The sequence below is a fragment of the Mesorhizobium sp. WSM4829 genome, from assembly GCF_055811475.1.
Window position 1 is genome coordinate 110,863 of the sequence record NZ_JBVVQJ010000005.1, and the last position, 56,054, is coordinate 166,916.

A 56,054-nucleotide genomic window follows, 5' to 3' on the forward strand; every position below is an offset into this window, starting at 1 on the left:
CCGGCACATTGAATCCGGCGTCAGATGAGCCGCATCCAGATTGTTGTGGACGTATCGACGGGCTCGCTCCATCAGCGCGACACTCACCAATTGTTCGGTGGCCGCGGCATGTTCCGCCGGGGGCGAGAGGCAGGCAATGATCATGCTGCGTGTTGCGTGCACGATGCGGGGCAGATCGTCAGCCGTGAGACTGCGCAGTCTTGCTTCGATGTTCTTGAGATAGTCGAGCAAAAGGTTGGCAAAGTTGCCGGACAGAATTGAATTATTCTTTGCGTCCAGGGTTGCCGCCGCATCGGCGAACAAATCACGCGGCAAATAGAGAAAGAGACTTTGGGATTCCGTTGCCCTCCCCCGAAACGGGTAGCCAAGCGATCTAATCTCCAATTTGCCCGGCTGGTTTTCCGCTACGCGGCGATCGACCTCCGTCCACGACCGGCCAGTATGCGGCAAAGCGATATACCAGTGATCGATCGAGCTGGACCGAAGCTTCGCAGCAGAACGCATATAACTATGTGCCGGTGCGCGCTGTTGAACGATCAGCATGCCGCCGAGGTTCCAAGCCGTGTGGTCGGCGGGAAAGCCATCGTCGAGCGATTTGTCATCCGGCAACTTGATCTCGACAAGCGGAGCCATATGCGCCTGCCAGGCGACGAATTGATCCTCTGGCGCCAGTTCGAGCGTCGAAAAGGTCAAAGGTTCGAGCGCCGGCGCAAGTGACGGGGCAGCCTCATTGTAAGGTTGAGCTTCGCGCGGCCAACGACGTCGATCGCGCTCAATCGCCTGCCTCGCAAGCGCCTTGTCCTGCCTCTTAGCGTCCATCGCGTAGTGCCGTATCCGATTCCGGTATGCCCATCGCCACCGCAATCATGTGGTGTATCACAGCCATCTGGCAAGACCAGCTGAACGCGAGTCCACAGAGCGCCATCACGCCTGGTTACAGCAAGAAATGCATTCCGAGATAAGTTTCTGGATGCGACGATAACGACACTCTTCAACCTAGCGTGTATAGAGTCTGGCACGGTGAAAGCGTAGTTGAAGAGACAACGAAATGAACGCAAAGCTCAAAGCAGAAGCTCGTCGCAAGATAATTCTTGATGGATATTTTAATAACGAACCTTTGAAAGATATTGCAGCCAAGGTCGGATGCTCACTGGCGAGTTTGAAAGTCACCGCCAGTAGACTCGGTTGCACTCGAGCTCCGAAAGAGGCGGCGGAATTTCGGCGAGGATTTCATGTCCCAGAACAAAAACTGCGGGATTACCGACAACTTATGATTGCTGGACAGTATAGAGCTCGCGAGTGCGCGCTGATCTTGGGACTATTGAAAGGCCAATAATCAGTCAGCGAGCAAACTTATTCCAATCACGCCTCAGCGGTTCATCGGCAAAAAAAGTCCGCCGCAAACACTGGCAACAGGCCCTGAAAGGTTCGCACAGATGCTGCGTCGGCGTTTCAATCGCACCTGCCTCAGCCCTCATGATCTGGCTATTTGCGAAAGCGTGTTCGATCAGGTTTGCGCAGATGAACACATGGACTCTTCAAGCCGGGATGCCGAGGCCTTGGCGGTGGCGATTGTCGCAATCTTCCGAAACATTACGACCAGCGAGCCCGAACTGCTGGATGAATTGAGGTCTCTTCGTCTCTCAAAGGGCGCAGAGAAGGCGCACTAGCTTGGCGGCTTTCCCTGACGAATTGTTCGCGTTAGCACAGCCGGATTCGCATCTGCATTGCCCCATTGAGTCCCGACAGAGTGTAGCCACAGCGCTTGCGAAGGAGATGGAAATGGGTTTAGCCCAAGACTTGTCTGATGTTGCGCTCACATTCGATTGTCCGGATTGCTCGCATCCGGCGGTAAGGAAGGGCTCAGCGCTAAGAACGATCGCGCACTTCAGATGCGACGGGTGCAACGCCAAGGTACGGATCACCTATCCGCAGAAGCTGGCGATCTTCGAAAAGTACAGGCTATTAGCCGCCCAAGGGGCATTGCGATAAGACGATCCGGAAACGCGTCGCCAATGGCGGTGACGCGGACCAGATACAAAAGGTCGATGCCCTGGTGGGTCTCGCTAAAGAAATGGCCCACCGGCAACTGGCCGGGTTAGAAAGCCCGGCAGATAAGGCCTGGTCGTGGTTGTGGTCGTGGAGGTCTCGCCCGAAGTTCCGCTCGTCGTCTGGGCAAAGGAAAGGCCGGCGGAAAGCGCCAACACGGCCGAGGTCAAAACGATTCGTTTCGTATTCCTTTCTCCTGTCTTAAGCGCACGACGCGCTCACAAACCAGCATGCGGACAGAAGGAATGTTCCACTGATGGGGCTCACCCTCGGAATCGTTCCGCGTGCCAGTGGATCTTGCCGTCAGGCCGGCGTGATCATGAGATCCTCGTTTACTCGAACATGATCCGAGAGGTTCCTCTTTCTGCGATTGACATTCTCCGAGCTTCTTGGATCCGCTCGGCCTGTTGTTTGGTATAGGGACCCATCGGCCGGGTCTTTTCATGGCCGCGGCGAACCCGACAGTACCAGTGGCCGCTGTCAGAGAAGATCTCAACCGAGGTCGGTGCATCGTTGGCCGCCGCCTTGGCGACCTCGCTGATGAATTTCACGACCTTTGAATGGTGCCGGGCGGGTGCAACCGTGCGCAAACCACTGGTGACGCTAAGTTCCTGCTGCACTGGGGACATGGTCGAACTCCTGTCGGTCATTTGCTTGCGCTCCCTCCCACCGGCGCTGCGCAGCATTCAGCGCAGAGCTGGGTGGATAATCTCGAAGCCTATTGCTCTGACTAGCTATATAGCAAACGAAATTGATTGACATTTAAACGCAATTTTTATGCTATATGTTTTATGGACATTGAACTCGCCCGGACTTTCATCGAGATCGTTTCGACAGGGAGTTTCATTCGGGCATCGGAGCGCTTGAATGTCGCCCAGACGACCGTAAGCGCACGGATTCGCAACCTCGAGCAGCAATTGGGCCGCGCGCTTTTTGTTCGCCACAAAGGTGGAGCTTCTCTCACCCCGGCCGGTGAGCAATTTCTGCGCCACGCCCCGATGTTTGTCCAACTATGGCAACGCACCCTTCACCAGGTTGCCGTGCCCCCGGGACGTCGAGCTGTTCTGACGGTCGGCAGCGAAGTCAGCCTAGCGCAACCTCTTCTGCTCGATTGGGTCCGATGGATGCGCGGGTCGCTTCAGGATATTGCACTTCGAGTACACGTCGATGTGCCGAAGGATTTGATCAATCAGGTCGCGTCAGGAATGGTCGACTTGGCTATCATGTACGCGCCACCCCACAGACCGGGTTTGAAGATCGATCTGCTTCTGGAGGAAAAACTCGTCCTCGTGACGACCAATTCCGAAGCGCGCCTCCTGGACGAATCCGATTATGTTTATATGGATTGGGGGCCGGATTTTGAACTTCACCACGGGATGAATTTCCCGAGTGCTGCGCCGGATCTTTCTTTCGATCTCGGTCCGCTCGCACTGAGCTATGTTCTTGCGACTGGCGGCTCCGGATATTTCAGGATGAGTTCTGTGCGGCCTCACATGGAGGCCGGCCGGCTGCACCTTGTGCCTGAAATGCCGCAGTTCTCCTATCCGGTTTACGCGGTGCAATCTGCAAGTGCGGACGAGAGCGTGGTAGGTCCTGCCCTGGCAGGATTGCATTCCGTCGCGAGCGCCGACATCAAATTGTAGGAGTTGTTGGGCGTCTAAAGGTCCGCTTGGATTGACGGGAACAGAAGGTCGACCGTTGTTCCAATCCCTCGCTCACTCTTTATCCGGATCCGACCACCAACCATTTGCGCCAATGCCTGCACTTGCAACATCCCTATCCCGGTGCCCTTCTCACCCTTCGTCGTGAAGAAAGGATCAAACACCTTTCGCAAGACTTCCGGAGCCATGCCGCAACCATCGTCCTTGACGCGAACGCATGCGTAGGTTTCGGGCCCGGGCAGGTCAGGCGTCGGGGCCGTCTGCACCAATCGCTCAGTGGTGACGCGGATCTCCCCGCCACTTGGCATCGCATCTCGTGCGTTCACTACGAGATTAAGCACTGCAGAGTCGAACAGCGCCGGGTCGATCAAGCAGTTCGGGATATCGGAACCAAGCTCCAGCTTGACGCGGACATCGGGGCCTGCGCCATATCTCAGGAAAGGCTCAAAAGACCTGAGGAATTCATTCAAATTGCCAGCGTGGATTTCGAGTTCCTGATGTTTTGCGAAGGCCAGTACCAGTGACGTCAGTTCGATACCTCGATCGATTCCCTGCCGCGCTGCAGCAATGTAGGTCCTCACGCTTTCGGGCTCCTCGGCTCTAATTTCGGCAAGCCTCAGGCCGGATCCGATGACTGCCAGGAGGTTTCTGAAATCATGGGCAATACCGCCAGTCATCTCGCCTAAGGCGGCAAGCCGATGTGTGGCACGCTCACGTTGTTGGGCTGCGGCCCGAGCACCGAGAGGCATATCTACCTGACGCTCGTCGCGCTTCGCTCGTGTTTCATTATCGTATGGAAACGCGCTGCCGGTCATGATGGTCGCCCCTATCGATCATTGACGACAAACAGGAAACTCGGGCTCCCATTCGCATCGTCGTTTGGGTTCTCCTGTTGCTGGTGTCACGCATCCTGCACGCATGCCTAGGCGCGCCGCACGATCCCTTTCGTCATGATGTCTTCGACCATCGGAAAGGCCTTGACGGCCTCTTCCGGTAGGTCTCCCTTCGCTCCGGTTAGCTCCGTCCAGTCATGCGCCTCGGGCTCGCCGACGACGATACGACCGACCATTCCTGCATGCTCATGCGGAATGCAGTAATAATCATAGACCCCCTGCTCGGTGAAAGTAACCGAAAAGCTTTCGTCGGGCAGTAGATAGTCAGAATCCCAAGATTTTGCCGCTTTGGGCATGCGGAGCGGCCGCTCGAAGTTTGCGGGATTGTATGCCGTCGTCGTGTGCGAATTGCCGGGATTGAGATTGGTCCAGCGGATCGTCTGTCCTGGTTTGATCAGAATGCCTATCGGGTCGAACCAGACGTGTGAACCGTCGTCGCGCCCTTGCATCTTGACTTCGATCATCTCGCCACCCAGCACGGCCAGAGAAGAGAGGGAAAGGGCGGCGGCGAGCCCGCCGCCAGCGCCCAGTATCTCACGACGCGTCAGTGTCATTTGGCGACCTGTGCCTCGTCAGCCGCCGAAACATGCCACAGCACGACATGGACATGCGGCTCTTCTACCCCCGGATGGCCGGCATTGTAGTAGACGTCCACATGGTCGACATTGCCGCCGGGTGAAGCGAGGTCGTCAAAACGCTTGTCCGGATTGAGGTCTTTGATCGGCAGCATGTAAATCGTGCTGACAAGCTCGCCATCGTGGTCATAGGCAAGGAATGGTCCGGCAGGCAATGTCGTCGGATCGACGAAAAGTTGGCCCATGCCCGGCAGGAAGTCGGGCAGTTTCACAAGCTTGCTGACCTGTTCGTAAGGAGCGGCTGGCGGAGCTTTGGTGACCTCATTCGCCGCCATGGCGCAAAGCGAACTGCCCACTGTCAAGGCAACTGCGAGGACAAGTTTTTTCATCACGGCATCTCCTGGTTGAAATAAAAATTGCGACGGCTGAAGATCTGGAAGTCCGTCTAAAAATTCGATTTTCACTTTCTGACACGGCATGTTCGCGCCCAGCTAGCAAGCAGGAGACTGTTCTGTTCGTCAAACGAAAATAACTGGCATTTAAAAGCATTATTTCTGTTAGTCAGGCCCGTACCTGTTTTGCTTGATTTTCAAAATATCTTCCACTACCTCTGAATTGCTATGAATATTTTCAGCCTCAATTTCCGGCGGGAGCCTAGACGCCTCAAAACGGGCCATTAGCCCGGACGCGAGAGAGTTCGCGTCCGGGACAGCCAGCCTCATCTCCACTCCTCAGTCCATTGAGAACTCTGTCCTGCTTGACCAGTGCGGTTGAACGCTCATTTGCGATCGCGTCTGGATCGACACGGAGGTTGACCCTGATGATCTCCCCCATCCTGTCAGAAGAAGACATTTCGCTTGATCTTGTGACGAAGGGAAAGCAATCAGCCTTGTCAAAAATTGCGATCAGGATTGCTCGGAGAAATGGGCTTGACGAGCAGATGGTTGTCCGTGGTCTTTTCGACCGTGAGTGTCTCGGCTCGACGGGCATCGGTCGTGGCGTCGCGATCCCCCACGCTCTGCTCGGTATGATCTCTTCGCCTGCCGCGTCTTTGACACGTTTGGCTCAGCCTATCGATTTCGACGGCCCGGACGACGATCCCGTCGACGTCATTTACACTATACTTTGGCCGGCCTCTGCCACGTCCGCCCTCCTCCCTGCCCTTTCCCAAATATGCCGGCTGCTTCGGGCATCTCAGGTTCGGGCGCGACTCCGACAGGCACGGACATCCGATGAGGCGTTGGCGATTCTCGAAGCTAAGCCGGTTCCGGCAATTTCCACCAATTTGCATACTTGCTGCTTCGAGCCTGGCGTTTCGGAAGCGATACCTCGCTGATCGAGTGGGACGAACTAGGAAGGGCGGGGCGGGAGTTCATCGCGACCGGACCGACGAGCAAGGGTTTAGGCTCGTTCCTGGGGATGGATGCGCGTGAGCCGATCCGCGTCTATGTCGGATTGCGGTCTGCGGAGACAGCCGAGGAGCGCGCAAAGCTCGCCCTCGAGGAGCTCAAGCGCGTCGGCGGATTCGATCGCTCGGTGCTGATCGTAGTGATGCCGACAGGCACCGGTCGGATAGACCCTGCTGCAATGGACACCGTCGAATATCTCCACGGCGGCGACGTCGCGAGCGTCGCCATGCAGTATTCGTATCTCACAAGCTGGCTGTCCCTCCTGGTCGAACCCGGCTATGGCGCCGAGGCCCCTCGCACCCTTTTTGCGGAAATCTACAGCCATTGGGCCAAGCTCCCGAAGGAAAGCCGCCCAAGACTCTATTTGCACGGGCTGAGCCTTGGCGCCTTGAGCTCCGAGCAATCCGCCGAGTTGTTCGAAGTGATCGGCGACCCGTATCAGGGGGCACTTTGGAGCGGCCCGCCATTTCCGAGCAGGATCTGGCGTTCCGTCACCGACGACCGCGAGCGAGGATCGCCAGCCTGGCTGCCACGCTTCAGGGACGGGTCGTATGTGCGGTTCACGAGCCAGGAGAACGGCCTGGCGATCCCGAACGCACATTGGGGACCGATGCGGATCGTCTATCTTCAATATGCGAGCGACCCGGTGACGTTCTTCGACTACCGGTCCCTGTACCGACAGCCGGAATGGATGGCGGGGCCGCGCGGTTCCGACGTGTCTCCCGAGCTCAAATGGTATCCGGTCGTGACGCTTCTCCAGTTCACCGTCGACATGGCGATGGCCACAACGGCCCCGATGGGGTACGGGCATGTATATGCGCCGGAGCATTACATCGATGCCTGGATCGAAGTGACTGACGTTCGGGGATGGACCGCGGAGCAGATCAACCGGCTGAAGCTGGAATTTTTGCGACGGCGGTGAAGGGAGCGGCTGGCGAAGGCCAAGCGCCTGGACGTGTGCCGTTCACGACCATTCCGGGCGCGCCTGAGCTGCGCCTCCAACTGGCCGAAGACGTCGGCCGCGGCGGCAGCCGCCTGCTTCTCGTCGTTTCCGACCTGCACCGTCGGCTGGGCGAAATTGATGCCGTTCGCCGGGAAGGCCTGCTGGATCATGGTGCAGGCGCGCCGCCTGACGACGGTCTGGTGGCCGGGCCTGGTCATGTAGGCGAAGCTCAGTTCCATGGCACCACTTCTGCCACAGCGCAGGGTTTCGCCGATCGACTCGGAAATAACCCGGCTTTTGATCCATTTTTCTCAGTCGCCCACGACCTGCCAGGTATCGTCCGGATCGAAGCGGTCGATGTATTTGACGATCTGCTCGGTGGTTGGCCCGAGATCGGTCTCGTAGACGACGCCGTGCTGGTTGACGGCGAAGGTTTTTGCGCCTGTCTCGCCATATTTGGCCGGCCAGGCGATAAGGCCGAAGCCGGCGATCATGTTGCCGTTGATGACGTAGTCGTAGGCGCCGCCGGCGATCTGATCGCCCTGGCCGGTCAGGATCTTGTATTTGTAGCCGAAATAGCCTTCGCCCTTGGCCGCGTCCTCAAGTTCGGCCTGATCGATATTGGCGCCAGCCGGGCTCTCACCGTTGATGTCGTCGGTCGGCCAGTAGAGCCCGTCGGTCATGCCTTCAGTACTGATAAGCTTCTGCGCGAACTCCTCCACGCCATCCTCGTCGCGGTCCTGAGCCGCATAGTCCTCCTGCGCATCGACATAGGCGCGCATCGTCTCGATCGCGGTGAGCTCGTTCTCGCCGACATACCGGTTCACGATCTCTTCGAGCCCGGCATAGGTGTCGAAAGCCCACTTGCCGTCCTCGCCCTTGACGAGCGGAAACGGCAGCGGCCACAGCTTGTCGCCGATCTGCAGCGTGCGGCGGTCGCCCTCGCCATCGAGGACAAGCTGCTTGGCCACACCCTCCTTGATCGCCGCCAGCGTCTCGTCCGCGTTCTCGTCGGCCTTCAGCTTTTCCGCATCGAGGCCGAGTAGGGCCGCAACCGCACCGTTGCCGGCGCCGTTGAGCGCCTGCTTGAATGCTTCGACCGCTGCCTCGGGCGTATCGAAGACAGGCGGCTCGGCGGCGGCCGCAAAGGCGGTGATCTCCGGCGCATCCGGCGCATCCTGTGCAGCGGCTGGCTGCGAGACGGCGATGCCCACTGCAAGCGCCACCGCGCAGACAGAGCGGAGAAGGATCGTATGCAAAACTCCCGTGTGACGGGTGGTGCTGAACATCTGTGTCATTATCCTGTCCTCCCGTTCCGTTAACGCCCGCGTCCGCCGCCGCCGCGCTTGATCTGCTTGTGGCCGCCACCGCCGCGCTGGCCGCCGCCCATCGACTTGTGGCCACGGTTGGAGCTGACCTTGGTCACCTTGCCGCGATCGACGTTGCCAAGCCCCGACGGTTTCTTCGGCCGGTTGTCGACCCTTGCCGCAGGTTTTGGCTTGCCAGCCGGACGATTGACCTTTGCCGGTTTGGCGGTTGGGCGGTTGGCGGTCGGGCGGTCGGCGACGGCGGGCCTGGCTTCTGGGCGTTTGACGTTCGGCCTGTTGCCCGGCCTGTTTGCCGCCTGACCGCCCTGGCCCTTCAGCCCGTCGAGCGTGCTCTTGCGCACGTCTCTCGTTCCCGCCGTCTTGCCCGGCGCCCTGTTGGCGAGGCTGTCGTTCTTCTTGATGTCGCGGGCGCGGTCGCGGATGGCGTTGTCGCCATTCTTCTCGATCCTGTTCTTGATGTTGTTCTGGTCGAACTTGTTCAACTGATCGCGGTCGATCTTAATCTTGCTGCGATCGACATTCTTCCAGTCGACGTCGTTGATGTTGATATTGCCGTTGAAGTCGCGGTTGTTGAAGCAGTTGTTGCAGTCGATATCGATGTCGTTGCCGTTCCAGCCTCCACCCCATACCCCCCAGTCGTCCCAGTCGACGGCGGCGGCCCAGATGGCGCCCGTCACCGCCCCGGCGAAGAAGGTCGCGCCCGGATACACATAATAGGGGTAAGGATCGGGATAATAGCGGATCGGTTCCCACACGTAATCCGGCTCATAAAACATCTGTGGCGGATATTGCGGGACGTAGATCACTTCGGGGCTCGCCGACCTGATGACGAAATTGTCGTTCTCCTTGACCACCTGGATTTTGTCGTCGGTCTTGATGACGCCCTTGGCGACCGCCTCGTCGCGCAGCTGCTGGATGGCAACCAGCACGTCCTTCTGCTGGTAGGCGATGGCATCGCCGAGCGTCTGCGTCCATTCGAGGTCGTCGCTCATCATCTTGACGATGTCCGGATAGTTGAGCAGTGACACCACGGAGCCGTCCCAGCTGTCCTTGGGTTTCAGGCTCTTGTCTTTCTCGTACCGGTCGAGGAAGCGCGCCGCCTCGACGATCTGCAGCGGATAGAGTGCAGCAGCCGTGATCACAGCAATCAGCTCGTCCGGATAGAGCGCGATCCGCGCAACCAGGACCTCCATCTCGTCGGCGCTCAGCGGCTCCGGCGAAGTCGTCGCATCACCCGAAGCGTCAGCCGCCGCGACCTGTTCTTGTGCAAGGACAGGGTGCGCCGAACCAAACCCGGCAAGCAGCAGCGCCAGCGCCGCCGCGCCGACCTTCAACATCTCATTGCCCGTCATGCTTCGATCCTCCCTGTCTGTCTCTGTTCCGGCAGGCTTTGCGCCGGGCGTTTTTGGCAGTGTTCGTCACGTTTTGCGTGCAATGCAGCGGAAACCTAAATGGCACGTCGACGTGTCGACGGGCTGCGCCATCCGCGCGGCCGGGCGGTAGCGCCGGCAATAGTTGGGCGCGCAAAGATGCGATCCGCCTTTCATCACCTTGCGCGGGATTCTGATCTGCGGCTGCCGTGGATCGAGGCTGTCGTCCCGTTTGGCACCGCGGGGGTTGTCAACCGTGCAGCACGGGCTGTCGATCTTGCCGTGTTCCTGGTACCAGTCCGTGGTCCACTGCCAGACATTGCCAGCCATGTCGTATAGGCCGTAGCCATTGGCGGCAAAGGAGGCGACGGGTGACGTCCCCTCGTAGCCGTCCTCGCAGAGATTCTGCCATGGGAACTCGCCTTGCCAAATATTGGCCATGTGTCGGCCATCGGGTGCCATTTCATCGCCCCAGACAAATTCGGCCGCGTCGAGCCCGCCACGCGCCGCGAATTCCCACTCGGCCTCGGTGGGCAATTCCTTGCCCGCCCACGATGCGTAGGCTTCGGCATCCTCAAAGTTCACATGCACGACCGGATGCTCGGCCAGCCGCTTGATCGAACTCGCCGGCCCGCGCGGATGGCGCCAATTGGCGCCGCGAACGTAGACCCACCAATTGTAGTGATCGCGAAGATCGACACGCTGTTTGGCCTTGCTGAACACCACCGACGACGGCGCCAGCATGTCCTGCTTCGCTCCGGGATAATCGTCGGGATTTACCGGACGTTCGGCCGAGGTGACGTAACCAGTTGCATCGACGAACCGAGCAAACTCGCGGTTGGTGACGGTGCAGGCGTCCATCCAGAAGCCGCCCACTGTCACCCTATGCGCCGGCGCCTCCTCGGGATAGTGCTTGTCCGATCCCATGAGGAATGTACCGCCGGGAATCCAGACCATGTTCAGGAATGGCTCTTCGACCTGTGTAGATTGAGCCTGGCGTTCCACAACTTGACGCATCGTCTTGCTCCGAATCCTTACTTCTCGAAGGCGAACACCCGGTTCCAATCCTTCTTCATATCGACAACCGTCCAACCAGAATCGGCTGCAGCGTCGAGGCCCTTGTCGAGGCGGCCGATGTGCGACTGGCGGTCGTAGGCCCATTCGCGCTCCGCGTCGGTGTGGTGCACGTAAAGGCAAAAGTGCGGGCCAGGTCCCGAGCATGTCCATTGCAGCATCTGCAAGTCGCCGTCCGAATTGCCAAACGCCGCGATTGGCCGGCGACCGATGTGCTGGTGGATGCCGACAGGCTTGCCCGCCTTGTCGTCAATGAAGTTGATTTCCGGCAACCGCATGAGCACCGGCGTTCCGTCGCGCATCTCAAACTTGGTCTTGCCACTGCTGCCGACGACCTGTTCGGGCGGTATACCGTAGACCTTCTCCGTCCAGGGACGCATGAAATCGATGCCGCCGCCGGAGACGATGAAAGTCTTGAAACCGTTGGCGCGAAGATACGCGAACAGCTCCAGCATCGGCTGGTAGACCATCTCGGTGTAGAGCCGGCCGCTCTTTGGGTGTTTGGCGGTGGTAATCCAGTCGCGAACGATCTGGTCGAATTCCACCGTTGTCATACCGGAGTGCGTGGTCATGACGATCTCCACGATCGCCGGCTCGCCGCCTGAGAGTGCAGCTTTCACGTCGCCCTTGAGCAACGAGGCAAAGGGCTCCTTGTCCTTCCACTCCGGATGCTGCGGGGCCATTGCCTTGACCCGATCGAGTGCGAACAGGAGTTGGAAGTACAGCGGCTGCTCGCCCCACAGCGTGCCGTCATTGTCGAAGACGGCGACGCGCTCTGCTTCGGGCACGAAGTCCGCCGCGCCTTCCGCAGTCACACGTTCGACAAACGCGACGATCGCCTGCTTGGACTGGACGTCATTCCAGGATGGTAACTGATCGGTGCCTTCTGCAGTGGCAGAGGCAGCGGCCCCCAGCAACAGGAGGATGGACACCAGGTACCGCTTCGCGGCGCAAGCAAGATTGGGCATAGCTTGATGTCTCCCGTAGGTCAGCGCCCATCAGGAGCGCCATCATCAAAAAGCGATCACTGGTAAGGGTGATCGCTCGGGTTCGTTGGGCCTGGCTCTTTCGCGGCAGCTGCCAAACCGGCTGACCGAGGTCCGTCGCGGCGTTCGAGCAGCAGCGTCCAGAGCCTGCCTTCGCCAAGGGCGACATTCAGTTCCCTGGACGCCAAATAGGGGATCAATATCAGCAGCATGATCAGGCTTGTCGCCAGCGTCTGAGGCAGCTTGGCGCCTCCGAACTCAGCGAGCGAGGCGGCGACCGATCGCCCATGAATCAAACCGACGACGACTTCCTCGATGACCGAGAGAACGAGAAGCAGGATCAGATAGAGCAAGGCCTTGTAGGCTATGACGTAGGCGATTCTTCCTCCTCCGCGCCGGTCGCCCAATCGAATCATCTGCCCGAGCATTATGAACTTCGCCAGGATCAGTGCCTTGATGGCCGCCAGGCCTGATGGCAGATAGCTGATGCCCTCCTCGCCAAGGATCGCTGCCTTGTAGAGAACGAGCGCACCAAAGCAGACGAATAGATACAAGGACAGGAGCGCGTACTCGCGCAGCTCGTTCTTTGCCCTCTGAGCAATGGTCTCGGTCGAAGGATTGTTGTTCGCGACTGCCATTGACCTGCTTCCGAGTTGGCTTGGAGGCCGCGCCTGCCGATAGTGCGAGCGCGGCCTATTCAAAGCGAAGACTCAGTGTCTGCCACCCTCCTGCAGTTTCGCCAGGACCTGGTCGAGCGCGAAGCTGCCGGGCCTCTGCCGCGGCGGGAATTCGACATAGGTCTGCAGGTGTTTGGCGACATAAGCCTGTGCCGGCACGAGCGCGAAGGCGTGCTCGACACGCCATCTGTCGTATTCCCCGGCGTCCGTCTGCGCCCGTTCGAACGGGTCGCCCTTGATGTCGAAAAGCTTCGGGAACCGCAGCGGAATCAGCGGGTTCTCCCACACGGCCAGTCCTTCCTCGCGCTGCTCGAGGAAGACCATCTTCCAACGTTCGTAACGCAAGCCGGCGAGATTGCCGTCATCGGTCCAGTAGAAGTATTCGTGGCGCTTGCCTTCGCCTTCGCCGGCCAACACGTCGCGTTGGTTGTAGCCGTCCAGATGCACCTTGAACGTCTTGCCGGCCGCTTCGTATCCGTTCAACAGCTTGGCCGTCACGTCTGGTTCGCCTGCGGCTGCGACCAGCGTCGGCACGAAATCTTCGTGTGACGTTATGTGATTGATTTCGGTTCCGGGCTTGATGACGCCCGGCCAGCGCATCATGCACGGCACGCGGTAGCCACCTTCCCAGTTTGTGTTCTTCTCGCCTTTGAAAGGCGTGGTGCCGCCGTCCGGCCACGAGAAAACCTCCGCGCCGTTGTCGGTCGTCCAAAGGACGATGGTGTTGTCGGCGATGCCGAGGTCATCGAGCTTGCCCAAAAGCTGGCCAACCATGCCGTCCATCTCCACCATGGCGTCCGCATAGATGCCCAAGCCGGTCTTGCCCTTCGAGGCCTCCTTGAGAAACGTGTAGATGTGGGTCCGGGTCGAATTGAACCAGCAGAAGAACGGCTTCCCGTCGGCGTTCGAGCGGTCGATGAAGTTGAGCGCGCTGCCGAGGAACTCTTCGTCTACAGTTTCCATGCGCTTCTTCGTCAGCGGACCGGTGTCCTCGATCTCCTGTTTACCCACCCGCCCGAAGCGCGGATCTTCGGTAGGATCGTCGGTTGCACTGGCCTTGCATTTCATCACGCCGCGTGGACCGAACTTGGCCTTGAACTCGGGGTTCTTCGGGTAGTCGGGATGCTCAGGCTCGTCCTCGGCATTGAGGTGATAGAGATTGCCGAAAAACTCATCGAAGCCGTGAACGGTGGGCAGATGCTCGTTGCGGTCGCCGAGATGGTTCTTGCCGAATTGCCCGGTAACATAGCCCTGCGGCTTGAGCAGTTCCGCAAGTGTCGGGTCTTTCTCCGACAGCCCTTCCTTGGCACCCGGCAGGCCTACCTTCAGCAGGCCGGTGCGGAAGCAGGATTGGCCGGTAATGAATGCGGCGCGCCCGGCTGTGCAGGACTGCTGGGCATAGTGGTCGGTGAAGATCGCGCCCTCTTTGGCGATCCGATCGATGTTCGGCGTGCGATAGCCCATCATGCCCCGGTTGTAGGCGCTGAGGTTCCAATAACCGACGTCATCGCCGAAAATGACGAGGATGTTGGGTTTTGTGCCGGCTGCTTGAGCTATCGCGCTCGTGGCTATTCCGGATGCGACAGCCGAAATGGCAAGCACAGATCCTCCGGTCAGCAAAATGTCGCGCCGGTTCGGTTGTCGGTCTGGATTCGCCTGCTTGTCACTCATCTGACGTCCTCCTTTGACTGCACCGCTTTTCCAGGATGACCCGAGTTTTCGGTTCCCTGGCATGCTCCGCGTTCTATCGACGAGACGAAACTGGTGGCAGGACGCTTCAGACATGCCCCCGACAAAATCGCCCTTCGTGAGGTTCGCCTATTGCCGCTCGGGGCGGAAGGTAATTAACGGTAACCTACGGACGGAATCCGCTCGGTTGCATCGAAAGCGGGCTATCCAGGATACGGTCTAGCTCGACGGGACAAATGAGAGTAGGGAGATCCAATTCCCGGCGCCGATATACCGCGCAATGGCCTTGGGTCGGATCGGGAAGACATTGCGGGTTCTTTGAGGACCGCTGCCACAAGCGTGTCAATCCTCGGCCATCGGCGGATACAGCTTCACCAAACAACAGTCCGACTGCGTAACTTACATACTGATACTGGCATCATCAAAAAGACTATGCGCATTCTAGCGCATAAGGGATGGCGCTATGGCAGCAAATGGCAAAACTCGTGGCAGGGAGCTGTGATATTCGGCGGCAAGCGACGCCTGCCGCATGCCGAATTTGCGATCCGCAAATGAGGCATTCCGCGACAGTAGGGTGTGGACGGTCGACACCGACTTTTCCTTCAGTGAAGCCACGGGCGCAGCCTGGGTGGATGCCATGGCCGGTCTTCGTGGAAACTATTCGGTCAGGCCCGAGGTCGACCGGTGGGGCTCGTCGGCGCCGGCGAAGCCGACATCGACTGGGATGTCGCCGGGGCGGTCGGCTATCGTTTCAACGATCGCATCTCATCGGTCATCGGGTACCGGGCACTGGGCGTCGACTACAGCAACGACGACGGTTTCCTCGATGTCGTGCAGCAAGGTCCGATTCTGGGACTCGTTGTCCGGTTTTATGGGCACAAAGAGTCCGATGGATTTTGACTGCGCCCTTAGCTTGCAGCCACTCTGCCCGGAGACGTAGCATGCAGCCAGAACAGGGCCCATAAAAGGGGCGAGGAGCCAATATGTGCAGCTGCGGCATTCAAAACTCGAGGCACTCATGAATTACAAGCTACGGCTCGGGTTCTTGCCAGTTATCGTCGTGCTCTTGCTAGCGCTCTTGCAAGGAACTTCGCTAGCCCAACAGCCCTCCCCCGACCTTCCGCCCGAAAAGGCAAAGCAGTTCCTCGAGCTTTTGTCCGATCCGCAACTAAAGGCATGGCTCGAGGGAAAGATTCCAGCGGCCACGGACGAGCCCGGCCTGTCCATTTCCGAGGACATCTTGAGCGTGGAGACGGGTATTCGTGCCCGTATCGGTGCGCTCGGCGCCGCGATCCCGCGCCTGCCGGAAGAATTTTCGCGCGCCGCCGAAATTGTCTCGCGTGACGTGAACTCCGGCAGGCCAGGGCTGGTCATGGGCATCCTGGCGGTCCTGATCGCGGTCGGTTTCGGAGCCGAGTGGGCGGTGCGACGAGCGCTCGCCAGGACGAGGAGCGCGGTTGCTCAGGAAGACGCCGGACAAGCGATCCTCTTCGAGACTGTCGCCCTGCTGACTTTTGCGCTCGCCAGCGCCGGTTCGTTCTTGGCACTCGGATGGCCACCCTTGCTCCGCAGGATCATTCTGACCCTGCTTCTTGCGTTCATCGCGTTCCGTGTCGTTCGCGCGGCAGCCCGATTGCTGTTTGCGTTCGGCGGTGCGACGAGCGATCCCTCGGACAGGCCGACTCCGCTTTTCGAAAGCGAGGCTTCGACCCGTTTCTGGCGGTGGCGAGTCAGCCTTGTGGCCGGGTTCCTGTTGTTCGGCTGGGCGATCGCCAGCCTCATGCCTAGCCTGGGCTTCTCTCAAGAGGCTGCAGAGCTCGCCGCCTTCCTGTTCGGGCTTGGCATTCTGGCGACCGCAATCGACGTCGTCTGGCAACGGCCCGACGGGCGAGGCTCCCTGGTCAAGCAATGGTTTCTCACATTGTTCCTGATCGTGCTCTGGATGGCTTGGGTCGCCGGCCTGCTCGGCGTCCTGTGGCTTGGGATTTTCGCCCTGGTGCTGCCGACAGCCTTGCGCGGAGTCGGCGCCGCGGCACAGGCTTTCGCCGGCAGGTCGGAGCGCAGCGGCGCGATGGGCGTCGCAGTCAACGTGCTCATTGTCAGGGGCGCCAGGGCGGCGGTCATTGCCGCGGCGGTCGCATGGCTCACCCATATCTGGCGGATCAGGGCTGCGAGCCTCGCCGGCAGCGAAACCGGCGGCTTCCTGATAACCGGGCTGCTCCACGGCATCATCATTTTGCTGATCGCTGACCTGCTCTGGCAACTGTCGAAGGCCTTGATCGAATATCGCATGAACCTTGCGCAGGCGGATGGGAGCAGCGCCGACCAGCTGGCCCGCAGCGGCCGGCTGCGCACGCTGTTGCCGATATTCCGCAACGCCCTTGCCTTGTTCATAGCCGCGGTCACCGTGCTGACGGTCCTCGCCGGGCTCGGCGTGAAGATACTCCCGCTGATTGCCGGCGCCGGCATCTTCGGCATTGCCATCGGCTTCGGCTCGCAGACCCTGGTCAAGGACGTGCTGAGCGGCGTCTTCTACATGATGGACGACGCCTTCCGGGTCGGTGAATACATCCAGAGCGGCAGCTACAAAGGCACGGTCGAATCCTTCAGCCTGCGTTCGGTGCGTCTGCGTCATCATCGCGGCCCCGTCTATACCGTCCCGTTCGGTGAGCTCGGGGCGGTCCAGAACATGAGCAGGGATTGGGTGCTCGACAAGATGATGATCAACGTTACCTACGATTCCGACGTGGATCTGGCGCGCAAGCTCATCAAGAAGATCGGCCAGGAACTGGCAGCCGATCCTGAATTTGCGGCCGACACGATCGAACCGCTCAAGATGCAGGGCATCGACAGTTTCGGGGACTATGCGATCGTTCTGAGGATGAAGTTGATGACGAAGCCCGGGACCCAATTCGGCATCAAGCGGCGCGCACTCATGATGATCAAGGCGGCATTCGCGGAAAACGGTATCAAGATCGCGGTTCCCACCGTTCACGTCGAGGGTGGCGGGGAGACTGCCGCCGCTGCTCATCAGGCAAACCAAACCCTGAAAAAGAGCAAGGCCGCCTTGGAGGCGGTGAGCGACACGCCATAGAGCTGCGCGGTCCTGTCCACGTCATCCGAACTCGGCCTGCCCTCTCTGAGAAAGGCATCGATGCGAGCATTCACCACGGGTCAGAGCCTTCGTGTGGATCGGATCGCTGCTCGGATTTCATTATACCCATGGGGTCGCTCCACGCCCGCTACATGAACATTGAATCAAAGCGCTCAATGCTCCAGAACGCTGCGATCGTCCCGATGACATAGGCTCAGGCGACAACCGCCTGCCGCGGCAATTCATAAACGCGCTGGACTAGATGAATGGCGACCAGCACGACGGCAATAAATATCAGCTGGCCAAGTTCGACGCCGACGTTGAAATGAGAAGAGCGCCAGCGGGACCATGGGATCCGCGCCCCATGGCCAACCGTATCCACTTGTCACGGGACGAGTTCGATCTCGCCGGGCTTCCAGGTCTTGTCGAACCATGGTTGCAGCGGACCATAGAGGCGAAGAAGAACGTTCCAGCCCTTGCCGGGGACTGTCTGGATCCAGTTGGCCTCATGGCCTTCCGGCGCCGTCGGGCCGAACCAGACATCGACCGAGGAGTCCGCGTTGATCACAATGTCTTTCTTGTCGCTGCCGATGCTGGGGAATTGCTGGTCCGTCTGCAGCATCGAACGCGTCTGATTGTCATACAAGACGAACGACCAGAAATTCTTTGCCGGAATGTTTGGCGGCAGATGCACCTTATAGGTCCTGCCGCCATCGAACGGCTTGCCGTCCTTGTCGGTCGTGGCGCCTGCGTACTGCGAACCGATGCCGACGCGCTTTATCGCCATGGCCGGCGTGATGCCCGTCGCATAGTAGTGGAACAGGACACGGGCATCCAGATAGCGCACGCCGGGCTGCAGAAGAAACTCGTAGCTGCCGCCGACAAAGCCGGTGAACCAGGCACTGTCCGGATAGTAGTAGGCGTCCTTCATACGAGTCTTGAAGGTAATGGTGCGCGCTGTCGCATTGCCGACGGCCACGGCTTCGGTGAGGATCTTTTTCATCCGCTCGTCCGGCGCGAAGGGTTTGCCTTTTACGATGCCGATGGCGGCGAGTTGTCCCAGCACTTCCGGGTGATAGGCCTCATTCGGCTCGTACTGGACGATGTTGTTCACTTCCTCGTAGAAATGGAAATCATTGGCATGGATGGTGTTGTACTCCTTGCCAGACGTATTAATGATTTTCATTGGCGGCGGATTGCCGACGTCCGAAAGAGGATACACTTTGGCGAATTTCCTGGTGTTTTCGACCGCAGTTGCGGTGCTGCCGTTCTCGAGGAAGCCACGCCAGAAGAACAGGTTTCCGTAGGTCGACGTCCGCAATACGAAATAACCTTCGGGGACCTCGCCCTCATAGCCTGGCGGCAAGAGCAGGTATTTTCCACCCTTGCCCTTGTCCGGACCGGCATTGCCGACATCGCCAACATATTGGAACCAGTGATTGTCGATCATGCCCAGGATATTGGGCGGCGTCTCGATGACCAGCGGACCGGCCTTGGTGTCCAGCCACATCAGATTGTAGATGCTTTCGGTGTTGCCGGTCAGGTACAACGAATGCGAGTCCATAAGGTTTTCGAAGATCAGAATGGTCTGATTGTTGTCGGCGCCCTGCTTTGCCAGTCCGACTCGCAGGGCTTCAACCGATGCGCCGGGCATCGCGTTGAGGAAGGCGTCGACGCCGCGCATGAAGTCGAGATTGTCGTAAAGCTTCTCCGAAGTGGCGTCATCCGGGAAGCCGTCGAAAAAGTTCAGCTTGCCAAGCCTGGTGTCCAAACTCTCCGGCGTGATGATCGAATCCGGTATCGGCGTCGTCATCTTCATCTTCGGCGCTTCGGCGGAAGCGGTGCTCATGCCGATCAGTACCGCCGCGGCGGTGGCGCAAAGCAGTCTCGTCGTGCGTGCAGCGGTCGCAGTAGAGCCGGCCAATTTCAGGTAGTGTTTCATGGCTTTTCATCCTTCACAGTGGTTCAGGCCGCGGGGCGGCCGGTCTTCTCATTTTTTCGGGAACAGAAGCGTCCGGTCCATCAACCGACGGATCGGGAACCGACGCGCTGCGCTGAAAATGCTTTTCTTGCGTTTTGGCCGATACTCGCTGGCATTGCGCCACGTTATTCAAAGCAACTTAGGCTCGGCATTCGTGCCGTGCCAGCCGCAGTATGTAAATTACGTGGACCAACCCGTAATTGACGAAAAAACGAGGCGCGGGCGGTCGAAAACCTCAACACGCGAGGTACTGTGATCCGGGCGGATGCCTCCGCAGTAAGGAAGTTCAAACCCCTGCGCGGAAAGACTGTCGTGCCCAAGTCCACCGGATCGCCAACGGCATACCGGGTGGCCCTCGTTCCCAAGGCCAGCGCAGGAGCGCGCGTTTGCCTTGGGAAAGCGGTCGAGCGATTTCCTAACTATGCGACTGCCTGGGGCTTGCTGGCTCAGCGGCTCGATCGCGGACTTGATCCGACTCGGCGCGAATGAAATGAGCGCCAGAACAATGAGCCAGACCGGCAACACAACAATCAGGCAGGTCGTTTTGAGGAAGGAGCTTGTCGCATGTTTGAGCCTTCCTGTCTTGGCAGGCGGCGCACGATCCGCCTGCCCCAACAACAGCCAAGCAAAATCCGGCGTTTCCTTTAGCCCGCCGGATTGTACCAGATCGGCGAGGTGTACGCGCGCTCCTGCATCTCCATCGTCGCTTCCGGTGGCATCTTTACGCCGAAATATTTGGCGTCATAGGCCGTCCAACGCGGCGTCGGGATTTCCAGCACGCGGCCGTAATAGAACGCCCGCTGGGCCGGATCGAACTCGGGATCAACCCAGACGGCGACCAGTTCCGGCGCGCCTATCGTGTTGGTCCAGATGGCATTGGCGACATCGACAGTGCTCCCGACCGAAGGCACCTTGCCGCCCGGCTTGCGGTCGCCCGACCACGCAACGTCATAGACCTTTTCCTGCACTTCGCCCGCAGCATTGAGCCATCCCTTGACGATCTGGTAGCGATCGAGGTTTGCGCCGATCGGATCCTTCAGCGCTGCAACCAGGAAGGTCGGCGCCTTGCCTTCCGGCGCGGCAGTGAGATCGCCGCCCATCGGCACGCCCTTGGTATAGCCGATGAAGGCGGGGCTGCGGGTATTGGCGTCGGCTTCAACGAAATCGAAGCCGCCGAAGAGCCGCACCAGCATCCGCGATCCGGTTGTGGCATAAGTCTCCCGGCGTGCCATCGCGTCGAAGATCGCCTCGCGGGTGTTCTCGGTCGCCCAGACCGCCGCGTAGCCGGAAGCGGTCTGCTCCCAGCCCATAATGGTCGCCTTCTCGGTCTTGACGAACGGGTGCGTGGCGCGGGCCGGCCCCGGCTCGCTGCTGGATGTCTTGCCGAAAAAATTGTCCTCCTCGACGGCAGCAAGCCCGGTATGCGCGTCGGTCGAGCCGACCATGCCGAACTTGTAGGGGTTCACCCCGAGTTCCTGCTCCAGCTTGAGCCCGTTCTTCAGGGCCGAGCGCGCATATTCGAACTCCAACATATCGGGCGTCTTTACGACGGTCAGGTCGAGATTGCCCTTGTCCCAGCGCTCGAAGTTGGCGAATTCGTCATTTGGCGACAGGAAGGGGTGCGTTTCGCCGTCGCCCTTGATCTGTGTCGCCTCGTAGAGACGCTCCCACTTGGCGCGCGTCTCCGCATATTCGCGGTCTATTGGCTTGTCGACGCCCGGCTCGATCATCGGGAACATGCGGCCATTGGAAAGGTTGCCATTATGGGCGATGGCGAGCACGTCGCCGCCGGTTTTCTCCTCATAGGCCGCCATCCACTTCCACAGGTCGCGCGGATTATCGCTGCCCGGTGCGAGCACGGTGAAAGGCACGATCTGGCGGGCGAGATCGCCATTGTCGCGGAAAATGACGTTGCGATGCAGGTTGTTGCCGCTCGTGTTGGAGGTCCACTCGTAGCCAATGACCGCCGTGAAGCGGCCTGGATCGTTCGCCTCCTCCGCCGCGTCGATTGTCTCCTGCCATGCCGAGCGATAGGGGGCGGAGTCGGGAGAATAAAGCAGCGGCCCGGTGAGCTCCCCTGCACCGAAAGCAGTGATGAGCTCGATCGCGGCAGCGGCGCCCTGGCCGGACTGGATCATGTCGTACCACCGTCGTCCCTTGGGGTCCGCCACGATATCAGGCTTGCCGGCCAACAGGTCGTTGAAGAAGCCCATATTGTCGGAATGGTCGGTGACGACCAGGAAATCGAGCGGCCGCGACAGTTTCACCAATTGCCCAGACGAAGCCATCACCTCCTCACCTTTGCCGAAGCGATAGGCATCGCGCGGTCCAAGGCGCGCACCGAAGGCGCCGGCATCGAAGGAGAAGGATGTGTGGGTGTGGGTGTCGCCGAACAGCGGCCGGGTCGGGAAGTTGCGCCCGGCCCAGGGAGAATAGGGCCGTTTGGCCGGATAGAGCTGGTCGGCGGTTCCCTTGTCCAAGGAACCGGAATCCAGCAGGGTATCCTGCGCCGCAGCGGGCAGCGCGCCTGTCAGGCTTGCTGTTCCAAGAGCGGCGACCGAAACAAACTGCAAAAGTCCGAACGTTCTCATCATAGTCCTCCTCCAACTGTGGTGCATGCCCAAGCCATTATTCCCTGGAAAACCGGTCATCGGAGACCACCGGACCGCGTGAACACGGCCTTGGAACTCTCGCCTTGATCAGCGCTTGAAAGGTACAGAGCGATCGCGAAATGCGATGCTTCGTCCAGGCCAACGCCGGCATTCAGAATTTCACGCAGCCGGGGCACGAAACGAACCACTTTCCAATCGAACAGGTCATTTGCGACATTCCCGGCAAGCTCGGGTTGATGCGCGAGCAGGCGACCGTAAGCTTCGATGATCGCGGACCGCAGTTCGACTGCCCCGCCCGTCCCCTGCACCGACAATGCTTTCACGATTTCGAGCAGCTCAGCATGACTTCGGCCCGGCTCGACAAAGTATTCTTCCGCGAGCCGCGTCACCCCGTCCGCGCCCGTCATCTCGATGAGCGCAGTGGCATAGGCACCGAGATTGATTGTCAGCCCGTACTCCGCCGCGGTCTTCAGTTTTCCGCGAACGAATGCGATGTCGTCCGGGCGGTCCGACATGCCGAGCATGAGGATGTAGAGCCCATGCCATTCGACGTGAAACAAGTCGTTGACGATTCGATAGATGTCGTCACGCGCAACTCTTGTTTTGAGTTCGCGCAGCGTTGCGTAGGGCGCGCGCGCGACCTCGAGGAAGGCCAGTTCGGCGAGCCTGCGATCTTCGTGCCGCAGGTAAGTGGCGAAGAACACCGCGCGTTCGGCCAGCGTCTTCGAGCGCTTGTCCCATCGCGCCACCTGGCGCATTACACTTTGATACTCGCGCCCCGCCAGGCCAAGCGCCCTCCAGGCCCCGCCGGGACCGTTCTGGACAAGAATAACCTGGAGAGCCGGATACAGCTGGAGGGCGCGGGCCGTCGTCGAATCGAGGAACAGAGGGATGGCGCTGCCGTCATAGCGTCCCTTGAATGTCTCCAGCACTGCGTAGGAGAAAGGTCTTGCCGGATTCTCGCGCGCGAGGACCGCCGTGCCGCTCCCGACAACCTGGTCGGCATTCGTCACCTTGGGATAGGGCATACAGAGCGCACAAGCATGCGCCGGCGTCGCGGTCAGCAGGAACGCCGCGACAATCATGCACATCAGCGATGCCGGTGCTGCGCTTGTCAGCCCGGTTCGCCGATCCCTGCGCGAGGTGTTCATATGCCGCCCTTCCCGACAATCTCAAAAGGTCGCCACACGTTCGATCACCCAGAACATTGCAATCGTGCCGATAGCGTATGGCGGCACGAGATCCAGCCAGGCCGGCAGCGATCGCCTGCGAACCCCCAGTGCGACCAGCGCAAGCACGGCTCCGACAAAAAGAAGCTGTCCGATTTCAACGCCGAGGTTGAAGAACAGCAGCGCGACCGGAATCTGCCCGGCCGGCAGTCCGATCTCGCCAAGGGCGCCGGCAAAACCGAAGCCATGGAGAAGCCCGAAAGCAAATGCTACCAGCCAGGGTGCTCGAGCGGCTAAACTTCTGCGCCCCTGCCGTACGTGGACGATCTCGACCGCGATGAACGCGATCGACAACGCGATTACCGCCTCGACCGGCGGCGAGGGTACGTTAACAAAGCCGAGCGTCGCCAGCGCGAGCGTGATGCTGTGCGCGACGGTGAAGGCGGTGATCGTCTTGACGAGCCGCCACGAGCCCGCGGTGATGATGAGCAGGGCAAGCACGAAAAGCAGATGATCGAAGCCTGACAGAATGTGCTCGACGCCAAGTTTGAAATAAGCGGCGGCCGTAAACCAGCGGCTTGGAGTTGCAGGAATCGTCGCTTCCGGGGCGCCGGGCGTCAGCCGCTCGATCCACACGTCGCCGCTGGCGAACTCGACGCGCACCAGCGCATCGGTCATCGTGTTTTGCAGCCCGTCAATCGATACCACCTGGCCTTCCAACGGCTCGACCGCGCGCATCTGCCAGGTCTGCACCATTGCGTCGCCAGTCGGGCGCGAGACGACCGGCGTGAGGTTCTCGACCTTGCCCGAGAATGCTGCCGACAGCGCCAGTCGCGCGTCACCCTGCATCGGTGTCTTGAACAGCACGCTGAACTCGTTCGGCGCCCCTTCCTGAACGCTGAGGTAGGCTGGGCGCACCTCGTGCGCCGAGGCAACCTCCGAGAACAGCATGGCGATGGCCGCTGTCAGCACAACCAGCCGAACGCACTGCGTCGCGGCGCGGGAACCTCGGACGAGTGCAGGCCATTTGGTCGGCGGGTTCATTGCGTGGCCACTTTCGGTGCGGGCTCGGGCCCCAATACCGCATTCGTGGTGTCGTCCAACTCGACGCCATACTTGTTGCGCAGCGCGATCAGATAATCGCGGCTCAACTCGGTCTGCTTCGCAGAGCGCCACTCAGAAAGGACCGCATCCCTGACCGTCTCGAAGGGCTTCAGCGCCGTCGCTGTACGCTGCGTGACGAGCACCAGATGAAAGCCGTAGCCGGATTTCATCGGCCCCTGCCATCCGCCGGCTTCGAGTGCAAACACCGCGCGCGCAAAATCGGCACCGAACATTCCGGACAGCGCCAACGCGTCGGTATCGGCGAAGCTGTCGCCGAACAGCAGCCGGTCGCCCGCGGTCGAACCGTCCTCTGTATTCGCTGACAGCGCACCCAGCGCGGCGGTCGCGTCCGCCGCGGCATCCTTGCGATGCTCCGGGTTGAAGTAGACCTGCCTGAACGAGAGTTTTCCGGGCGTCTCGAAGTGTGCAGAGTTGGCGGCATGGAACTGCCGCAGTTCCGCTTCGGTCGGCTCGGCAAGCTGGGCCGTGTCCTCGACAAGGAATTTCAGCTTTTGCGCCAGGCGGCGGCGGATTATGGTGTCGTCCTGCTCAAGGCCCATCTCCTGCGCTTCGCGCGCCATCACTTTCTCATTCAGCAGATCGTCGACAAGACCCTTGAGCTCATCGGCGGTTGGCTCACGCAGCCATTGGCTCGACCAGGTCTGCTTGAGCCAGCGCACGTCGCCTTCACCGATCCGGATCGGCTCGGCGGCTGTGGCTTCGATACGCCTGTCGTTCAGCCAGGAAAAGCCGCCAAACAGGATCGCACCGATGACGGCAAAATGCAGCAGAGGCTCCCTGAGCAATATCATACGCTTTCCTGCGCCCCCTGCTGTCGCATCCATGGTTCGGTCCAAGACGACAGCATCTCGCATCAGAGCCATTCGAGTGTGATACTTCGAAGACTACTTCTTTCGCTCCTGCATGGATGGTAGGCCCCAAAGATCCGGGGCGGAATGTAATTTACGTGGGCAAGCACGTAACAGGGCAACAACAAAGCCGCTGCTGAGCGTGTGAGGAGTCGTGCCAAAATTACGGTGAGCATCGATTGCGAGCCGATCACGTCGCACGACGATGCTCTCGCTCCGGCGAATTCATCAAAACATCCGGCACCAAAGGGACCGTGGAGAAGATTTCGATACGATCAGTGACACTGTGCAATTCGAGCGGTCCCTAGCACAGTTTTGCCGAGCCACTTAGAGCCGGAGACGAACCTCTAAATTACGCCGCGCAGGCCAACCGAGGGGCTACCTCTTGCAATCTTTTGTGGCGGAGCCAAAGCATTTCTTGCCAGCACCCGATTTCTGGCTGGCCTGGGAACCCGTCAAGGCGCCGATGTGGTTGCCTAAATTTTCTCTGCTGTTTTGATCGACAGCTGCAACAGGTGCCGCAATCACCAACCCTGCCGCGCTGCCCGCCGCTGCCGCCACACCGGTCGTTGCGTGAATGATGGTGTCGCCCAGGCCTATCCTGTTGTCGGTCAACGTCTGGCCGCCGGCCATACGCGCCCCGATCAGTTGCACGACCTGCGGTGACGAGGCGAACTTGCCGTGATGCAAAGGATCGCCGGATTTGACTTTCGTCAGATCGATGACGGTTATGTTGTTGCTGGCGAGATCTTCCTTGTATGGAGCTTGTTCCGGATCGATCGATCCGAGCCGGGGAATATCGCCCCAGACCCGTCGCGAAACTTTGAGCGCGCGATCGTCCTGCGAGACAAAGAGGGTGAACTGCGGGTGCTGTTTGCCCATGTCGGCAATCTGAGTGCGAAACACGTCGACGTCGACGTCAGGCGCGGCCAGCATGACGTTCTTGAACTTCGCCGGAAGGCCGCCATTGCGGATGGCCATCTGGCGCAAGCCTTCCAGCGCAAGCCAGTTGCCCATCGAATGGGCGAGGATCGAAACTTCCTTTATCTGGGGATCGCGTGCAAGGTATTGGAACAGCAGTTCAAGCGCATTTCGCGTGTAGTTGGTGCTTTCACGATCGTAGCCATACGCCAGCGCACTGCCTCGGGAGGGCCAGGTGACCAGGATCGGGACGCTCTGCGTGTCCGTGTCCTTTGCGATCTGCGCAAAACGATAGACCGCGTCTTCAAAGCGATTGTTGAATCCGTGAATAAAGACGAGGACACTGTGATCCGGGCTCTTCCTGACCGAGGCGCTAAGCCACCCCTTCGCTGTCTCGAGCGTCAATTCCTGGGCCTGCACGACGGCGAAATCAGTCGCCGGGTTTGATGGCAGCTTCTTGGGCCATGCGACCTCTCCAACCTTGCGGACGGATGGCGGAGGGATCGAAACCGTAATTTCGGCGAACGAGGGGGCTAGCCCGCGCTCGCCCGTATACATTTGTGCCGGATTGGAGGACCGACTGCGTGTCGTTGTGACCAGCATCTCCACCTTGCTGGAGGAAGGCGAGGTGTCGGCCACGGGCAGCAGCACATTCGTCGGACGGGACGCGCACCCCCACAGCAGGCCAACCAACGCCGATGCCAACAAGACGTTGCTGATACGCCCGACTTTGGACGGGCTCACGAAACAGTTCCCCAAACTCTTCTCCCGTTCGAAGCCGTCCCAGGCTCAGATATAATCAGAACCGAAACCTGGCGCCGATGATTGGTCCCTGCATTGCTATGTCAAACACAAATCGGTCGTCGTCGTAGTCTACGGCAAGGTAGCGATAGCCCGCTTCCAGCGTGACCCAATCACTGTACCGGTATTGAAGCGTGCCCTGCACTTGCCAATCGATGTCGGCGCCAAGGCCGAAGCCACCGACATCCGCCTCGCCGTGGAGCCCGAAACCGTTGCCGAGAGCAACATCGCCGGCCACACCAATAATGGGGTCGACCCAGGTCTTGCTGCCGCTGGCCTCCCTTACGGCGAGAGGGCCAGTAACGGTCAGATCCGCATCGAGGTGCCAAAGCCGTCCGCCGGCCAGAACGTCCAGGGTCGCGGTGCCATTGTCGACGACCCGATAGGAGCCGCCGACGGTCCACACCACCGTGTCCACGTTCGCTTCGGCCGAAAAAAGAGCCAATGGGCCGGGCGACGTGCCATCGGCCTCGAGTCCCAGGTAGATGAAGTCGGTGAAAAGAGCGTAGCGGCCATTGCGCGCCTCACCGGCAAGCATGACCGGCGGGGGAGACCAATCGATGTGGTCGAAAATCTGGCCGAAATCGACGTCGATATCGACCGGCGACAGGCCCCTGACGCCGACCCTGCCCTTCATGCCTGCCATCCAGAAATAGGGTTTTGCGGCGAAGGTCCAGGCCGGCGCGGCTTCAGCAGGCACGGGGGCGGCTTCAGGAAGTTGCGTCGCAGCGTCCGCAGCGATCGCCGGCACCGCAAACAGCGCTGCCGCTGTTCCCGCCGAAGCCAACACGAGAGCTCGGATGATTCCCATATCGAAGTCCCCTCTAATTCCGTCGTCTACTTTATGTCCGATGCGATCGCGCCCGCAGTGACAACCTATATCTATTCGCGCCGCTCAGCTAATGGATATCGGTTTCCGATCGTCTTTCATGTCGACAGCGGTTCATTTTGTTGCTGTCACGGACGGACAGTGCCGGGCCTACTTCGGGAACAGCAGGCTGATTCCCGTGCGGAATCCGAAGCTGTCGGGGCTTACCGCCCAACACCGCACGCAGGTCGATTGCCATTCCAAGCCAGCCTCGGCTCAGTTCTGGCGTGGCGGCCAAGGAATGACGTGCGGTTTCCGGGCGGCATCCGCGTGCAGCACGGCTCCGACCTCCCCAACCAACCGATCCACCAGTTCCTGCCATTCGGCTCGTCTAGTCTCGCGCAATGCCGGCGGGACCATGTCGATCCTCAAGAGTGCGAGCTCCGCCTCAGCAAGTTCCTCGCAAATATCCTGAAAACCCTCACTTCGGCCCATCAGCCGATGGATCGCCAACTCAAATTGCGGGAACCGACGCACCGCCGCCGAGACCGCTCTTTGTCTATCAGCCGGTTCGTCGTCCATCCTCATGGCGCAGATTCGTGTTTTTCCCTGGACCACCGTAACCTATCGCATGGAGGCGGCTGCGGAATGTAAGTTACGTGGGCAACAGGGTAATTTCTGGACATCTCGTAGCGAGTCGATCGGCGCCAAGCCCTATAAAATCGCAAATTCCAACTCCGCTGTCGGTGAGGTCGCCTGCCTATCGATCCGTTGCCATCCGCCGGCGCTTTGCGCGAACCGTCCCCGTCGCCCAGCGTTATCCGTTCAGACTACTGGGAGTATTGCAAGAACAGGCTCGCGGATATAAATTACGCACCAGAGGTAACCGGCGAAAAATGAAATATAACTGGGGAGTAGTCACCCCAGAACGTCAGGTGAGGGAACCAAGGTGATCCGGGCCGAACCAGCCACAGGGAGGGAGCATAGGCTCGCCCCAGAGGATTGCCGTGCCCAGCTTGCCCGGATCCTCAACAGCGCGGACTTCGATGCAACCGGTCGCGAGCGCCGCTTCCTCAGCCATGTGGTGGAGGAGACGCTGGCGGGTCGCGGTGATCGTATCAAGGCCTATTCGATCGCAGTCGAAGTGTTCGGCCGTGACATGTCCTTCGACCCGCAGACGGATCCGATTGTCCGCATCGAGGCCGGCCACCTCCGGCGCGGGCTCGAGCGATACTACCTGACTGCCGGACACGACGATCCTATTCTCATCACGATCGCGAAAGGCGGTTACGTTCCAACGTTCTCGGTGCGATCGCCCCTCGAGACCATCGAGCCGGACTTGCCTGTCGACCGAGCGGAGAAAGTCCCGCCCCCTGCTCGATGGATGAAGGCATCTTGGCTGACGGTGGCTCTTGCGGCAATCGTCGCGGCATTGGCTGTTCTGGCATTGGGATTGGCGAGGAGCGACGTTCGCCCGACTTCGCCTGAGATCCCGCGACTGCTGGTCGAGACGTTTGACGACCTTTCAGGAACGGAAGCCTCCAGGGCCATCGCCAGTGGATTGAGGCAGGAAGTCGTCAGCCAGCTTTCCAAATTTAGGGATATCGTGGTCGTGGAGTCGGCCGCAAAGGGGGAGGATCCATCGATCTCGCCGGCACGATTTGTCCTGGCCGGAAGCGTGAACCTGTCGACCGATGCCTTCCGGCTTCGGGTCCGGCTGCTCAACCGGGCGGACAACTCGGTTCTGTGGGCAGAAAGCTATGATGGCGGGCTGAAAGTGGCGCAGCTTATGGAGGTCCAGACGGACATCGCGCGTAATGTGTCATCGAGCCTGGCCCAGGCATATGGCGTCATCTTCCAGGCAGACGCCAATCTCCACGTCGTCAATCCGCCCGACGATTGGGCCGCCTACTCTTGCACGCTTTCTTTTTACGCATATCGGGTCGGTGTCGATGCAGAAAGCCGGTCATCGGTACGCGCGTGCCTTGAGAAGGCGGTGGACCGCTTTCCGACCTACGCCACGGCCTGGGGTCTTCTCTCGCTGATCTACATAGATGATTACCGATTCGAGTTTTCAGGCGACCCGGCAGAGTCCGCCGCTGCGCTCGAACGCGCCTTGGCGGCTGCAAGGCGATCTGTGGGGCTTGACCCTGTCAACATCCGGGGCCGCCAGGCGGAAATGGTTGCGCTCTATTTCCACAAGGAGATCGATGCCGCATTGAAAGTGGGCAAGCAGACTTTGACCATCAACCCGAACGACACCGAGTTTATGGGCGAATATGGAGAGCGCCTGGCGGTTTCTGGAAATTGGCATGACGGATGCCAGTTGATAGCGGAGGCGCGTCAGAAGAACCCGGGGTCAGGCTACTATGACGTGGATCTGGCCCTTTGCTCCTATTTCAGCGGGGATTATACGCAGGCAGCCATGTGGATCAACAAATCGCCATTTCCGTCGAATCCGATCTATCATCTGCTTGCCGCTGCCGTTTTCGGCGAGGGAGGATACAAAATCGCGGCTGATCGCGAGGTCGCATGGCTGAACCAAAATCAACCTGATTTGGTGAAGAACATGCGCCAGGTGGTTTCGGCGCGGCTGGCCCGTTCGCAAGATGTCGAGTTTTTCCTCGGCTCGCTAAGGAAAGCGGGCCTTGGCATCGAAGGCGACTAAGAAGTCAGCGGCGCCCGCCCCTCACCTGCCCTGCGTCGAAGCCGGCATCAAAAACAACGAGATCTGGATGGACGGAAGTGTTCGTTCGAATGATGCTATTGCGTTGACTTGAGCGCAGGTTTTGCTCAGCCAGCACAGCGCCTCCTCTTAAGCACGCTGGCGGTCTTGGCCCGGCGGCCTGCTGACAGTCCCCCAATAGAGCTGCCGGGCCACTCGAACTTGCTCAATGGAAGGCGCGGACTTTCAGGATTAGAACCAACAAGCACATCAGCGGCATCATCTTTGGCGAGGTGCTGCATCATTGAGCACTTGCCAATGAAGGATAATGGCTGAAAACGCAAAAAAAGCCCCGCCGCTCCTTTTGCGAAGCGGCGGGGCCCCCCACTCGCCCCCCATTGATGCCCACGCAATTGCGGTGCCAGACGTGTTGACCCATTGCGGCGCACCTTTTGATGCCGGGACAGCCTGTTCGCAGTTGAGAGGGGCTGTATCGAGCGGGTCGATGGCGTATCGACTTTTTTGCCGCAAAAGGTTTCGCGCCGGAACGCTTGCTCTTCTGGATGGTTGGTTGGGATGCAGGAGATGCAGGCGTGGCCAAGAAGCTGTCAATCGCCGAAACGTTGCGACGAACCTCTGACCAACTGAAGAGGATCCGGAAACACGTCGCCAATGGCGGTCATGTGGACCAGATGCAAGAGGTCGACGCCTTGGTGGGCCTCGCCAAAGAAGTGGCCGACCGGCAGCTGGCCGGGTATGAAAGCCCGGCGGATGAAAACGATGGCTCTGTGCAAGACGATGACGATGCAAAGGACTGAGCGTTGTCGACCGGCTCCTGACATTCCGCGATAACGGAATTACTTGATTTGCCAAGATCGGTACTATCCAGCGGTGGCGGACCCCCCAATCCGCCTGGCCGGCGCCGTCAAGCGTTCTTACCCCACGCCCCCCAAGCGGCGCCGGCCGCTCGGCTGCGCACCATCGTGTCCGGCCCCGAGGGCATGCCAGGAGCCGCGCGGGTTTGACGGGTTTTTTCTGCAACTTGCGGCGATCTGTACAGGCGCCACGCAATCGGCAGATTCCCATCGCTCTCGGCGGCCTTTAATACCCGATCTGCGATATCGCAGCGGATAATGGGATCGTCCGCTATATAATCCATTGGATTCTGTGGATTCTGTTTGAAAAACATCTCCGGCCCCGCGCTTGGCGCTGAGAATGCTCAACGGTTACCGCTTTGAACAGTCGTCAAATGACGACCACAGACGGATTTATACGCCATCCCACGAAGGCCACGTTGGCGTAATTGCGTGGAGGCGAGACGCGGATCCTGCCGGTGGTCGGTGCAACAGAAGCTTGCAGCCGGGAACAACCACTCAACGGTTCGCGTTTGTGCAAAGGCCCGCTTCTTTTGCACGGGCAGCGAGCCTCGAAGGTTCGCAATGCCGCACCGGCGCTTCAATCGCACCCGCCTCAGCCCTCACGATCTGGCTATTTGCGAACGCGTGTACGATCAGGTTTGCGCAGATGAACACATCGACCCTTTGAGCCGGGATGCCGAAGCCTTGGCGGTGTTGATTGTCGCAATCTTCCGAAACATTACGACCAGTGAGCGCGAACTGCTGGAGGAGGTCAGGTCGCTTCGTCGTTCAAAGGGCGCAGAACAGGCGCGCTAGCTTGGCGGCTTTCCCTGACGAATCGTTCCAGTCCCGCTTTGGCACAGCCGGATTGGCATCGTAATTGCCTTTTGAGTCTCGCCAGAGTGTAGCCACAGCGCTTGCGAAGGAGATGGAAATGGGTTTGGCCGAAGACCTGTCTGATGTTGCCCTCACATTCGCTTGTCCGGATTGCTCGCATCCGGCGGTAAGGAAGGGCTCTGCGCTGAAAACGATCGCCCACTTCAGATGCGACGGGTGCAACGCCAAGGTGCGGATCACTTATCCGCAGAAACTGGCGATCTTCGAAAAGCACAAGCTATTGACTGCGCACGGGGCATGGCAATAACTCAACGCTGCTTATGCGGTTAAGAGCCAGGTTCGACTTCCCTGTGATTCCAAAGGGTTTTGGCGAATTGATGAATTGATTTGGAAGTTGATAGGGATTCCCGATCGCCCGGAAACAACTTGGCCGAGCATGGCTGCGCCATGAGCTTATTTGACGGAGGCCGAACGCCATGGTTGAACCGCAGCTCCCATCGCCTGCAAGGACCTACGATCGTATTCAACTCCAGGTGGTTTGAATTTGACCACGGCAATTGAGGATATTTTTCGGCCGCTTGCATTAACCGCGCGGTTGCTTGTCCAGTGTTGGCCGCAGCTATTGCTTGTCGGCTGCCTGGGCATGATCGCTCGTGGTCTGCTGCTTCAGGGCGCTGTGACGATCGGCCTGCAATTCCCGCTGGGCGGAATGGTCATGCTGTCGCTGGTGGTACTCGCCAAGCTGACGGTGCTGGTCATGATGTTCGTGGTGCTCCGGCCGCATATGCCGGCGGTGGCGGCACTGAGGCAAAAAGCCAAAAAGGCAGTCGACGAAACAAGGCGCGAGCCGGTCCTGGCGATTACCGCTGCTGCGATCCTGCCGTTCTTCGCCTATTATGCCGCCTGGGGTTTTCTTGGCGATACGGTTCGCGAATATTCGCGCATGGCGCTCGCCCAGGCCGATTTCGGCAAGAGCGTCGACATCTTCGCCATTCTTCAGTCAAGCGGCGTGGCACTGTCGATCGTCATATGCTGGCTGGTGCGTTTTGCCGCCAAGCGACTGAATGCGCGGGCGTCTCACCCCTACTGGCGGCTGCTGATCGTGGCGACGGACGCAACCTGGGTCTTCATCGGCCTCTACGCGCTCGGCGTATGGAAGGACCAGTTCATCCGCTGGCTTGGCGCAGGCGCCGCTCTGCAACAGCTCAGCTTCGATTTGCTTGCGCCGGTAAGTCAGGCGGCCGCGGCCGGCCAGTTTGTTCCCGTGGAATTCCGGCCGCTTCCCTTCAGCGAGCAGCTTCAGAATCTATTCTTTTTCGCTTTGTTGCCGATTGTCTGGCTGGTGATGGCAGCGATCATCAACGGCTATGAGCTTTCCGCGCCGGCCGCTTCCGGTCCTGCGCCATCCCAAGCGACCTCCTGGCAGAAGTGGCTGAAGGATTTCGCGTCTCACTTCGTTGGCGGTTACCGCAGCCGCTATTCGCCGGTCTGGACTTGCGTCAAGCTGACGCTCAGTGCCGGCTTGGCCACGCTTGTCACCTTCGTCATCGCCTATCAGGCCGTCTCATGGGCCGGCGCCTGGACATGGTATGGCCTGACAAGGCTGATCGGAGCGCACGATCTCGGGACCTGGCAGGTCTTCGCCGATGCCATCAGCCTGTTCATCGGCAGCCCAAGCGAACTCGACGGAGGAATCCTGTTCGACGCGGTCCGGGTCGCGCTGCTTGCAGCCGTGCTCGAGACCGCGGTCGCCATGGCTGGCGCAGACAATGGCGTCAGGTCCGCGGCTCGCCGACGCTGAGATAACTCGGCAGCGCCGAGTAGAGGGCGATCGACAGCCTGAGGCCGCTCGCCGCAGGTGGGATCGAAAAACTGGCAGCCATCCGTGCCGGTTTGCCGGGCTCCGTCGCCGCGAATGCCATGCCGCCGCACAGGGACCGTTGCTCGGCCTCCGGATACTGCTTCCTGACCACCGGATCGGCAAACAGGGTTGGCCGCCATTCGCGACCGCTGCCATCGGAAAGCCGCACCTCGCATGGAACCGAGCCGAGCGCTTTCGGGTCAGCAGCGAGAGCTTCGAATTCGGCAAGCACGACGGCGCTGCCCGCGCTGCCTGCCAGTCTGGTGAAGCGTGTCACGGTCCAACTGGCGCCGGCATAATCGATCGGCTGTCCCAGGCTCGCAGATAGCGGCCGGCGCACATGTTGGGAGCGCCAGTCCTTGATGCTTCCCCACGTCTGCACGGCCAGCGCGGCAGGCAGTGCGACCACCAGCGCCATCATGCTCAGCCAGTAGCCTCGGCGCGTTGACGTCACCTTTGCGGGAGAACTGTCCATGGCGGCATTTCTTCGTTGCGGCGTATGGTGATTGCCGGCTCGATGTCTTTGCCGGAAACAGTCGTGGCGATGCGGATCTCGTCGTCGAGCGGCAGCAATTTTGTGGGTGCGACCACGACGGTCCCGCCGGCGACGGCATGCTCCGGCACTTCGAACACCAGAAGGACGCGGCGTGGCAGCCCGGGCTGGTAGACATCGCCCGGCATCATTTCGATCGTCGCCCACAGGCGGTCGGTCAGGACATAACGGATGCCGCTACGGCTCAGCCACTCGCCCGATGTGAGACCCAGGGTTTTGAATTTTGCCTCGGCCTCGCCTTCGACCACAACCCATACGCCGGAACTCGTGTAGGTCTTTGACTTGCCGAAGGTCTCGACGTTGAGCACACGCGCCACCCTGGCGCTGTCCAGCGAAAGCGCGAAGGCGCGGGCCTGCACACGCTTGTTCATGCCGCCCGAAGCGACGATCGGCGATGTAATGTCGCTGTACAGCGGGCGCGTGTGCTGCATGCCGTAGAGCACGGCGGCAGCCAACAGCAGCGTCAGCGCCGAACGCAGCATGCGCATCATGGCGCCTTCTCCACCGGCAGTTCGACCGTCGCAACCGGATCACGGTCGAACCACCCGCTTGCGCCGTAGACATTGTCGCGCAACTTGTAGATCTGGCCGGTGACGGTGATCGTCACCTTGTCGGGCACGGGCACACCGGCCGGCCACTCCCAGGCCATGGTCAGGCGTTCCGGCATGTTGGGATTGAAATATCCCGCCAGATACTTGTCACGATCGAGATAAGCCGTTGGCATCGGCAGCTTTTGCGCCGGCGCGCTGAGCGTGACGACGCGATGGAGCACGTTGTTGGGGGTGGCGGAACGGTTCACCAAATCCATATCCACCATCACAAGCTGCACCGGCCGCGATGGGGGAATGCCTGTCGGCGGCACGGTTCCGACACGTGCCGTTCGCAAGGTCACAAACCAGCGACCGGCATCGATTTGCTGGCCTGCCTGCACAACCGGCACCTTTGGCGGATGGGCAGCTTCGTAGAGCGTCATTGAAAACGAGATTGCCGATGCGGCCAGCCCGCCCAGGCCTGCGATCAAAAAAGCATACAGCCTTTGCCGTATTGTCGTTCGTGTCGGTTCCGTCATGCGCCGTGCGGTATGCGATGGTCCTCAGGCCAGCCTTATACGATGCGAGATCAATTTGTTACAACAGCAGCGGCAGGCATCTCCAAAGCGGTTCAGCGCGGGGGCACCAGCCGCGCAACCGGATCCTTGGTGGCTCGCCCGGTCAGTGTTCAAACTCCGCTCCTGGCGCGATAGAGGCGCCGGGCTCGGCTCGGCGCCCCCTCACCTTCTTCACTTGTCCGACCACACGGCCAGCTCGTAGCCGTCCGGATCGGAGAAGTGGAAGCGGCGGCCGCCCGGGAAGGAATAGGCGGGCTCGACGATCTTTCCGCCGGCTTCCTCGACATGGCGCTGGGTCTCGTCGAGCTTGTCGGCATAAAGGATCACCAGCGGCCCGCCTGCCGCCTTGCCCTGGCCACCGAGAGCGAAGCCGCCGGTCAGGCGGCCGTCGTTGAACTCGCAATAGCTCGGCCCGTAGTCCTTGAAGGACCAGCCGAAGGCCTTTCCATAGAAGTCGCGCGAGCGCGCGATGTCGCCGACGGAAAACTCGACATAATCGATGCGCTTGTCGTTGCTGGATTTGGCCATGATCTTCTCCTTTCGCGGTTTTTGGGTGCTCACCGTTCGAGCATTGTCTTCAGGCTGTTGAGGTCGCGCTGCACGGCCTCGGCGTCGGCAGCGAATATCTCCTCCGTCATGTCCGGCGTCCTCAACAGCACGAACATGACCTCCGCGCCGGTCCCGTTGGCAACCACGCGCACCGCATTGCGGGTTTCCTTGTCATCGGCAAAGACGTTGTGATCGAGGACACCGTATTCGTTCGGCCGGGAGAAGCGGATGCGGATGAGCCGGCCGTCGGGGTCCTCCGCGGTCCATTCCTCGCCCGATCTTTCGAAGCGCCTGCCGAGGCCTGCCGCCCAGCGCTGGAAATTCTCAGGGATGGAGGCGAAGTCATAGACTTCGCGCCAGTCCCGGTCGATGGACACGGTGATGATGCGGGATTTGTAGAGCGTCATATCTGCCTCCTTTCAACGAAGGCAGACTAGGCCGCGTTGGCGGTGGCGTATTGAACGAAACGGCTAGCTCAGGCGCCGAGCTGCCGCAGAACCGTCGCCGGCGAGAAGCCCGACAGGCGCCGCACCTCGCGCGTCAGATGCGCCTGGTCGGAATAGCCCGCCTCGAACGCCAGACCGGCCAGGCGCGGCTCGGTGGACTGCCGCGCCAGGTTCAGGAACCGCTGGAAGCGGAGGATGCGGTCGAGCGTCTTCGGGCCATAGCCGAAAGCCTCCTGGCAGCGGCGGCGAAGCGTTCGCGGGCTGACGTCGAGCCGGTCGAGGATCACCGCCATGCCCGGACCGGCGGATTCGGTTTTCAGCGCGTTGAAGGCAAATCCCATGTCCGCAGGCGGCGGCTCGACATCCGGCGCAAGCCTGCAGAGTGCCGCTTGCATCGCCCGCATCCGCTCTATCGTCGAGGACGCCTCGCCAATTTTTTCGGCGATTTCGCGCGCCAGCGCTCCCCAGAAGTGGCTGAGCGCCACCCGGCCGCCGACGATTTCCGACATCGGCAGGCCGAGCCACCGGCTTGCCGCACCCGGTCGGAAGCGGGCGCCGATCACCGTAGAGCCAGGTGTCAGCGCAGAGAGGGCAACCGCCACGTCGGGGCCTGCCACGACCAGATCGCCGTCGATCCAGGTGATGTCGACGCAGCCGTCGGGGACCACGGCCGACAGGCTCGCCGCGTCCGGTCGCAATGCCGCGTCCGCTCGCAATGTATTGGACCAGGCACACTGGAAATGCCCTTCGAGTGCGGCCGCAGGATCGAACTCGCGGTATTCCCCGATTGCCCCGGAAAGGATTGGTGCCCCGGAAAGGACGGGTGTGTTGTCGTCGGACGTCACGAGCCTCTCCTGTGAGGAACGCTTAGGCATCGTAATCTTCGGTCCCGAAATCTATTGCGGTGGCGGCGCGCTTCAACCCTCCTCTGCGCTCCACCCTCGTTTGAGGCCTGCACTGTGAGCGGACGTCTGCGGTGCAATGCGTCCTGACGACCGGGGCGTCGTTCGATTGGCAGCTTTCACCGGCTGCTGGCGATGTCGCCCGCGATAGGCCGTTTGCCGTCTTTATCGCCATGGAGCCTTGACGCACGGGAACCATACACGTTAGGGCGTCCGGGCACGAACGATTGGCGACCAAGCAAGGAAATTCCAGCTGATGGAAATTTTTACCGCCGCCGGCCTCGCGGCCCTGCTCCAGGTCATTGCCATCGACCTTGTGCTTGCCGGCGACAATGCCATCGTCATCGGCCTTGCTGCGGCGGGCCTGCCGTCGGATCAGCGCAAGAAGGCGATTCTCGTCGGCATTGCGGCGGCCACCGTGCTTCGCATCTTCTTCGCTCTGATCACCCAGTGGCTTCTCACCATCGGCCCCATTCTCCTCATAGCCGGCGGCCTGCTGCTGCTTTGGGTGTGCTGGAAGATGTGGCGCGAGTTGCGTGTCAGCTACGAGCAGGAACATGACGCGACGGAAGCGTTGTCGAATGTCGATTACGACAAAAGCGGGACGATTGGCGGCAAGGGGCCGCGCAAGACCTTCGCTCAGGCAGCCTGGCAGATCGTCATTGCCGACGTTTCGATGTCTCTCGACAACGTCCTTGCAGTCGCCGGCGCGGCGATGGACCATCCGACGGTCCTGATCATCGGCTTGGCGCTGTCGATTGCGCTGATGGGCTTCGCCGCTTCGTTTGTCGCTCGCCTCCTGCATAAGTACCGCTGGATCGCCTATGTCGGCCTGGTGATCATTTTCTATGTCGCCGTGAAGATGCTTCTGGATGGTGCTGTGCAGCAGTGGCCCGAACAGTTTGCGTTCCTGGCGCCCTGGTTCGGGCCGGGCGGTCATTGAAACCTGAGCAGTGCCGGTCTTAGCAGTGCAGGCCCGCCCGAGGCGCCAAGCCATTCCTCAGTTTGCCTGATTGCGGAACTATGCTATTGCGCCGTGCGAATTGAGCTTCTGCGAAAGTTCAAAAGATCAACACGCATCGAGACTTCCGGGCCGGGCCTAAGGGTTTCCGGCCCGCGTCCATTGGAAACCGCAAATGTCTGCCCCTCGCGTCAGTTTCGTCAGCCTTGGATGCCCCAAAGCCCTCGTGGACTCGGAGCGCATCATCACCCGCCTGCGCGCCGAGGGCTATGAGATCGCGCGCAAGCATGACGGCGCCGATCTGGTCGTCGTCAACACCTGCGGCTTTCTCGATTCGGCTCGCGATGAATCGCTCAACGCCATCGGCTCCGCCCTTTCGGAGAACGGCAGGGTCATCGTCACCGGCTGTCTCGGCGCCGAACCGGACGTCATCCGCGAAAAACATCCCAACGTTCTCGCCATCACCGGTCCGCAGGCCTACGAGAGCGTGATGGCCGCGGTGCATGAGGCCGCGCCGCCGAGTCACGATCCCTATATCGATCTTTTGCCGCCGCAAGGCGTCAAGCTCACGCCGCGCCACTATGCCTATCTCAAGATTTCAGAGGGCTGCAACAACCGCTGCACCTTCTGCATCATCCCGGCGCTGCGCGGCGATCTCGTCTCACGGCCGGCGGCCGACGTGCTGCGCGAGGCCGAGAAACTGGCCAAGGCCGGCGTCAAGGAAATCCTGGTCATCTCGCAGGACACCAGCGCCTACGGCATCGACATCAAATACCAGACCAGCATGTTCGGCGATCGCGAAGTGCGGGCCAAATTCCTCGATCTGTCGGAGGAACTCGGCAAGCTCGGCGTCTGGGTACGCATGCACTATGTCTATCCCTACCCGCATGTCGCCGATGTCATCCCGCTGATGGCCGAAGGAAAGATCCTTCCCTATCTCGACATCCCGTTCCAGCACGCGTCGCCGCGAGTGCTGAAGAACATGCGCCGGCCCGCCCATGGCGAAAAGACGCTCGACCGCATTCGCGGCTGGCGCGAAATCTGTCCGGATCTGGCGATCCGCTCCACCTTCATCGTCGGCTTTCCCGGCGAGACGGACGACGATTTCGAGATGCTGCTCGACTGGCTGGACGAAGCCAGGATCGACCGCGCCGGCTGCTTCAAATACGAGCCGGTCAGGGGCGCCCGCTCCAACGACCTCGGCCTCGAACAGGTACCGCAGGAAATCAAGGAGGCGCGCTGGCACCGTTTCATGCAGCGCCAGCAGAAAATCTCGGCGACGCAACTCGCCAGGAAGATCGGCAAGCGTCTGCCAGTGCTGATCGACGAGGCGCATGGCACCTCGGCGAAGGGCCGCACCAGATACGACGCGCCCGAAATCGACGGCTCGGTGCATATCCAGTCGCGGCGCCCGTTGCGCGCCGGCGACATCGTCACCGTCAAGATCGACCGTGCCGACGCCTACGATCTCTACGGCTCGGCGGTCTGACCGCCGGCCGGGCGAAGACCCCCTCAGCTAGAGCATTTTGCAGCCAACGTCTTCGTCTGGCGTCCGACAAAATGCATTAAAATTAATAGTTTGAGCGCGGCGGTTCGACCAAAACGCAAAGCGCTCTAGGTCGTAACTGCTTCGCTTGCATGGATAAGCATCCGCCTGAGCCAGGCGTGACCGGGGTCGCTGTCGTTCCTCCGATGCCATAGCAGAGTTTCCTGATAACCGAAGTAGTCGAAGGGCAGCGGAAAAGAGCGCACGCGCGGCCAATTCGTTAGCCGGATCACGTTTGCCGACAAGGTGCAGATCATGTCCGTCTGGGCGATGATCGCCGGCACGGCGAGCGCATAAGGCAGGCTCATTGCAACGGTCCGCTTCAGGCCGCGGTCGTCCAGAAGGCGATCAATGTAGCCCTTCAGATCGCCGACATGAGTGACCAGCAAGTGCGGATACTTCAGAAAGAGTTCGAGCGTCATCGCGTCGCGGATCTCGGGATGCTCGGCCGAGACGATCGATAGCCAGTTCACGTGGAAGAGTGATGCACGTTTGATCGTCGTCGGCGCATCGGGCAGGATAGTGATCGCAAGGTCTATCGAGCCCTTCTCGAGACAATCGACGATTTCCTGTCGGTGTAGGCTGCGCAGGACGATCGAAATTCTCGGCGCCGCTGAACGGAGCACCGGCATCAGTCTGGGCATTAAAGTCGCCGCGATGTGATCGGTGGTCGCGATCCTGAAGATGCGACCCGATCGCTCCGGCGAGAACTGGCCGAACCCACCCAGCGCATCCTGGATCTGGCGTAGCGCGGCCCGGATCGGATCGGCGAGGTCGAGCGCCTTTTCGGTCGGCCGCACGCCATCGGCATGACGGACGAAGAGATCGTCGGCGAAGAGCCGACGCAGATGGGCAAGGCGCTTGCTCATCGCTGGCTGGCTCAGCCCGATACGGGCTGCCGCCCCGCTCACGCTGCCTTCACTGAGCAGAGCGTCGAAGGCGACAAGCAGGTTCAGATCGATCGAAGCCAGATTCATGCTGGACCTCCGAATTCTTATTACTGAGAGGAATATTGAGATATCAAATATCAATTTGACGACTGAAAGCGAACCCCGAAAATAGGCGCCTTCAATCGATATGGAGACATCGATGCGACGCTGTTCTCTCGCTGCTGTTGTTCTATTCCTGATGCCGAACCTCTCAAGCGCTCAGCCGGCCGAAAGTCGCGGAGGGACCGTCTTCGCGCTGTCGGATGTCGACATGGTGCCGACCGTCTACGAGACGGGCGAACTCGGGCCTCCAGATCCTCTCTATCGGGATACGCTGTCCATCATCACCTCGCCGGCAGAGCGGTCTCGCTCTGTTGCGACGAGGGAGGTTTCGAATTCGACCTATGGGCCGCCCGGAGCACTAGACGTCTCCCTGGATGGCCAGTTCGTTTTCGTCGCCGAAACCTTCCGTCAACGCTCCGAACGGGCGACCCGCCTCGACGAGTTGCAGCAAGGCGACACGATTCGATCGCTCCAGTTCGATGGCGGCCACTCGGCGGTGGTCGACAGCGTGCGGATCGGAATCCAGCCGCAGGCGATCCATCTCGATCCTGCTGGCGATCTCATCGCCGCAATTACTGCCGACGCCGAACACGAACTCACTTTCGTTTCGGTCAGGGAGGGTCGGTTCGGCCAAGCTTCCAGCTTCGGTCTCGGTCTTGAGCCGTCAACGGGTTTCATTCCATTGAAGGCGACCTGGGTGCAGTGGCATCCAAGCGGCCGCTATGTCGGGGTCAATCTCGTCGACCGTGGTCAGGTTGCCTTCTACGAGGTGCTGCGCGGAGAGGACGGAGCGGTTTCTGCTATTCGTCCCTGGGGCAATCGCATCCAGACGAACAAGTTCCCCTTTGTCGGCCGTTTTTCGCCGGACGGCCGCTACTACATCACCTCCGATGTTCAATGGGGAATCGATACGGCTGGTTTCTATGGCGTTCAGGAGGGCATTCTCACCACGGTCCGGCTTGCCGATGTCGGGACGACGGGCGACGCAGCAAGGCACACCGTGCCTCACATCGCGCTTGGCGGCTGGGGCGCCGAGACGATCGCCTTCAGCCCCGACGGCCGCTTTCTTGTCACGTCCAATCTTCGCGGCACCGGTAAGCCAGATGGCTCGCGCTTCTGGACGCAGCACGCGTCGCTCAGCCTCTATCAGCTGGACGCTGAAACAGGACGGCTATCGCCGCACGGCGAATGGCCGCTCGCAGGCGTGCTGCCGCAAGGTCTCGCTTTTGATCGCACGGGACAAAAGCTCTTCGTTGGCGTGAACCGTTACCGCAATGAGGAAGCGCCGCTTGGCGGCGCCGTCGAGATATGGCAGATCACGACGGATGGGCGCCCGGCGCTCGCTCCCACATCGGATCGTATCCGGCTGCCTACGGGCGTTCACACGATAGTCGCCCGCTGAACTTTCGCGAGTGGGATTCGCAGCCGGGCAGGTTAAGCTCTGCAGATGAAGAGGCCGCCCAAAGGCGCCCTCTCCTGTTCCGGCGAAAGCCGGCCGAGCCAAGGCTTGCGCTTATTGCGGCAGCTTGTCGTCGACGCCCTTGACGTAGAAGTTCATGCCGAGCAGCGTCGGATCGTCGGCGACTTCGCCTTCCTTCAGCCACGGCGTGCCGTCCTGCTTGGCAATCGGCCCGGTGAACGGGTTCCATCCTTCGACGATCTTCTTCTCGGTGGCTTCCGCCATCGCCTTCACGTCGTCGGGCATGTTGGTGTAAGGGGCCATTTTAACGGCGCCGTCCTTGATGCCCAGCCAGACATTGCCGGGTTTCCAGGTGCCGTCGAGCGCGGCCTTCACCCGGCCGATATAATACGGGCCCCAATCGTCGACGATCGAGGTCAACTGCGCCTTGGGGGCGAACTTGATCATGTCAGAAGACTGGCCGAAGCCCTGCAGTCCGCGCTCTTCGGCGACTTGCAGGGCAGCGGTCGAGTCGGTGTGCTGGACGATGATGTCGGCACCCTGGTCGAACAGAGCCTTGGCGGCATCGGCTTCCTTGCCCGGATCGAACCATGAATTGATCCAGACGATCTTCGCCTTGAAATCCGGCTTGATCGACTGGGCGCCGAGCATGAAGGAATTGATACCCATCACCACCTCGGGAATCGGGAATGAAACGATGTAGCCGGCGACGCCCGACTTCGATTGCTTGGCGGCGATCTGGCCAAGGATGTAGCGGCCTTCGTAGAAGCGTGCGTTGTAGATGCCGAGATTTTCTGATGTCTTGTAGCCGGTCGCGTGTTCGAACATCACGTCGGGGAATTTTTTGGCGACCTTTACTTCGGGGTCCATGAAGCCGAAGGACGTGCCGAAAATGATCTTGCATCCTTCGCGCGCCAGGCGCTCGAAGGCACGATCGGCATCGGGACCCTCGGAGACGTTCTCCAGATAAGCGGTTTCGACCTTGTCGCCGAGCGCCTTCTCCACGTCCCGGCGGCCCTGGTCATGCTGGTACGAATAGCCGAAATCGCCAATCGGTCCGGTATAGACCCAACAGGCTTTCAGCTTTTCCTGCGCTTCGGCGGTCGCCGCCAGCGACAATGCCGCCGCCGCGGTCATCAGCGCAATAAGCAGTTTTTTCATCGTGTTACCTCTCTGAGTTAAGCCTTGGAGCTTCCCGTTTGTCTTTTTATCGTCAGCGATCCGGAACGAATGGCTGCCCCAAGGAAGCCGGTGTGTTCATCATCGTCAAACGCTTGTTGCGCGAGATTAGAACGAGAACCACGATGGTTGCCAGATAGGGCAACGAAGAAAGCAGTTGCGAGGGAACCGGAATGCCAAAAGCCTGTGCATGAAGCTGGCCGATCCAGACCGCGCCGAAGATATAGGCGCCCGCCAGCACCCGCCATGGCCGCCATGATGCGAACACGACCAGCGCCAGCGCAATCCAGCCGCGCCCGGCGGTCATGTTCTCCACCCATTGCGGCGTATAGACCAGCGACAGGTGGCCCCCGGCAAGGCCCGCACAGGCGCCGCCGAAGATCACCGCCAGGTAGCGGTAGCGGATGACCTCGATGCCAAGCGCATGGGCCGATGTGTGGCTGTCGCCGATCGAGCGCAGCGTCAGCCCGGTGCGGGTCTTGAACAGGAACCACATGACGGCGGCGGTCAATGCAATCGAGATGTAGAAGATCGGGTCCTGGCCGAACAACAACCTGCCGATGACGGGCATCGCCGTCAGGCCGGGAATGTCGAGGTTTGGCAGCCTTGCGCCGGGCTGGCCGACAAAGCTGGTGCCCATCATGCCGGAAAGGCCGAGGCCGAGCAATGTCAGCGACAGGCCGGTCGCCACCTGGTTGGTGGCCAGCGACAACGTCATGACGGCGAACAGCAGTGAAAACACCGCACCCAGGGCGATCGCCGCCAGCAACCCGATCCATGGCGATCCGGTGAGATAGCCGGCGCCGAAACCGCCGACCGCGCCCATGATCATCATGCCTTCGACGCCGAGATTGAGCACGCCGGAACGTTCGACCACCAACTCGCCGATCGCCGCGATCAGCAAAGGCGTCGCCGCGGTTGCGATGGTCAAAAGAATGTTGACGGTGATGTCCATCAGCGGGCCTCCTCCAGCTTCGGCGCGGATTCAAGCGTCGGCGCAGCCAGGCCGATCAGACGAATGCGGTAGTGAATGAGCGTGTCGCAGCCGAGCACGAAAAACAGGAGCATGCCCTGGAACACGCGCGCCACCTTGTCGGAGATGCCGAGCGCGCTTTGCACCGCCTCGCCGCCGAGATAGGTGAGCGCCAGCACCAGGCCCGCCGCGACAATGCCCAGTGGATTGAGCCGGCCGAGGAACGCCACGATGATGGCGGCAAAGCCGTAGCCGGGCGAAATCACCGGCTGCAGCTGGCCGATGGCGCCAGAGACTTCCGAGATGCCGGCAAGTCCGGCCAGTGCCCCCGACAGCATGAAGGCGAAGAACACCATCCGCTTGATGCCGAAGCCGGCGAAGCGCCCTGCCCTGGGGCTTGCGCCGAGCACGCGGACCTCAAAGCCTTTCAGCATGCGGCTCATCAGGATCCAGACCAGCACCGCCGCGACCAGCGCGAACACGAAACCCCAATTGGCACGGCCGGAGGCCGGCATCAGTTCCGGCAATATCGCCGAGTCGTTGAACTGTATCGTCTGCGGGAAATTGAAACCCTTCGGATCGCGCCACGGCCCGCGCACCAGCCAGTCGAGGAACAGCTGCGCGACATAGACCAGCATCAGGCTGGTCAGGATCTCGTTGGTGTTGAAGCGCGCCTTGAGCAGGGCGGGAATGGCGGCGTAGGCGGCACCGCCGATCATGCCGAACAGCAGCATCAGCGGCAGCACCAGAGGCCCTTCAAACTGTGGAAACAGCACCGGAACGCTCGAGCCGACGATGCCGCCCAGGATGAACTGGCCTTCCGCGCCGATGTTCCAGATGTTGGCTCTGTAGCAAACCGACAGGCCTACCCCGATCAGGATGAGCGGTGCCGCCTTGATCGCCAGCTCATGCAGCTGCCAGACCTGACTGACAGGCTCGAGGAAGTAGATTTGGAACGCCTTCAAGGGATTGACGCCAAGCAGCGCGAACAGGATGGCGCCGGCAATGATCGTCAGCGCGAATGCAATGAAGGGCGACAGCGCCGAGAACAGCATCGAGCGCTGCGGCCGTTTGACGAGTTCGAGGCGCATCATGACGTCTCCAGAGCGTGTTCGGCGTGGCCCGGCTCGGCCCCGCCCATCAGCAGTCCGATCTTTTCGAACGTCGCGTCGGCGATCGGCAAAGGCTTCGACAACTCGCCATTGTGCATCACCGCGATCGCGTCGGATATCTCGAACAATTCGTCGAGATCCTGGCTGATGACCAGCACTGCCGAGCCGCTGCGCGCCAATTCGATCAGCGTCTGCCTGATATGGGCGGCGGCACCGGCGTCGACACCCCAGGTCGGCTGATTGACGACCATGACGCTTGGCCTGCGGTCGAGTTCGCGGCCGACGATGAATTTCTGCAGATTGCCGCCTGAAAGCGCTGCCGCCTCCGGGTCCGCAGCGCTCTTGCGCACATCCATCGCCTTGATGATGCGCTGGGCAGCGGCATAGATCGCATCGCTTTTGACCATTCCGCCGGCGCCGACAAACACCTTGCCGTCGGTGGCATGGCGCGACAGCAGCAGGTTTTCCGAAAGCTTCATGCGCGGTGCTGCACCGTGGCCTAGCCGCTCTTCCGGCACGAAGGCAGCGCCCATCAGCCGCCTGCCGGTGATGCTGAGGCCGCCGGCGTCCTTGCCGCGGATGCGCACCGAGGCGGCATCCTGCTGCGGCACCTCGCCGGAAACGGATTCGAAGAACTCGCCCTGGCCGTTGCCGGCGACGCCTGCAATGCCAATCACTTCGCCGGCGCGTACGGTCAGGTTGACGTTTTTGAGCGGGATCGAGAACGGCGTTGCCGGCTTGCGGCTAAGCGCGCGGATTTCAAGCAGCGGCTGCGCGGTCTCGATACCCTGGGCCGGTGCGCGCACCACGGCCTGCACGTCGTTGCCGACCATCATGCGGGCCAGCGATGCCGCGGTTTCCTTGCGCGGATTGCAATGGCCAACCACCTTGCCGTGGCGCAGCACAGTGGCGCGGTCGCAGATACGCTTGACCTCTTCCAGCCGGTGCGAAATGTAGAGGATGGACTTTCCTTCCGAGCGCAGCCGTTCGAGCGTCTCGAACAGCTTGTCGGCTTCCTGCGGCGTCAGCACCGAGGTCGGCTCGTCGAGGATGATGAGTTGCGGCGTCTGCAGCAGACAGCGGATGATCTCGATACGCTGGCGCTCACCGACCGAGAGGTCGCCGACCAGCGATTGCGGATCGAGCGGCAGGCCGTAGCTGTAGGAAAGCGCCCTCGCCTTCGCGGCAATCGTGCTGATCGGCGAACCGTCGTCCAGCGACAGCGCGATGTTCTCGGCTGCCGTCAGTGCCTCGAACAGCGAAAAATGCTGGAACACCATGCCGATGCCAAGCTTCTTCGCAAAGCCGGGATTGGTGATCGTGACCGCCTGGCCGTTCCAGAAAATCTCGCCCGAATTGGGCTCCAGCGTTCCGAACAGCATTTTGACGAGCGTCGACTTGCCGGCGCCGTTCTCGCCGAGCAACGCATGGATTTCGCCTTTTGCGACGGTGAGATCGATATGGTCGCACGCTGTCAGTGTGCCGAACGTCTTGGTAAGGCCACGAACCTCAAGCAGGTTGGCGTCGTCCTGATTTGCACTCACAGTGCCTCCCATCTGGTTTGCCAGATATGTTCTGTGTTCCCGCAGGCATGGTATGCGCGGCCTGCTGTCGTCGCAAAGCGGCACCCGTCTTGAAAGAGCTTCAAGAATTTCAGCGGAAACCTAACGCATCGGCCCGAAAATCGAAATCGATTTTCGGAAAGCACGATGCGTGGATTCAAAATGTCAGAGCGTGCTTTTGTGCGTCCAAGTGGACGCACGTCGCTCCAAGCGATAGCAAGGCTCAGGGGACAAGAATGGTTGTCCCGGTCGTCCTGCGGCCTTCGAGGTCGGAATGCGCCCTGCCGGCATCCTGGAGCGCGTAACGCTGATTGATCTTGATCTTGACCGCGCCGCTGAGCACGATTTCGAACAGCGCGGCGGCGGACGCCTCCAGGTCTTCGCGCCTGGCGTTGTAGACGAACAGCGTCGGACGGGTTGCAAACAGCGAACCTTTCTGCGCCAGCAATGACATGCTGAACGGCGGGACCGGTCCCGACGATTGACCGAAGCTGGCGAACATGCCGAGCGGCTTCAGGCAGTCGAGCGAGGCCGGAAAGGTGTCGTTGCCGACCGAATCATAGACGACGTCGCACTTCTTGCCGCCGGTGATGGCGAGGACACCGGCGACGAAGTCCTGCTCGCGGTAGTTGATGACGTGGTCGAAGCCATGCGCCCTGGCGAGCTCGATCTTGTCGGCGGAGCTGGCGGTGCCGATCACGGTTGCGCCAAGATGCTTGGCCCATTGGCCGAGGATCAGCCCGACACCGCCGGCTGCCGCGTGAAACAGGATCGTGTCGCCCGCCTTCATCTTGAAGGTACGGCGCAGCAGATATTCCGCCGTCATCCCTTTCAGCATCATGGCGGCCGCCTGTTCGTCGCTGATACCGTCCGGCACCTTGACGACGCGATCGGCCGCGATCACGCGCTGCTCGGCATAGGCGCCAGTCGTCACGGCGTAGGCGATGCGATCGCCCGGCTTCAGCCAGTCGATATCCGCGCCCACTTCCACGACCACCCCGGCCGCCTCGCTGCCGGGTATCAGCGGGAAACCGCCTGGCGGCGGGTAAAGGCCGGAGCGATGATAGACGTCGATGAAATTGAGGCCGATCGCCGTGTGCCTGACCAGGATTTGCCCCGAGCCGGGTTGGCCCGGATCGGCGTCCTCATAGGTCAGGACCTCCGGACCGCCATGGGCGTGGATGCGTATTGCTTTGGACATTGATGAGGCTCTCTTGGGACCAGACTCTATGGGATCAGGTTTTCTTGGCGCCGAGCGTTGGAAAGAGCTGCATGATACCGCCGATACATGCGAGGTAAAGTCCGGTGACCGTGATGCCGATCTTGGTGAAGACACTCACCTGCTCGCCCAGGACGCCGATCTGGTCGTAGAAGGCGGCAAGAGCTGCCTGCGCCAGCGCCAGCGCTCCGAAAGCGCACCATAGCAGCGTCATGCCAAGGTTGATCGGCCGCAGCCGCGCCACCCGCACCGGGTGGATGAAATTGATCGGCACAAAGGTCAGGATGCCGGCCACCACGACCACGGCGAAGGAAACCCATTGTCCCGGCTCGATGACGAACAGCGTGAACACCACCATGTTCCAGACCACGGGAAACCCCTTGAAGAAATTTTCCTTGGTCTTCATCCCGGTGTCGGCATAGTAGATCGCGCTCGACACGACGATGATCGCCGCCGACAGGAACGACAGGCCCTCACCCATGAAGCCGCGCTGGTAAAGCGCGAAGGCCGGTATCAGCACATAGGTGACGTAATCGATGATGTTGTCGAGGAGTTCGCCCGACCACGTCGGCAGGATTTCCTTGACCTCGAGCTTCCTGGCGATCGGCCCGTCGATGCCGTCGACGAACAGCGCCAGCCCCAGCCACCAGAACATCGCCGTCCAGCGCTGCTCGCTCGCCGCCACCAGCGACAGGAACGCCAGGAACGAGCCCGATGCGGTCAGCAGATGAACCGAAAATGCGCGCGCCTGCGGCCATGTGACTTTCTTCTTCGGCCTCGGAATCTTGTCGGCGATTTTCCTGGCCGTGATTTTTCCGGCCGTGATTTTTCCGGCCGTGATTTTTCTGGCCGTTGTTTTTTTGCTCACGGGCCCCGCCAGTCCAGCTTGCAGATTTCGGCCGAGCGACCGGCAAAATTCCAGTTGCGACCGAAGGCCCGCATCTTGCTCTTGTCGGACCTGGCGACGATGATTTCCGGTGCGATCCAGTACTCCGAATTGCTGATCACCGTATCCTTGTCGTGGTCCTTGCCGGAAATCGGCGTCACCGCTCCATCGATGATCTTCGGGATCTGGAAGATCCGCGTCCTGTCGCGCGTCTCATAAGTGATCGGCGCCTGCTCGACGCCGAGGAACTTTCCGACCAGGATGGAGAGCAGCGAGGTGGTCCCGCCAGCCTTGCCGGTGAAAATCCTGGTCAGCGCCTTTACCGCGTAGACTGAGGCGCGCTTGTCGATGAACAGTCCGGCGGTCCAGTTGCCGCGGCTCATATAGCCGGGGATTTCCATGACCAGCCCAAGATTGAGGCCGGACAGCTCGACCTCGCCGAAATGGCCGGCATCGATGCGGAACCCCGCCCAGGTCTGGCAATAGCCCTCGGTCGGCGGATGACTGCCGAGAGACAGCACGCAAGGACAAAAAACCGTGCAATTGCAGGAGAGCACCAACTCCCCTTTCATTGCCCAGCCTTGATCCGCCATAGAATTCTCTCCCTATGCCGAGACTACTAGCAGGGCGGTTGCCCAGACAAGCAGTATCGCACCGGCGATCCGGGTTGGCAGCCTGCCCGCCGTCTGTTTTTCGATCAGGGTGAAGAGGCCGATCAACGCCAACCAGAACACGTTCATCACACCGACGGCGAACATCACCAGCATCAGCGCCCAGCAGCAGCCGAGGCACCAGACACCCTGCTCCATGCCGAGCCGGAAAATGCGGCCGCGCCTCGCGCTCCAGTTCGAAAACAGGATCGAGAACGGGCTTTTGCATTTTGTCAGGCAGGCTTCCTTCAGGCCGCTGAACTGGTAGAGGCCAGCAACCAGAAGCGCAGCCGCTCCTGTCGCTCCGACCACCGGATCGAGCATCTGCACAGATGAGGCGAAGGCGTGAACGATGAGCGTCAGCGCCGCAAACACTGCCGACGCAGCCAACCAGACGCTGAGGTAACCGGCGACCAGGATCAGCGGATGGACAACCGCTTCGCCCTTGATCCGCGCGGTATCGGCAATCTCGCAATAGGTGCGGATCATCGGCCCCGCCGAAGGCAGCATGGTGGCGACCGCCATCAGGAACCACATGACGATGAGCGCTCCGGCCTGCGCGCCGACGCCCCCGTCGAGCGGCGCAGGTGCAAGACAAAGACTGAAGAAGCGCTCGAGAAGATCCGGCAGCGGCAGCCCCGGCAGGTACCTGAGCATCGTGTCGCCGGGTGCATCGATACCCGGAACCCGGCTTTCGGCGCCACGTATGGCCACGGCGCCAAGCAGCAGCCAGGCCAGGACGACGGCTGCGCCCAAAACGATGTTCACCGCCAGTCGAGGATTGCGCGAGACGCTCGCCGCGGCGCGGCCGAAACGGTCGAGATGACTGAAATCATGGTCTTCGGCGGTCATGGCAATCGAATGGGCCGAATCGCCGCGTTGATCAAGCTGCATGATCTGATCTATATGCTCATCAGGTCGGACCGACCGCCTCGCATCGCAACCGGGAAGCCGAAATTGGACCGTCGGGACACAGCACGGATACTGGTGGCCGGCAGTGGCCCGGCAGGGCTGATTGCAGCGCTTGGTTTCGCAGACGCCGGCTTTCCCGTGACGCTCGTCGGACCCGAGGCAAATGGCCAGGACGGCCGCACGACGGCCCTGATGAACCCGGCCCTGAAGATCCTCGAACGGTTGGGCGTCCTCGATGCGGTGAGGTCCCAGGCCGCACCGCTGAAGATGATGCGCATCGTCGATGCAACCAGCCGGCTGATCCGCAGCCCGGTGGTCATTTTCCGCGCCAGCGAAATTGGCGAGGAGCAGTTTGGGCTGAACTTACCCAACAGTGCGCTCAACCACGCACTTGCCAGTGTTGTTGCCGCCCATTCCGGCATCGAATGGCGAAAAGCGATGGTGGAGACCTGGCGCCTCGCGGGCGACCATGCGCATGCGATCCTGTCTGACGGCAGCGAGATCACGGCATCGCTGGCCGTCGCTGCCGATGGCCGTCTGTCGCCGGCCCGCGAGGCTGCCGGCATCTCGACGTCGGCGCGGTCCTATCCGCAGGCGGCATTGGTTCTCAATTTCGGCCACCGCAGCGACCACGCGTTCACTTCGACCGAGTTCCACACCGAGACCGGCCCGTTCACCCAGGTTCCCCTGCCCGGCAACCGGTCGAGCCTTGTCTGGGTGGTAGAGCCGGAAACGGCGAAGGAACTCGCCGCACTGGACGACGCGGCGCTTTCGATGCGGATCGAACAGCGGATGCAATCGATGCTGGGCCGGGTTTCCGTCGAACCCGGGCGGCAGGTCTACCAGCTTTCCGGCGTGACGCCGCGGTGCTTCGCGCGCAACCGGGTGGCACTTGTCAGCGAAGCCGCCCATGTGTTTCCGCCGATCGGCGCGCAAGGTCTCAACCTTGGTATCAGGGATATCGATGATCTGATTGGAATTACTTGCAAAAACAGGGACGACCCGGGCGCCGTCAAGGCCCTCGCAGCCTATGATTTCAAGCGCCGGCCCGACATCCTGGCGCGCAGCAATGCGGTCAACCTGCTCAACAAATCGCTGCTCTCGCAGATGCTGCCGGCACAGATGGCGCGCAGTGCTGGCCTTGGCGTGCTCGGCGGATTCGCGCCGCTCCGCGCCTTTTTCATGCGCGAGGGGCTGCGGCCCGGCAGTGGTTTTGCAGCGCTCGCCGGCGGCTTAAGGAAACAGATCCGGCGCTAGCACAGGGCGGGTTGGCCCGTAGCTTGGCGGGGCGTCAAGCGTTCGGCATTGAAATCATGCGGCGTCTGCGTCAAATAGGTCAGGTATCAGCCATAAGTCGGGCTCGATTTTTTGAAGCGTAACGCGTAAATTCAAGGTCTTAGGGAGTCTTTGCGCATTCCAAGGACGCGGCACTCTAGGACTTAGTGGTGAGTACCATGATGAAAACAGCCAAATTTTCGATCGGACAGGTGGTCCGCCACCGGCTGTTTCCGTTCCGCGGCATCATTTTCGATGTCGACCCGCAATTCGCCAACACCGACGAATGGTACGAGGCGATCCCGGCGGATGTGCGGCCGCGCAAGGACCAGCCCTTCTACCACTTGCTCGCCGAGAATTCGGAAACGGAATACATCGCCTATGTGTCTGAGCAGAACCTGCTCGAGGACCGGTCTGGCGAACCGGTGCGGCATCCGGAGATCGGCGAGATGTTCGACAAGAGGCCGGACGGACGCTACGAGCCGAGACGCCAGTCAAGACATTGACCTGATAAAAATTGCGGGGACCTGACGAAAATCGCGGGGACCTGACAAAAATTGCGGGGACCTGACGAAAGCGCGGGGAGCTGACGCGATTGCGGGCCTCGTGGGATCAAGAAATGGCCGGCCGAAACAAAAAAGCGGGGCATGGCCCCGCTTTTTGTTGGCTTGAGAAATTGTCTTGTTTGCCTCAGGAATCAGTTGGCGGTCTTCGCCTTGTCCTGCTCTTCCTTGAGCTTCTTGGCGAAGTCCTGATTGTTCTTGGCAACGAAATCCTGAAGCTTCTTCTGCCGATCCTCGATGTCCGACTGCTGCAGCGGCGGCCCGTCGAAGGCGCCGCTGAAGCCGGTCAGAGCGACCTTGATCGGGTTCGGCTGGTTCTGGAAATTGACTGAGGTCAGCGTCAGGTTCGAACCCTTCTTGAAGGAACTGATCAGCTGATCGGTCAGCGGCACTTCCGCCACGCAGCGGTCGGGGAAGCAGATCACATAGTCGAGCTTCTGCGCCTTCGCGGTGTCGATCTGGAGGCCAATGCCGGGAGGAATCAGGCGACCGCTCGGAACCGTCACCTGGAACACCTTGCGGTTTACCTTGCCCTTCAATTCGATCAGGCTGACGCCGGTGACGAGCTGGCCGTTGCCGGCAGTGGTGATGTTCTGGACATTGCAGATGTCGACGTCTTCCTGCTTGGTGCAGGCTTTGAACCAGCCCTGCGGAATCTGCTGTTGCTGCTGCGCGAGAGCAGCGGGAAGCTGTGCGCCCAAAAAGCCGACCACGCCAGCGGCCATGACCGACAGGCGGTATGCGTTGCTGTTCAGGCTCGTCATATCGTGCACTTCCTCTCAATGATCCCGGGACCGGCTTCTTCGCGCCGTGTGGTCCAGCTAACTGTTGCCGAAATGAGGCAACAGAATGACTTCGAACGGCGTGTTACACTGCAAGCGGTGCCGAATCCAGCCTGATGTCAGCAATTCTTGAGCTCGCGATTGACCGGGAGGCGGTCGGCTCATGTTAGGGTGCGCTCCGAATCATCAAGCCGACCCGGTAAGGAGACGGTCATGGGCCGCGTTCTTGTTTGGCTGATCGCCGCGATTATCACCCTTTCGCCCCAGCCGGCCTTGTCGGAGCCGAAACACGCGATCGCCATGCAGGGCGAGCCGGCGCTGCCGGCCGACTATGCACATTTCAACTACGTCAATCCCGATGCGCCGAAGGGCGGCAGCATCACCTATTGCGTCGTTGGCAGCTTCGACAATCTCAACCCTTTCATCCTGAAAAGCCTGCGCACGACGGCACGCGGCATGATCGACAGGATTTTCGGCAATCTCGTCTTCGAGCCGTTGATGCAGCGCAATGACGATGAGGCCTTCAGTCTTTACGGTCTGCTTGCCGACACTGCCGACATGGATCCGGAGCGCAAGAGCATCGAATTCCACCTCGATCCGAGGGCCAAATGGTCTGATGGCCAACCGGTGACTGCGGAAGACGTGCTGTTCACCTACGAGGTCTTTACCGAGAAAGGCCGGCCACCCTACAGCGCCCGCATGAGCATGGTCGCCAAACTGGAAAAGACCGGCGACCGCAGCGTGCGCTTTACATTCAACGACAAGGCTAATCGCGAGACTCCGTTGGTTATCGCGATGACGCCGATCGTGCCGAAGCACGCTTTCGACAAGGCGACCTTCGACAGGACCACGCTGAAACCGGTGATCGGCAGCGGCCCCTACACCGTGGCGCACGTGGCGCCTGGCCAGCGCATCGTGTTCAAGCGCAACCCGAATTATTGGGGCAAGGACATCCCCGCCAAGCGCGGTTTCGACAATTACGACCAGATCACCATCGAATATTTCCTCAACGCCAACGCCAAGCTGGAAGCTTTCAAGAAAGGCATCTGCGCTATCGCTGACGACAGCGATCCGGTCAAGCGCGAGCGCGATCTCGACTTCCCGGCCTTCCACAAGGGCGACGTGATCGCCGAAAATTTCGACACCGGCATCCCGCCAGTGGTGACGGGGTTCCTGTTCAACACGCGGCTGCAGAAGTTCTCCAATCCGGTGGTTCGACGCGCACTCGGCATGCTCTACGACTTCGAATGGGCCAACAAGAACTTGTTTGGCGGCAAGTACATGCGCACCATGAGCTATTGGCAGAATTCCGAACTGTCGGCACTCGGCCATCCGGCCGACGACAGGGAAAAGGCGCTCCTGGCACCCTACCCGGGTCGTGTGCCAGCCGATGTCATGGACGGCACCTGGCGGCCACCTGTCACCGACGGCTCGGGCCAGGACCGCAGGGTGCTGAAAGCTGCCTTCGACATATTCAAGGGCGCGGGCTATGCCCTGCACGATGGAGTGATGCTCGATCCCGAGGGGAAACCCTTCGGCTTCGAGATCCTGACCGCCTCCCAGAACGAAGAGCGCCTTGCCGCCATCTACCAGCGCACGCTTGCGAAGATCGGCATCGATGTCACCATCCGCAGCCTTGACGGCGACCAGATCCAGTCACGCAAGCAACGTTTCAATTTCGAGGTGCTGATCGGCGCCAGCGGTTTCGAGAACTCGCTGTCGCCGGGCATCGAGCAGTTCGGGCGCTGGGGATCAGCTGCCGCCAATGCCGAAGGGTCGTTCAACCTTGCCGGCGTCGCCGATCCAGCGATAGATGCAGCACTCGAGGCGATGGTCGACGCCCGCAGCCGCGAAGATTATGTTGCCGCCGTCCGGGCCCTCGACAGGTTGTTGATCTCCGGCCACTACATGGTTCCGATGCAGCACAACACGCAGCAATGGCTCGCCTACTGGAGCTATCTGGAACATCCGCGAAAGACCCCCATATCCGGTTATCGACTGCCGACATGGTGGCGCAAGCCGAAGTGACCACTTCGGAACAGGAGATCAAGATGAGCGACGAGAAGTCGATTACCGTCGATGTGGTCTCCGACGTCGTCTGCCCCTGGTGCTTCATCGGCCAGAAGCGGCTCGACAAGGCGATCGCCGCGGCAAACGAGGTCGAGGTGCATATTCGCTGGCGGCCGTTCCAGCTCGACCCAACCATCCCGCCCGAAGGCAAGGATCGCCGC

Annotated in this window: 55 protein-coding genes and 2 pseudogenes (2 of these 57 only partly in view); 21 read left to right on the forward strand and 36 right to left on the reverse strand. The window is 60.7% G+C overall.

Annotation, left to right across the window (positions count from 1 at the left end; translation table 11 throughout):
* On the reverse strand, positions 1–819 hold the 5' portion of the coding sequence (locus AC0L17_RS06980) for a helix-turn-helix domain-containing protein (protein WP_473515267.1). The gene continues 324 nt to the left of window position 1, outside the view; the window shows 819 of its 1,143 coding nt (coding positions 1–819); it begins with the start codon at positions 817–819; its stop codon lies off the left edge, out of view.
* 229 nt (positions 820–1,048) lie between these two features.
* Here AC0L17_RS06980 and AC0L17_RS06985 point away from each other — a divergent pair, with 229 nt between their 5' ends.
* Entirely contained in the window at positions 1,049–1,336 is a 288-nt protein-coding gene (locus tag AC0L17_RS06985; protein ID WP_473515268.1) for a hypothetical protein, read from the forward strand.
* 100 nt (positions 1,337–1,436) lie between these two features.
* Positions 1,437–1,670 (forward strand): hypothetical protein, encoded by a 234-nt coding sequence (locus tag AC0L17_RS06990; RefSeq protein WP_473515269.1) that lies wholly within the window; start codon positions 1,437–1,439, stop codon positions 1,668–1,670.
* Between the two features lie 711 nt (positions 1,671–2,381).
* On the opposite strand, the gene AC0L17_RS06995 is transcribed toward AC0L17_RS06990, so the two are convergent.
* Positions 2,382–2,678, reverse strand: a complete 297-nt coding sequence (locus tag AC0L17_RS06995; RefSeq protein ID WP_473515270.1) for a hypothetical protein — start codon at positions 2,676–2,678, stop codon at positions 2,382–2,384.
* Positions 2,679–2,840: 162 nt separating this feature from the next.
* On the opposite strand from AC0L17_RS06995, the gene AC0L17_RS07000 reads away from it, so the two are divergent.
* Complete coding sequence (locus tag AC0L17_RS07000) at positions 2,841–3,692, forward strand: LysR family transcriptional regulator (protein ID WP_027153958.1); 852 nt, start codon at positions 2,841–2,843, stop codon at positions 3,690–3,692.
* 14 nt (positions 3,693–3,706) lie between these two features.
* On the opposite strand, the gene AC0L17_RS07005 is transcribed toward AC0L17_RS07000, so the two are convergent.
* From AC0L17_RS07005 to AC0L17_RS07015, 3 genes are all read right to left on the reverse strand, one after another.
* The gene (locus tag AC0L17_RS07005) at positions 3,707–4,525 is read right to left on the reverse strand and encodes an ATP-binding protein (RefSeq protein WP_473515271.1); all 819 of its coding nucleotides are present in this window, start codon (positions 4,523–4,525) and stop codon (positions 3,707–3,709) included.
* A gap of 107 nt (positions 4,526–4,632) precedes the next feature.
* Positions 4,633–5,157 (reverse strand): plastocyanin/azurin family copper-binding protein, encoded by a 525-nt coding sequence (locus tag AC0L17_RS07010; protein WP_473515272.1) that lies wholly within the window; start codon positions 5,155–5,157, stop codon positions 4,633–4,635.
* Positions 5,154–5,567: a DUF5602 domain-containing protein gene (locus AC0L17_RS07015; protein WP_027153955.1), complete on the reverse strand. Its 414-nt coding sequence runs from the start codon at positions 5,565–5,567 to the stop codon at positions 5,154–5,156. The genes AC0L17_RS07010 and AC0L17_RS07015 overlap by 4 nt, the downstream gene beginning before the upstream one ends.
* 431 nt (positions 5,568–5,998) lie before the next feature.
* Here AC0L17_RS07015 and AC0L17_RS07020 point away from each other — a divergent pair, with 431 nt between their 5' ends.
* The 3 genes and pseudogenes from AC0L17_RS07020 (at position 5,999) to AC0L17_RS07030 (ending at position 7,752) form a co-directional block, all read left to right on the forward strand.
* Positions 5,999–6,514 (forward strand): PTS sugar transporter subunit IIA, encoded by a 516-nt coding sequence (locus tag AC0L17_RS07020; RefSeq protein ID WP_473515273.1) that lies wholly within the window; start codon positions 5,999–6,001, stop codon positions 6,512–6,514.
* Positions 6,490–7,509, forward strand: a pseudogene (locus AC0L17_RS07025) (alpha/beta hydrolase); the annotation flags it as partial. The gene AC0L17_RS07020 and the pseudogene AC0L17_RS07025, both read left to right, overlap by 25 nt.
* Positions 7,510–7,542: 33 nt before the next feature.
* Positions 7,543–7,752: a hypothetical protein gene (locus tag AC0L17_RS07030; RefSeq protein WP_473515274.1), complete on the forward strand. Its 210-nt coding sequence runs from the start codon at positions 7,543–7,545 to the stop codon at positions 7,750–7,752.
* 89 nt (positions 7,753–7,841) lie between these two features.
* Here the strand turns inward: AC0L17_RS07030 and AC0L17_RS07035 are convergent, their stop codons facing one another.
* The 6 genes from AC0L17_RS07035 to AC0L17_RS07060 form a co-directional block, all read right to left on the reverse strand.
* A complete protein-coding gene (locus tag AC0L17_RS07035; RefSeq protein WP_473515275.1) occupies positions 7,842–8,828 on the reverse strand; it encodes a DUF2950 domain-containing protein in 987 nt (328 codons plus the stop codon).
* Between the two features lie 20 nt (positions 8,829–8,848).
* Positions 8,849–10,195 carry a DUF3300 domain-containing protein gene (locus AC0L17_RS07040; RefSeq protein ID WP_473515359.1) on the reverse strand — a complete coding sequence of 449 codons (1,347 nt, stop codon included), beginning with the start codon at positions 10,193–10,195 and terminating at the stop codon, positions 8,849–8,851.
* Positions 10,196–10,276: 81 nt separating this feature from the next.
* Positions 10,277–11,245 carry a formylglycine-generating enzyme family protein gene (locus tag AC0L17_RS07045; protein ID WP_473515360.1) on the reverse strand — a complete coding sequence of 323 codons (969 nt, stop codon included), beginning with the start codon at positions 11,243–11,245 and terminating at the stop codon, positions 10,277–10,279.
* Positions 11,246–11,262: 17 nt separating this feature from the next.
* Complete coding sequence (locus AC0L17_RS07050) at positions 11,263–12,270, reverse strand: HAD family hydrolase (protein ID WP_473515276.1); 1,008 nt, start codon at positions 12,268–12,270, stop codon at positions 11,263–11,265.
* Positions 12,271–12,326: 56 nt separating this feature from the next.
* Positions 12,327–12,926, reverse strand: a complete 600-nt coding sequence (locus tag AC0L17_RS07055) for a hypothetical protein (protein WP_473507686.1) — start codon at positions 12,924–12,926, stop codon at positions 12,327–12,329.
* A gap of 72 nt (positions 12,927–12,998) precedes the next feature.
* The gene (locus AC0L17_RS07060) at positions 12,999–14,636 is read right to left on the reverse strand and encodes an arylsulfatase (RefSeq protein ID WP_473515277.1); all 1,638 of its coding nucleotides are present in this window, start codon (positions 14,634–14,636) and stop codon (positions 12,999–13,001) included.
* Positions 14,637–15,225: 589 nt separating this feature from the next.
* Between AC0L17_RS07060 and AC0L17_RS07065 the strand changes: the two are divergent.
* Positions 15,226–15,554, forward strand: a pseudogene (locus AC0L17_RS07065) (hypothetical protein); the annotation flags it as partial.
* A gap of 118 nt (positions 15,555–15,672) precedes the next feature.
* Complete coding sequence (locus tag AC0L17_RS07070) at positions 15,673–17,748, forward strand: mechanosensitive ion channel domain-containing protein (protein ID WP_473515278.1); 2,076 nt, start codon at positions 15,673–15,675, stop codon at positions 17,746–17,748.
* A 385-nt stretch (positions 17,749–18,133) separates the two neighbouring features.
* Here AC0L17_RS07070 and AC0L17_RS07075 read toward each other — a convergent pair whose 3' ends face one another.
* The 5 genes from AC0L17_RS07075 to AC0L17_RS07095 all read right to left on the reverse strand — a co-directional run bounded on the left by AC0L17_RS07075 (position 18,134) and on the right by AC0L17_RS07095 (position 25,426).
* On the reverse strand, positions 18,134–19,690 hold the full coding sequence (locus tag AC0L17_RS07075) for a DUF1254 domain-containing protein (protein WP_473515279.1): 1,557 nt from the start codon (positions 19,688–19,690) through the stop codon (positions 18,134–18,136).
* A gap of 683 nt (positions 19,691–20,373) precedes the next feature.
* Positions 20,374–22,323: a DUF3604 domain-containing protein gene (locus tag AC0L17_RS07080; protein ID WP_473515280.1), complete on the reverse strand. Its 1,950-nt coding sequence runs from the start codon at positions 22,321–22,323 to the stop codon at positions 20,374–20,376.
* 53 nt (positions 22,324–22,376) lie between these two features.
* Positions 22,377–23,492, reverse strand: a complete 1,116-nt coding sequence (locus tag AC0L17_RS07085; RefSeq protein ID WP_473515281.1) for a hypothetical protein — start codon at positions 23,490–23,492, stop codon at positions 22,377–22,379.
* Between the two features lie 21 nt (positions 23,493–23,513).
* Entirely contained in the window at positions 23,514–24,461 is a 948-nt protein-coding gene (locus AC0L17_RS07090; RefSeq protein ID WP_473515361.1) for a HupE/UreJ family protein, read from the reverse strand.
* A gap of 89 nt (positions 24,462–24,550) precedes the next feature.
* On the reverse strand, positions 24,551–25,426 hold the full coding sequence (locus AC0L17_RS07095; protein WP_473515282.1) for a peptidyl-prolyl cis-trans isomerase: 876 nt from the start codon (positions 25,424–25,426) through the stop codon (positions 24,551–24,553).
* Positions 25,427–25,662: 236 nt separating this feature from the next.
* Here AC0L17_RS07095 and AC0L17_RS07100 point away from each other — a divergent pair, with 236 nt between their 5' ends.
* A complete protein-coding gene (locus AC0L17_RS07100; RefSeq protein WP_473515283.1) occupies positions 25,663–25,791 on the forward strand; it encodes a mechanosensitive ion channel domain-containing protein in 129 nt (42 codons plus the stop codon).
* A 70-nt stretch (positions 25,792–25,861) separates the two neighbouring features.
* Here the strand turns inward: AC0L17_RS07100 and AC0L17_RS07105 are convergent, their stop codons facing one another.
* From AC0L17_RS07105 to AC0L17_RS07120, 4 genes are all read right to left on the reverse strand, one after another.
* Positions 25,862–27,148: an alpha/beta hydrolase gene (locus tag AC0L17_RS07105; protein ID WP_473515284.1), complete on the reverse strand. Its 1,287-nt coding sequence runs from the start codon at positions 27,146–27,148 to the stop codon at positions 25,862–25,864.
* 55 nt (positions 27,149–27,203) lie between these two features.
* On the reverse strand, positions 27,204–28,016 hold the full coding sequence (locus AC0L17_RS07110; RefSeq protein WP_473515285.1) for a porin family protein: 813 nt from the start codon (positions 28,014–28,016) through the stop codon (positions 27,204–27,206).
* Between the two features lie 273 nt (positions 28,017–28,289).
* Positions 28,290–28,595: a hypothetical protein gene (locus AC0L17_RS07115; RefSeq protein WP_473515286.1), complete on the reverse strand. Its 306-nt coding sequence runs from the start codon at positions 28,593–28,595 to the stop codon at positions 28,290–28,292.
* Positions 28,596–28,944: 349 nt separating this feature from the next.
* Positions 28,945–29,265 carry a hypothetical protein gene (locus tag AC0L17_RS07120; RefSeq protein WP_473515287.1) on the reverse strand — a complete coding sequence of 107 codons (321 nt, stop codon included), beginning with the start codon at positions 29,263–29,265 and terminating at the stop codon, positions 28,945–28,947.
* 309 nt (positions 29,266–29,574) lie between these two features.
* Here AC0L17_RS07120 and AC0L17_RS07125 point away from each other — a divergent pair, with 309 nt between their 5' ends.
* The 5 genes from AC0L17_RS07125 (at position 29,575) to AC0L17_RS07145 (ending at position 34,173) form a co-directional block, all read left to right on the forward strand.
* Positions 29,575–30,681, forward strand: a complete 1,107-nt coding sequence (locus tag AC0L17_RS07125) for a hypothetical protein (protein ID WP_473515288.1) — start codon at positions 29,575–29,577, stop codon at positions 30,679–30,681.
* A gap of 590 nt (positions 30,682–31,271) precedes the next feature.
* Positions 31,272–31,496 (forward strand): hypothetical protein, encoded by a 225-nt coding sequence (locus AC0L17_RS07130; RefSeq protein ID WP_473515289.1) that lies wholly within the window; start codon positions 31,272–31,274, stop codon positions 31,494–31,496.
* Positions 31,497–32,117: 621 nt separating this feature from the next.
* A complete protein-coding gene (locus tag AC0L17_RS07135) occupies positions 32,118–32,351 on the forward strand; it encodes a hypothetical protein (protein WP_473515290.1) in 234 nt (77 codons plus the stop codon).
* A 118-nt stretch (positions 32,352–32,469) separates the two neighbouring features.
* Positions 32,470–32,679: a hypothetical protein gene (locus tag AC0L17_RS07140; RefSeq protein ID WP_023801824.1), complete on the forward strand. Its 210-nt coding sequence runs from the start codon at positions 32,470–32,472 to the stop codon at positions 32,677–32,679.
* A gap of 336 nt (positions 32,680–33,015) precedes the next feature.
* A complete protein-coding gene (locus AC0L17_RS07145; RefSeq protein WP_473515291.1) occupies positions 33,016–34,173 on the forward strand; it encodes a hypothetical protein in 1,158 nt (385 codons plus the stop codon).
* On the opposite strand, the gene AC0L17_RS07150 is transcribed toward AC0L17_RS07145, so the two are convergent.
* The 6 genes from AC0L17_RS07150 to AC0L17_RS07175 all read right to left on the reverse strand — a co-directional run bounded on the left by AC0L17_RS07150 (position 34,148) and on the right by AC0L17_RS07175 (position 37,734).
* Positions 34,148–34,708 (reverse strand): hypothetical protein, encoded by a 561-nt coding sequence (locus AC0L17_RS07150; protein WP_473515292.1) that lies wholly within the window; start codon positions 34,706–34,708, stop codon positions 34,148–34,150. The genes AC0L17_RS07145 and AC0L17_RS07150 overlap by 26 nt on opposite strands.
* Positions 34,684–35,277: a hypothetical protein gene (locus AC0L17_RS07155; protein WP_473515293.1), complete on the reverse strand. Its 594-nt coding sequence runs from the start codon at positions 35,275–35,277 to the stop codon at positions 34,684–34,686. The genes AC0L17_RS07150 and AC0L17_RS07155 overlap by 25 nt, the downstream gene beginning before the upstream one ends.
* On the reverse strand, positions 35,274–35,717 hold the full coding sequence (locus AC0L17_RS07160) for a hypothetical protein (protein WP_473515294.1): 444 nt from the start codon (positions 35,715–35,717) through the stop codon (positions 35,274–35,276). The genes AC0L17_RS07155 and AC0L17_RS07160 overlap by 4 nt, the downstream gene beginning before the upstream one ends.
* Before the next feature lie 348 nt (positions 35,718–36,065).
* Entirely contained in the window at positions 36,066–36,422 is a 357-nt protein-coding gene (locus tag AC0L17_RS07165; protein WP_128184245.1) for a VOC family protein, read from the reverse strand.
* A gap of 29 nt (positions 36,423–36,451) precedes the next feature.
* Entirely contained in the window at positions 36,452–36,850 is a 399-nt protein-coding gene (locus AC0L17_RS07170) for an SRPBCC family protein (protein ID WP_473515295.1), read from the reverse strand.
* 68 nt (positions 36,851–36,918) lie between these two features.
* Positions 36,919–37,734: a helix-turn-helix domain-containing protein gene (locus AC0L17_RS07175; RefSeq protein WP_473515296.1), complete on the reverse strand. Its 816-nt coding sequence runs from the start codon at positions 37,732–37,734 to the stop codon at positions 36,919–36,921.
* Positions 37,735–38,047: 313 nt separating this feature from the next.
* Here AC0L17_RS07175 and AC0L17_RS07180 point away from each other — a divergent pair, with 313 nt between their 5' ends.
* Positions 38,048–38,734, forward strand: coding sequence for a TerC family protein (locus AC0L17_RS07180; protein ID WP_473515297.1), 687 nt, complete (start codon positions 38,048–38,050; stop codon positions 38,732–38,734).
* Positions 38,735–38,927: 193 nt separating this feature from the next.
* Positions 38,928–40,241 (forward strand): 30S ribosomal protein S12 methylthiotransferase RimO, encoded by a 1,314-nt coding sequence (gene rimO, locus AC0L17_RS07185; protein WP_473515298.1) that lies wholly within the window; start codon positions 38,928–38,930, stop codon positions 40,239–40,241.
* A 125-nt stretch (positions 40,242–40,366) separates the two neighbouring features.
* Here rimO and AC0L17_RS07190 read toward each other — a convergent pair whose 3' ends face one another.
* Complete coding sequence (locus AC0L17_RS07190) at positions 40,367–41,275, reverse strand: LysR substrate-binding domain-containing protein (protein ID WP_473515299.1); 909 nt, start codon at positions 41,273–41,275, stop codon at positions 40,367–40,369.
* A gap of 112 nt (positions 41,276–41,387) precedes the next feature.
* Here AC0L17_RS07190 and AC0L17_RS07195 point away from each other — a divergent pair, with 112 nt between their 5' ends.
* Complete coding sequence (locus AC0L17_RS07195) at positions 41,388–42,692, forward strand: beta-propeller fold lactonase family protein (protein WP_473515300.1); 1,305 nt, start codon at positions 41,388–41,390, stop codon at positions 42,690–42,692.
* Positions 42,693–42,803: 111 nt separating this feature from the next.
* Here AC0L17_RS07195 and AC0L17_RS07200 read toward each other — a convergent pair whose 3' ends face one another.
* The 8 genes from AC0L17_RS07200 to AC0L17_RS07235 all read right to left on the reverse strand — a co-directional run bounded on the left by AC0L17_RS07200 (position 42,804) and on the right by AC0L17_RS07235 (position 51,185).
* Positions 42,804–43,871 carry a BMP family ABC transporter substrate-binding protein gene (locus AC0L17_RS07200; protein WP_473515301.1) on the reverse strand — a complete coding sequence of 356 codons (1,068 nt, stop codon included), beginning with the start codon at positions 43,869–43,871 and terminating at the stop codon, positions 42,804–42,806.
* A gap of 52 nt (positions 43,872–43,923) precedes the next feature.
* The gene (locus tag AC0L17_RS07205) at positions 43,924–44,844 is read right to left on the reverse strand and encodes an ABC transporter permease (protein WP_027151731.1); all 921 of its coding nucleotides are present in this window, start codon (positions 44,842–44,844) and stop codon (positions 43,924–43,926) included.
* Positions 44,844–45,956: an ABC transporter permease gene (locus tag AC0L17_RS07210; RefSeq protein ID WP_473515302.1), complete on the reverse strand. Its 1,113-nt coding sequence runs from the start codon at positions 45,954–45,956 to the stop codon at positions 44,844–44,846. Before AC0L17_RS07210 ends, AC0L17_RS07205 begins: the two co-directional genes overlap by 1 nt.
* Positions 45,953–47,530 carry an ABC transporter ATP-binding protein gene (locus AC0L17_RS07215; protein ID WP_473515303.1) on the reverse strand — a complete coding sequence of 526 codons (1,578 nt, stop codon included), beginning with the start codon at positions 47,528–47,530 and terminating at the stop codon, positions 45,953–45,955. The genes AC0L17_RS07210 and AC0L17_RS07215 overlap by 4 nt, the downstream gene beginning before the upstream one ends.
* 229 nt (positions 47,531–47,759) lie before the next feature.
* Positions 47,760–48,737 (reverse strand): quinone oxidoreductase family protein, encoded by a 978-nt coding sequence (locus tag AC0L17_RS07220; RefSeq protein ID WP_473515304.1) that lies wholly within the window; start codon positions 48,735–48,737, stop codon positions 47,760–47,762.
* A gap of 34 nt (positions 48,738–48,771) precedes the next feature.
* Positions 48,772–49,581, reverse strand: coding sequence for a phosphatidylcholine synthase (pcsA, locus tag AC0L17_RS07225; protein WP_167378733.1), 810 nt, complete (start codon positions 49,579–49,581; stop codon positions 48,772–48,774).
* Between the two features lie 38 nt (positions 49,582–49,619).
* Entirely contained in the window at positions 49,620–50,234 is a 615-nt protein-coding gene (locus AC0L17_RS07230; RefSeq protein WP_473515305.1) for a DUF1326 domain-containing protein, read from the reverse strand.
* Positions 50,235–50,246: 12 nt separating this feature from the next.
* Positions 50,247–51,185, reverse strand: a complete 939-nt coding sequence (locus AC0L17_RS07235) for a DUF2182 domain-containing protein (RefSeq protein ID WP_473515306.1) — start codon at positions 51,183–51,185, stop codon at positions 50,247–50,249.
* 63 nt (positions 51,186–51,248) lie between these two features.
* Between AC0L17_RS07235 and AC0L17_RS07240 the strand changes: the two genes are divergently transcribed.
* Both AC0L17_RS07240 and hspQ read left to right on the forward strand, forming a co-directional pair.
* Positions 51,249–52,460 (forward strand): UbiH/UbiF family hydroxylase, encoded by a 1,212-nt coding sequence (locus tag AC0L17_RS07240; protein ID WP_473515307.1) that lies wholly within the window; start codon positions 51,249–51,251, stop codon positions 52,458–52,460.
* A 200-nt stretch (positions 52,461–52,660) separates the two neighbouring features.
* Complete coding sequence (gene hspQ, locus AC0L17_RS07245; RefSeq protein WP_023801843.1) at positions 52,661–52,984, forward strand: heat shock protein HspQ; 324 nt, start codon at positions 52,661–52,663, stop codon at positions 52,982–52,984.
* Between the two features lie 191 nt (positions 52,985–53,175).
* Here hspQ and AC0L17_RS07250 read toward each other — a convergent pair whose 3' ends face one another.
* Entirely contained in the window at positions 53,176–53,805 is a 630-nt protein-coding gene (locus AC0L17_RS07250) for an invasion associated locus B family protein (RefSeq protein ID WP_023801844.1), read from the reverse strand.
* Between the two features lie 231 nt (positions 53,806–54,036).
* Between AC0L17_RS07250 and AC0L17_RS07255 the strand changes: the two genes are divergently transcribed.
* Together AC0L17_RS07255 and AC0L17_RS07260 are read left to right on the forward strand one after the other, a co-directional pair.
* The gene (locus AC0L17_RS07255) at positions 54,037–55,851 is read left to right on the forward strand and encodes an extracellular solute-binding protein (protein ID WP_473515308.1); all 1,815 of its coding nucleotides are present in this window, start codon (positions 54,037–54,039) and stop codon (positions 55,849–55,851) included.
* Positions 55,852–55,874: 23 nt separating this feature from the next.
* Positions 55,875–56,054, forward strand: partial view of a DsbA family oxidoreductase gene (locus AC0L17_RS07260; RefSeq protein ID WP_473515309.1) — the 5' portion only. Its footprint extends 501 nt past the window's final position; the window shows 180 of its 681 coding nt (coding positions 1–180); it begins with the start codon at positions 55,875–55,877; its stop codon lies beyond the right edge, outside the window.

What these genes read in the sequence shown, in the direction of transcription:
- AC0L17_RS07205 (WP_027151731.1), bottom strand. Translation starts at nt 44,844, where the DNA reads ATGGACATCACCGTCAACATTCTTTTGACCATCGCAACCGCGGCGACG.
- AC0L17_RS07020 (WP_473515273.1), top strand. Translation starts at nt 5,999, where the DNA reads ATGATCTCCCCCATCCTGTCAGAAGAAGACATTTCGCTTGATCTTGTG.
- AC0L17_RS06990 (WP_473515269.1), top strand. Translation starts at nt 1,437, where the DNA reads ATGCTGCGTCGGCGTTTCAATCGCACCTGCCTCAGCCCTCATGATCTG.
- AC0L17_RS07070 (WP_473515278.1), top strand. Translation starts at nt 15,673, where the DNA reads ATGAATTACAAGCTACGGCTCGGGTTCTTGCCAGTTATCGTCGTGCTC.
- AC0L17_RS07090 (WP_473515361.1), bottom strand. Translation starts at nt 24,461, where the DNA reads ATGCTGTTCTCGGAGGTTGCCTCGGCGCACGAGGTGCGCCCAGCCTAC.
- AC0L17_RS06995 (WP_473515270.1), bottom strand. Translation starts at nt 2,678, where the DNA reads ATGTCCCCAGTGCAGCAGGAACTTAGCGTCACCAGTGGTTTGCGCACG.
- AC0L17_RS07010 (WP_473515272.1), bottom strand. Translation starts at nt 5,157, where the DNA reads ATGACACTGACGCGTCGTGAGATACTGGGCGCTGGCGGCGGGCTCGCC.
- AC0L17_RS07115 (WP_473515286.1), bottom strand. Translation starts at nt 28,595, where the DNA reads ATGGACGACGAACCGGCTGATAGACAAAGAGCGGTCTCGGCGGCGGTG.
- AC0L17_RS07050 (WP_473515276.1), bottom strand. Translation starts at nt 12,270, where the DNA reads ATGCCCAATCTTGCTTGCGCCGCGAAGCGGTACCTGGTGTCCATCCTC.
- AC0L17_RS07055 (WP_473507686.1), bottom strand. Translation starts at nt 12,926, where the DNA reads ATGGCAGTCGCGAACAACAATCCTTCGACCGAGACCATTGCTCAGAGG.
- AC0L17_RS07155 (WP_473515293.1), bottom strand. Translation starts at nt 35,277, where the DNA reads ATGATGCGCATGCTGCGTTCGGCGCTGACGCTGCTGTTGGCTGCCGCC.
- rimO (WP_473515298.1), top strand. Translation starts at nt 38,928, where the DNA reads ATGTCTGCCCCTCGCGTCAGTTTCGTCAGCCTTGGATGCCCCAAAGCC.
- AC0L17_RS07250 (WP_023801844.1), bottom strand. Translation starts at nt 53,805, where the DNA reads ATGACGAGCCTGAACAGCAACGCATACCGCCTGTCGGTCATGGCCGCT.
- AC0L17_RS07215 (WP_473515303.1), bottom strand. Translation starts at nt 47,530, where the DNA reads ATGGGAGGCACTGTGAGTGCAAATCAGGACGACGCCAACCTGCTTGAG.
- AC0L17_RS07000 (WP_027153958.1), top strand. Translation starts at nt 2,841, where the DNA reads ATGGACATTGAACTCGCCCGGACTTTCATCGAGATCGTTTCGACAGGG.
- AC0L17_RS07085 (WP_473515281.1), bottom strand. Translation starts at nt 23,492, where the DNA reads ATGAACACCTCGCGCAGGGATCGGCGAACCGGGCTGACAAGCGCAGCA.
- AC0L17_RS07035 (WP_473515275.1), bottom strand. Translation starts at nt 8,828, where the DNA reads ATGACACAGATGTTCAGCACCACCCGTCACACGGGAGTTTTGCATACG.
- AC0L17_RS07095 (WP_473515282.1), bottom strand. Translation starts at nt 25,426, where the DNA reads ATGATATTGCTCAGGGAGCCTCTGCTGCATTTTGCCGTCATCGGTGCG.
- AC0L17_RS07190 (WP_473515299.1), bottom strand. Translation starts at nt 41,275, where the DNA reads ATGAATCTGGCTTCGATCGATCTGAACCTGCTTGTCGCCTTCGACGCT.
- AC0L17_RS07170 (WP_473515295.1), bottom strand. Translation starts at nt 36,850, where the DNA reads ATGACGCTCTACAAATCCCGCATCATCACCGTGTCCATCGACCGGGAC.
- AC0L17_RS07210 (WP_473515302.1), bottom strand. Translation starts at nt 45,956, where the DNA reads ATGATGCGCCTCGAACTCGTCAAACGGCCGCAGCGCTCGATGCTGTTC.
- AC0L17_RS07235 (WP_473515306.1), bottom strand. Translation starts at nt 51,185, where the DNA reads ATGCAGCTTGATCAACGCGGCGATTCGGCCCATTCGATTGCCATGACC.
- AC0L17_RS07060 (WP_473515277.1), bottom strand. Translation starts at nt 14,636, where the DNA reads ATGAGTGACAAGCAGGCGAATCCAGACCGACAACCGAACCGGCGCGAC.
- AC0L17_RS07145 (WP_473515291.1), top strand. Translation starts at nt 33,016, where the DNA reads ATGATCGCTCGTGGTCTGCTGCTTCAGGGCGCTGTGACGATCGGCCTG.
- AC0L17_RS07045 (WP_473515360.1), bottom strand. Translation starts at nt 11,245, where the DNA reads ATGCGTCAAGTTGTGGAACGCCAGGCTCAATCTACACAGGTCGAAGAG.
- hspQ (WP_023801843.1), top strand. Translation starts at nt 52,661, where the DNA reads ATGAAAACAGCCAAATTTTCGATCGGACAGGTGGTCCGCCACCGGCTG.
- AC0L17_RS07165 (WP_128184245.1), bottom strand. Translation starts at nt 36,422, where the DNA reads ATGGCCAAATCCAGCAACGACAAGCGCATCGATTATGTCGAGTTTTCC.
- AC0L17_RS07005 (WP_473515271.1), bottom strand. Translation starts at nt 4,525, where the DNA reads ATGACCGGCAGCGCGTTTCCATACGATAATGAAACACGAGCGAAGCGC.
- AC0L17_RS06985 (WP_473515268.1), top strand. Translation starts at nt 1,049, where the DNA reads ATGAACGCAAAGCTCAAAGCAGAAGCTCGTCGCAAGATAATTCTTGAT.
- AC0L17_RS07075 (WP_473515279.1), bottom strand. Translation starts at nt 19,690, where the DNA reads ATGAAACACTACCTGAAATTGGCCGGCTCTACTGCGACCGCTGCACGC.
- AC0L17_RS07015 (WP_027153955.1), bottom strand. Translation starts at nt 5,567, where the DNA reads ATGAAAAAACTTGTCCTCGCAGTTGCCTTGACAGTGGGCAGTTCGCTT.
- AC0L17_RS07195 (WP_473515300.1), top strand. Translation starts at nt 41,388, where the DNA reads ATGCGACGCTGTTCTCTCGCTGCTGTTGTTCTATTCCTGATGCCGAAC.
- AC0L17_RS07180 (WP_473515297.1), top strand. Translation starts at nt 38,048, where the DNA reads ATGGAAATTTTTACCGCCGCCGGCCTCGCGGCCCTGCTCCAGGTCATT.
- AC0L17_RS07110 (WP_473515285.1), bottom strand. Translation starts at nt 28,016, where the DNA reads ATGGGAATCATCCGAGCTCTCGTGTTGGCTTCGGCGGGAACAGCGGCA.
- AC0L17_RS07150 (WP_473515292.1), bottom strand. Translation starts at nt 34,708, where the DNA reads ATGGACAGTTCTCCCGCAAAGGTGACGTCAACGCGCCGAGGCTACTGG.
- AC0L17_RS07255 (WP_473515308.1), top strand. Translation starts at nt 54,037, where the DNA reads ATGGGCCGCGTTCTTGTTTGGCTGATCGCCGCGATTATCACCCTTTCG.
- AC0L17_RS07040 (WP_473515359.1), bottom strand. Translation starts at nt 10,195, where the DNA reads ATGTTGAAGGTCGGCGCGGCGGCGCTGGCGCTGCTGCTTGCCGGGTTT.
- AC0L17_RS07220 (WP_473515304.1), bottom strand. Translation starts at nt 48,737, where the DNA reads ATGTCCAAAGCAATACGCATCCACGCCCATGGCGGTCCGGAGGTCCTG.
- AC0L17_RS07200 (WP_473515301.1), bottom strand. Translation starts at nt 43,871, where the DNA reads ATGAAAAAACTGCTTATTGCGCTGATGACCGCGGCGGCGGCATTGTCG.
- AC0L17_RS07140 (WP_023801824.1), top strand. Translation starts at nt 32,470, where the DNA reads ATGGGTTTGGCCGAAGACCTGTCTGATGTTGCCCTCACATTCGCTTGT.
- AC0L17_RS07080 (WP_473515280.1), bottom strand. Translation starts at nt 22,323, where the DNA reads ATGATGAGAACGTTCGGACTTTTGCAGTTTGTTTCGGTCGCCGCTCTT.
- AC0L17_RS07135 (WP_473515290.1), top strand. Translation starts at nt 32,118, where the DNA reads ATGCCGCACCGGCGCTTCAATCGCACCCGCCTCAGCCCTCACGATCTG.
- AC0L17_RS07230 (WP_473515305.1), bottom strand. Translation starts at nt 50,234, where the DNA reads ATGGCGGATCAAGGCTGGGCAATGAAAGGGGAGTTGGTGCTCTCCTGC.